The organism is Parapedobacter indicus, from assembly GCF_900113765.1.
In the GTDB taxonomy this organism is placed as follows: Bacteria; Bacteroidota; Bacteroidia; order Sphingobacteriales; family Sphingobacteriaceae; genus Parapedobacter; species Parapedobacter indicus.
In genome coordinates this window covers 1-57671 of the sequence record NZ_FOQO01000004.1, presented here as the reverse complement: position 1 = coordinate 57671, position 57671 = coordinate 1, and the positions used below count along the sequence as shown (strand labels likewise).

General features: G+C 48.4%; 44 protein-coding genes (1 of these 44 running past the window's edge). 27 read left to right on the top strand and 17 right to left on the bottom strand.

Annotation, left to right across the window (positions count from 1 at the left end; genetic code table 11):
* Nucleotides 1–577: the 5' portion of a PstS family phosphate ABC transporter substrate-binding protein gene (locus BMZ56_RS09305; protein ID WP_090626323.1), read on the bottom strand. The gene continues 413 nt to the left of window position 1, outside the view; the window shows 577 of its 990 coding nt (coding positions 1–577); it begins with the start codon at nt 575–577; the stop codon falls past the left edge of the window.
* A gap of 179 nt (nt 578–756) precedes the next feature.
* Between BMZ56_RS09305 and BMZ56_RS09300 the strand changes: the two genes are divergently transcribed.
* The 3 genes from BMZ56_RS09300 to BMZ56_RS09290 are packed head-to-tail and all read left to right on the top strand — an operon-like array spanning nt 757 to nt 3957.
* Entirely contained in the window at nt 757–3213 is a 2457-nt protein-coding gene (locus BMZ56_RS09300; RefSeq protein ID WP_090626322.1) for a penicillin acylase family protein, read from the top strand.
* A 2-nt stretch (nt 3214–3215) separates the two neighbouring features.
* The gene (locus BMZ56_RS09295; RefSeq protein WP_090626321.1) at nt 3216–3581 is read left to right on the top strand and encodes a hypothetical protein; all 366 of its coding nucleotides are present in this window, start codon (nt 3216–3218) and stop codon (nt 3579–3581) included.
* Nucleotides 3582–3624: 43 nt separating this feature from the next.
* Nucleotides 3625–3957, top strand: a complete 333-nt coding sequence (locus BMZ56_RS09290; RefSeq protein WP_143072891.1) for a hypothetical protein — start codon at nt 3625–3627, stop codon at nt 3955–3957.
* Between the two features lie 135 nt (nt 3958–4092).
* Here the strand turns inward: BMZ56_RS09290 and rodA are convergent, their stop codons facing one another.
* The 5 genes from rodA to BMZ56_RS09265 form a co-directional block, all read right to left on the bottom strand.
* Entirely contained in the window at nt 4093–5364 is a 1272-nt protein-coding gene (rodA, locus tag BMZ56_RS09285) for a rod shape-determining protein RodA (RefSeq protein WP_090626319.1), read from the bottom strand.
* Complete coding sequence (gene mrdA, locus BMZ56_RS09280; RefSeq protein WP_090626318.1) at nt 5357–7309, bottom strand: penicillin-binding protein 2; 1953 nt, start codon at nt 7307–7309, stop codon at nt 5357–5359. Before mrdA ends, rodA begins: the two co-directional genes overlap by 8 nt.
* 28 nt (nt 7310–7337) lie before the next feature.
* Nucleotides 7338–7853: a rod shape-determining protein MreD gene (locus BMZ56_RS09275; protein ID WP_090626317.1), complete on the bottom strand. Its 516-nt coding sequence runs from the start codon at nt 7851–7853 to the stop codon at nt 7338–7340.
* Entirely contained in the window at nt 7846–8679 is an 834-nt protein-coding gene (mreC, locus tag BMZ56_RS09270; protein WP_090626316.1) for a rod shape-determining protein MreC, read from the bottom strand. The genes BMZ56_RS09275 and mreC overlap by 8 nt, the downstream gene beginning before the upstream one ends.
* 81 nt (nt 8680–8760) lie before the next feature.
* Complete coding sequence (locus BMZ56_RS09265; protein ID WP_090626315.1) at nt 8761–9783, bottom strand: rod shape-determining protein; 1023 nt, start codon at nt 9781–9783, stop codon at nt 8761–8763.
* Nucleotides 9784–9873: 90 nt separating this feature from the next.
* Between BMZ56_RS09265 and BMZ56_RS09260 the strand changes: the two genes are divergently transcribed.
* Entirely contained in the window at nt 9874–11862 is a 1989-nt protein-coding gene (locus tag BMZ56_RS09260; RefSeq protein WP_090626314.1) for a transglutaminase family protein, read from the top strand.
* A complete protein-coding gene (locus BMZ56_RS09255) occupies nt 11859–13763 on the top strand; it encodes a DUF3858 domain-containing protein (protein ID WP_245893152.1) in 1905 nt (634 codons plus the stop codon). The genes BMZ56_RS09260 and BMZ56_RS09255 overlap by 4 nt, the downstream gene beginning before the upstream one ends.
* 6 nt (nt 13764–13769) lie before the next feature.
* Here the strand turns inward: BMZ56_RS09255 and BMZ56_RS09250 are convergent, their stop codons facing one another.
* The 8 genes from BMZ56_RS09250 to secDF all read right to left on the bottom strand — a co-directional run bounded on the left by BMZ56_RS09250 (nt 13770) and on the right by secDF (nt 24922).
* Nucleotides 13770–15425, bottom strand: a complete 1656-nt coding sequence (locus BMZ56_RS09250; RefSeq protein ID WP_090626312.1) for a M1 family metallopeptidase — start codon at nt 15423–15425, stop codon at nt 13770–13772.
* A gap of 3 nt (nt 15426–15428) precedes the next feature.
* On the bottom strand, nt 15429–17108 hold the full coding sequence (locus tag BMZ56_RS09245) for a DNA polymerase/3'-5' exonuclease PolX (RefSeq protein WP_090626311.1): 1680 nt from the start codon (nt 17106–17108) through the stop codon (nt 15429–15431).
* Between the two features lie 53 nt (nt 17109–17161).
* Nucleotides 17162–18466: an NAD(P)/FAD-dependent oxidoreductase gene (locus tag BMZ56_RS09240; protein WP_090626310.1), complete on the bottom strand. Its 1305-nt coding sequence runs from the start codon at nt 18464–18466 to the stop codon at nt 17162–17164.
* Between the two features lie 47 nt (nt 18467–18513).
* Nucleotides 18514–18840, bottom strand: a complete 327-nt coding sequence (locus BMZ56_RS09235; RefSeq protein WP_090626309.1) for a 2Fe-2S iron-sulfur cluster-binding protein — start codon at nt 18838–18840, stop codon at nt 18514–18516.
* An 11-nt stretch (nt 18841–18851) separates the two neighbouring features.
* Nucleotides 18852–19907, bottom strand: a complete 1056-nt coding sequence (locus tag BMZ56_RS09230) for an NAD(P)/FAD-dependent oxidoreductase (protein WP_090626308.1) — start codon at nt 19905–19907, stop codon at nt 18852–18854.
* On the bottom strand, nt 19882–20337 hold the full coding sequence (locus tag BMZ56_RS09225; RefSeq protein ID WP_245893150.1) for a MarR family winged helix-turn-helix transcriptional regulator: 456 nt from the start codon (nt 20335–20337) through the stop codon (nt 19882–19884). Before BMZ56_RS09225 ends, BMZ56_RS09230 begins: the two co-directional genes overlap by 26 nt.
* A gap of 100 nt (nt 20338–20437) precedes the next feature.
* Nucleotides 20438–21742 (bottom strand): dicarboxylate/amino acid:cation symporter, encoded by a 1305-nt coding sequence (locus BMZ56_RS09220; protein WP_090626306.1) that lies wholly within the window; start codon nt 21740–21742, stop codon nt 20438–20440.
* A 168-nt stretch (nt 21743–21910) separates the two neighbouring features.
* Entirely contained in the window at nt 21911–24922 is a 3012-nt protein-coding gene (secDF, locus tag BMZ56_RS09215; RefSeq protein WP_090626305.1) for a protein translocase subunit SecDF, read from the bottom strand.
* A 287-nt stretch (nt 24923–25209) separates the two neighbouring features.
* On the opposite strand from secDF, the gene BMZ56_RS09210 reads away from it, so the two are divergent.
* Nucleotides 25210–25716, top strand: coding sequence for a hypothetical protein (locus BMZ56_RS09210; protein WP_090626304.1), 507 nt, complete (start codon nt 25210–25212; stop codon nt 25714–25716).
* Nucleotides 25717–25732: 16 nt separating this feature from the next.
* A complete protein-coding gene (locus tag BMZ56_RS09205; protein ID WP_090626303.1) occupies nt 25733–26341 on the top strand; it encodes a porin family protein in 609 nt (202 codons plus the stop codon).
* Between the two features lie 3 nt (nt 26342–26344).
* Here BMZ56_RS09205 and BMZ56_RS09200 read toward each other — a convergent pair whose 3' ends face one another.
* The gene (locus tag BMZ56_RS09200) at nt 26345–26581 is read right to left on the bottom strand and encodes a hypothetical protein (protein WP_090626302.1); all 237 of its coding nucleotides are present in this window, start codon (nt 26579–26581) and stop codon (nt 26345–26347) included.
* Nucleotides 26582–26805: 224 nt separating this feature from the next.
* On the opposite strand from BMZ56_RS09200, the gene BMZ56_RS09195 reads away from it, so the two are divergent.
* On the top strand, nt 26806–27366 hold the full coding sequence (locus tag BMZ56_RS09195; RefSeq protein ID WP_090626301.1) for a Crp/Fnr family transcriptional regulator: 561 nt from the start codon (nt 26806–26808) through the stop codon (nt 27364–27366).
* A 77-nt stretch (nt 27367–27443) separates the two neighbouring features.
* Nucleotides 27444–27821 carry a bleomycin resistance protein gene (locus BMZ56_RS09190; protein ID WP_090626300.1) on the top strand — a complete coding sequence of 126 codons (378 nt, stop codon included), beginning with the start codon at nt 27444–27446 and terminating at the stop codon, nt 27819–27821.
* Here BMZ56_RS09190 and BMZ56_RS09185 read toward each other — a convergent pair.
* Nucleotides 27818–28324, bottom strand: coding sequence for an ankyrin repeat domain-containing protein (locus BMZ56_RS09185; RefSeq protein ID WP_090626299.1), 507 nt, complete (start codon nt 28322–28324; stop codon nt 27818–27820). The genes BMZ56_RS09190 and BMZ56_RS09185 overlap by 4 nt on opposite strands.
* Nucleotides 28325–28544: 220 nt before the next feature.
* Here BMZ56_RS09185 and BMZ56_RS09180 point away from each other — a divergent pair, with 220 nt between their 5' ends.
* The 18 genes from BMZ56_RS09180 (at nt 28545) to guaB (ending at nt 56441) form a co-directional block, all read left to right on the top strand.
* Complete coding sequence (locus BMZ56_RS09180; RefSeq protein WP_394341157.1) at nt 28545–30761, top strand: catalase; 2217 nt, start codon at nt 28545–28547, stop codon at nt 30759–30761.
* A gap of 63 nt (nt 30762–30824) precedes the next feature.
* Nucleotides 30825–31397 (top strand): RNA polymerase sigma factor, encoded by a 573-nt coding sequence (locus BMZ56_RS09175; protein ID WP_090626298.1) that lies wholly within the window; start codon nt 30825–30827, stop codon nt 31395–31397.
* An 82-nt stretch (nt 31398–31479) separates the two neighbouring features.
* Nucleotides 31480–32616, top strand: a complete 1137-nt coding sequence (locus tag BMZ56_RS09170; protein ID WP_090626297.1) for a FecR family protein — start codon at nt 31480–31482, stop codon at nt 32614–32616.
* A 267-nt stretch (nt 32617–32883) separates the two neighbouring features.
* Nucleotides 32884–36135: a SusC/RagA family TonB-linked outer membrane protein gene (locus BMZ56_RS09165; RefSeq protein WP_177195104.1), complete on the top strand. Its 3252-nt coding sequence runs from the start codon at nt 32884–32886 to the stop codon at nt 36133–36135.
* A 10-nt stretch (nt 36136–36145) separates the two neighbouring features.
* Nucleotides 36146–37837, top strand: a complete 1692-nt coding sequence (locus BMZ56_RS09160; protein WP_090626295.1) for a RagB/SusD family nutrient uptake outer membrane protein — start codon at nt 36146–36148, stop codon at nt 37835–37837.
* Nucleotides 37838–37872: 35 nt separating this feature from the next.
* Entirely contained in the window at nt 37873–39516 is a 1644-nt protein-coding gene (locus tag BMZ56_RS09155) for an FAD-dependent oxidoreductase (protein ID WP_090626632.1), read from the top strand.
* A 172-nt stretch (nt 39517–39688) separates the two neighbouring features.
* Nucleotides 39689–41302, top strand: a complete 1614-nt coding sequence (locus BMZ56_RS09150) for an alanine/glycine:cation symporter family protein (RefSeq protein WP_090626294.1) — start codon at nt 39689–39691, stop codon at nt 41300–41302.
* Between the two features lie 228 nt (nt 41303–41530).
* Nucleotides 41531–42361, top strand: coding sequence for a pyrroline-5-carboxylate reductase (gene proC / locus BMZ56_RS09145; protein WP_090626293.1), 831 nt, complete (start codon nt 41531–41533; stop codon nt 42359–42361).
* The gene (proB, locus tag BMZ56_RS09140; protein ID WP_090626292.1) at nt 42354–43151 is read left to right on the top strand and encodes a glutamate 5-kinase; all 798 of its coding nucleotides are present in this window, start codon (nt 42354–42356) and stop codon (nt 43149–43151) included. The genes proC and proB overlap by 8 nt, the downstream gene beginning before the upstream one ends.
* Nucleotides 43152–43175: 24 nt before the next feature.
* Nucleotides 43176–43466: a DUF6965 family protein gene (locus tag BMZ56_RS09135; protein WP_143072889.1), complete on the top strand. Its 291-nt coding sequence runs from the start codon at nt 43176–43178 to the stop codon at nt 43464–43466.
* Between the two features lie 4 nt (nt 43467–43470).
* The gene (locus BMZ56_RS09130) at nt 43471–43824 is read left to right on the top strand and encodes a nuclear transport factor 2 family protein (protein WP_090626290.1); all 354 of its coding nucleotides are present in this window, start codon (nt 43471–43473) and stop codon (nt 43822–43824) included.
* A gap of 130 nt (nt 43825–43954) precedes the next feature.
* Nucleotides 43955–44557, top strand: coding sequence for an RNA polymerase sigma factor (locus BMZ56_RS09125; RefSeq protein WP_177195103.1), 603 nt, complete (start codon nt 43955–43957; stop codon nt 44555–44557).
* 72 nt (nt 44558–44629) lie between these two features.
* The gene (locus tag BMZ56_RS09120) at nt 44630–45766 is read left to right on the top strand and encodes a FecR family protein (protein WP_090626288.1); all 1137 of its coding nucleotides are present in this window, start codon (nt 44630–44632) and stop codon (nt 45764–45766) included.
* 279 nt (nt 45767–46045) lie between these two features.
* Nucleotides 46046–49384 (top strand): TonB-dependent receptor, encoded by a 3339-nt coding sequence (locus BMZ56_RS09115; protein WP_177195102.1) that lies wholly within the window; start codon nt 46046–46048, stop codon nt 49382–49384.
* Between the two features lie 23 nt (nt 49385–49407).
* Nucleotides 49408–51150 (top strand): RagB/SusD family nutrient uptake outer membrane protein, encoded by a 1743-nt coding sequence (locus BMZ56_RS09110; protein WP_090626286.1) that lies wholly within the window; start codon nt 49408–49410, stop codon nt 51148–51150.
* Nucleotides 51151–51175: 25 nt separating this feature from the next.
* Nucleotides 51176–52804: a GxGYxYP domain-containing protein gene (locus tag BMZ56_RS09105; RefSeq protein ID WP_177195101.1), complete on the top strand. Its 1629-nt coding sequence runs from the start codon at nt 51176–51178 to the stop codon at nt 52802–52804.
* Nucleotides 52797–54785 (top strand): hypothetical protein, encoded by a 1989-nt coding sequence (locus BMZ56_RS09100; RefSeq protein ID WP_090626284.1) that lies wholly within the window; start codon nt 52797–52799, stop codon nt 54783–54785. Before BMZ56_RS09105 ends, BMZ56_RS09100 begins: the two co-directional genes overlap by 8 nt.
* 180 nt (nt 54786–54965) lie before the next feature.
* Entirely contained in the window at nt 54966–56441 is a 1476-nt protein-coding gene (gene guaB / locus BMZ56_RS09095) for an IMP dehydrogenase (protein WP_090626283.1), read from the top strand.
* Nucleotides 56442–56514: 73 nt separating this feature from the next.
* Here guaB and BMZ56_RS09090 read toward each other — a convergent pair whose 3' ends face one another.
* The gene (locus tag BMZ56_RS09090; RefSeq protein WP_090626282.1) at nt 56515–57411 is read right to left on the bottom strand and encodes a 1-aminocyclopropane-1-carboxylate deaminase/D-cysteine desulfhydrase; all 897 of its coding nucleotides are present in this window, start codon (nt 57409–57411) and stop codon (nt 56515–56517) included.
* Nucleotides 57412–57671: the final 260 nt, after the last annotated feature.

Below are 57671 nucleotides of genomic sequence, written 5' to 3'. Positions count from 1 at the left end.
CTTCCTGTGAGTGGCCTAAGTAAGCAGCCCAGGTTTCCGCCGCACCGGCAGCGTCCGAACGAACATATACATGCAGATCGTCATCGGAAAACGACGGATTGATCTGGTTCCACGCGGCGGCAGTTCCGTCTACAAAAAGCCGCCTGAATTCATCTTGCTTGATCCCCTGCCGAAGAAGGAAGCCCAGGTTCGGGTTCTGATCACTGACCGTCGCGACAACGGCATCTCGTGCTACGTGGATAACGTAGCCGCCTCGCTCAAATTCCTGTTGGTGTATGTCTCTAGATACCAAACCGATGTCGACCATGCCGGTCAAGGCATCCGCAATACCCTTGCCCGCGCCTCCTGCCGAAATATTGAATCGTACGTGGGGATGAACCTCTTTAAACTGCTCGCTCCATAGTACCACCAGCGGATAAAGCGCAAAAGCACCCGATATACTGAGCGTACCCTGAAGTCCTTTCTCCGGATCCCAACCGGACGAGTTTTTGGGCGCGCATCCCTCTTGAAGAATACTGAGCAATACGAATACGATAAGCGATGTTGCTGTCAAACATTTCCGAAAGGTAATCGCCATATCTTTATCACATTTGAAGTCGCAAATATATATAAAATTGGTAGACTTAATATGCTTATAGCTACTCATCATTGTATTTCAACGTCGTAGCTTACTAAATTTGCGGGCAGATTTGTGGATGTCGCCGCGTTTCCTTAAGTTTGAAATGCATTGCGACCTTTTAAACAAAACACCTAAATATGAAGTTAGTCAGACACCTTTGGCCCTTGTTAGTTGCGCTGATGCTGATGTATATGTTCCACCGCTCATGGGGAGTAATCCCTCCGCTCGGTAAACTGTTTAACCCCTTCGTTGGATTTCTTCAGAATGCGGAACAAGGTTCGGGTATCCGCGATGGGGAAATCGTATTGGCGGGATTACGCGGAGCGGTCACCGTATGGTACGACGACAACGCCGTTCCACATATTTTTGCACAGAATGACGATGACCTTTACTTTGCACAGGGATACGTCATCGCAAAGGACCGTCTTTGGCAAATGGAGTTTTATTCGTTGGTAGCTGCAGGAAGGCTCACGGAAGTGGTCGGGCCAGGCGCGCTGGAATACGATCGGTACAACCGACGCATCGGAATGGCGCGGACTGCAGCTAATATTACCGAAAAGCTGAAAAACGATACCGTTGCCAACAGGATATTGACAGCCTATGCCGCCGGAGTAAATGCGTATATTGACCAATTGGCAGCGAGAGATCTTCCGGTGGAATACAAGCTGCTCAACTACAAGCCCGAGCGTTGGTCGCCGTATAAATCCATTCTGATGTTGATGAACATGCGCCACACGTTGAGCGGGGGAAGTTACGATTACCGCCTTACCAATGTGCTGACTGAATATGGTCCGGATGTCATGGCCGACCTTTTTCCGGACTATCCGGCCATCGAGTCGCCCATCGTACCTCAAGGAACTCCATGGGCATTTTCGCCATTGGCCGTGCCTGCAGCACCTAATGTGGTGGCAGCCCCCCCGGATACTACCTTGCTGGCTTTTCACGTGCCTGAGCCACGTCCAGAAGTTGGAAGTAATAACTGGGCTGTGGGCGGGCGCAAGTCGGCCACCGGTTTGCCTATTTTAGCCAATGATCCGCACCTCCAACTCACGCTGCCTTCCATTTGGTATCAGATGCAGCTGTCGTCTCCCAATGAAAATGTATATGGCGTTGCCCTGCCTGGCACACCGGCCATCATCATCGGATTTAATAAAGATGTTGCCTGGGGAGTAACCAACACCGGGTCCGATGTAATGGATTTCTATCGAATCCGATTCCGTGATGCCACGTTGCGTACCTATTGGCACGATGGACAGTGGAAGCCGACAACCCGGTATATTGAAACCTATCGGATGAAAGATGGCTCCAAGGTGCTAGATACCTTGTACTACACGCATCAGGGACCTATCGTTTACCACGAAAAGCGGTCTACTAACTACTCGTCAAACATCCCCGTAGGGTATGCCATGCGGTGGATCGCCAACGAAACCGACGGTGCGGATCTGTTAACTTTTCACTACTTAAACCGCGCGACGGACTATGAAGACTATCGCGAAGCATTAACCTACTTTACCGCCCCAGCGCAGAATTTTGTGTTTTCGAGCAATGGGGGAGATATTGCAATCGTATCGAATGGAAAATTGCCTTTGAAATGGAAGGAGCAGGGAAAATACCTGCTGGACGGTACCCTCGGGGCGCACGATTGGCAAGGGTGGATTCCCCGGGAGCAAAATCCGGGGGTGAAAAACCCGCCCAGGGGATTCGTTAGCTCGGCCAACCAATTTCCTGCGGACACTACGTATCCTTATTACCTCGACTGGCGTTTTGCGCACTCCAGCCGGGCAATACGCATCAATGAGCGATTGGATGCCATGATGCACGCTACTGCAGATAGTCTGCGCGTATTGCAGAACGACAATTACAATGTGGATGCACGGCGCATATTACCCCGCCTATTGACTTCATTAGCCTTGAATGATTCCATCAGGCAGTCGGCGGAATACGCTGCGCTCGCACGATGGAATTACCGCAACGATGCCGACGCCGTGGGGGCGTCTATTTTTGAAAACTGGCTGGACGATCTGCTCAGGGGAATATGGGGTGATGAGTTTCCGGCAGAAAAACGTCTACTATATCCGAGTTTGGACCGTACGTTTGAACTCATCAACAACGAACCCGGGGCTAAGTGGTTTGACCGGGTGGATACGCCGGATACAATCGAGACTATCGACGACATTGTTCACGGAAGCTTTAAAACAGCTATGGCAAAATTGCGCGAACGCTTTGGCGAATTATCGGCACGTACCTGGGCCTGGGCCAACGTCAAGCAAACCCGCATTGCGCACCTCGTTCCTAATTTTACGTCGTTTGGCCGCAAAAATATATTAAATGGGGGAGGAAGCGGCGTTGTTAATGCAACCTCGCGCACACATGGTCCGTCATGGCGCATGGTGGTACAGCTGGATACCGATTGGCCGGTGGCATACGGTTTATATCCCGGCGGACAATCGGGCAACCCAGGAAGTAAATATTATGACAATATGATAGACCGCTGGGCGGCTGGTCAATTGGATACATTGTTGTTTATGAAACGTGTGGACGAGCAATCGGAGAGGCTACTGCACCGTACTTCATTGAAACCTAAAAATCAATAGCCATGCTGTATATCTTAATTCTCTTGCTTGGAGGGGCATTCTCCTATTTCGGACCGTGGTGGACAATCGCTCCGGTTAGCTTTGTCATTTGCTTCTGCTTACCCCAGAAACCGAGTGCTGCATTTTGGACCTCGGCATTCGCGGGCGTCACCCTTTGGGTGGGTTATTCCGTTTACCTGCACATAGGGGCCGATACGGATCTGACGGCTCGGGTGGCGGGCATTTTTACCGCCGGAGTTCCTGCCTTAGCGGATATGCCGGCTATTGCTCTGGTAGTGATCCTTGCCACATTGGTGGTCGCGCCCGTAAGCGGATTCGCAGGCCTTGCGGGCGTAAAGATCCGGCAGCTCATACGCTCGTCTTTGTAAACATTACAAGGGATCTCTTGTTTAGTAAGAAAAAAGAGATATTATGAGCACATCGAGATCCATGACCCCGCTATCTGTTGTATTGGAACGTCTTCGAGAAAAAGAATACGGTCGGGAGCTAATTATTAAGAGCGAGGGCGCGTACTTTGAAGGACAACCTACGGTGTACCAGCCGTCTTCACTGACGATTATCAAGGTGTACCGATTTGAAGGTGAATCCGATCCGGCAGATATGTCTGTCATTTATGCCATTCGGGCTGACGACGGCCAAAAAGGTTACCTACTCAACGCTTACGGCACTTATTCCGATCAAGATAATCCGTTCTATGACGACTTTATTCGGGATGTTCCGGTAAATGAACAAGAAGATTTATAAGCGATTGGGAAAGATCAATAAAAAAATTTCAAAAAATTTAGGATTTTATTATTAATCTCTTAAATTTGTTGTCATTCATGTGTGCAGCCATTTGCGTAGTGCCCTGCGACCCTTGCAGGGCCGCGCATTTGGTAACTAAACAATTCCCTTCCGATTTGAATCAAACTTAATCATAATAAACAGGAGAATAGTGAAGCTCCATAAAGACGATCCTCCGTAGCTGATGAAGGGCAGGGGAATACCAATAATTGGCACGATACCGATGGTCATACCAATATTGATGGCAAAGTGAAAAAACAGGATGCAGGCCACTCCGTAAGCGTAAATACGGGCAAAAGCCGTACGTTGACGTTCGGCAATATTGATAATGCGCAGTAACAGCGTCAGGTAAATACCAATGACCACCATACAACCCACGAATCCCCATTCCTCTCCGATGGTGCAAAAGATAAAATCAGTGCTTTGTTCAGGCACAAAATTGTATTTTGTTTGCGTGCCCTGTAGGTAGCCCTTACCCCAAAACTGCCCTGAGCCAATGGCAATCATGGATTGATTGAGGTTGTATCCTTCCCCGCGTGGATCATCTATTTTTCCTAATATGACATCAATACGGTTCCGTTGATGCGATTGCAATACATTTTTATACGCAAATTCGACACTGAAAACATAGATGGTAGACAGTGCAAACAAGATGACAACATTAATAATAATTTTAATCTTTTTCCGGAAATAATAGATAGCCAGTCCACAGATTGCGGCCAAGGTTAACACGACAATCCATGGATTGAAGGCCAGTGCAAGTACAAATAGCAGAATGGCCAGTGCACCAAACAACATCCACGCTCCCGAGATGTAGCCTTCGCGATAGAAAACGAACACCAGCGCGAAAAATGCTAATGCGGATCCGGTATCTGGCTGCATTAATACCAGGATGACCGGTAAAAAAATGATGATTGCACCCAAAAATAGATTTTTGAGATTAGGGCTCTTTGTACTTTGTGCGCTGAGATACCGCGCCAGAAGCAGACAAGTAGCCAGTTTAGCAAACTCGGAAGGCTGCAACCTGAAAGAGCCAATCGGTATCCATGCCTGATTGCCGCCAACGTTGCGCCCAACAATGAGTACGGTAATCAGTAGTAAGATCGTGATGGCGTATAAGATAGGCGAGATGGAGCTGTAAAATTTCGCATCCACGATGAGAATGGTAATCGCCAGGATCATCGCCGAAAAAATGTAGATAGACTGCTTGCCATAGTTGGTGTTCAGGTTGAATAAGCTCGGATATTCCGGATCAAATACAGCAGCATGGATGTTAAACCAACCAATAATACACAGTGAAAACCACAATAGTACGGTGAACCAATCAACGTCACCTCCAAATAATCGATGTCGGGGGTGGTTAGTCATATCGGTTTATTGCTACTAGACTGTGGTGAATAAATTGAACGTCTTCGTCGGGTTTCCTGGGTGGCATCGGATCCCGCTGTGGCGCTGTTCGAACCGTTTCCTTCGGCTTTTCAACCTTCGGCTTGGGTAACAGGTCGGCATTATGGATGCGGTCCTGAATGTACTTTGGAAGTGTAATGGTGTCTTTGAGGTATTGCTCAACCAGCATACTGGCAATGGGGCCGGCCCATACTCCGCCGTATCCTGCATTTTCCACAACCACCGCAATGGCTATCTTCGGGTTTTCCCGGGGTGCAAATGCAAAGAAAACGGCATGGTCGGCTCCGTGCGGGTTTTGCGCTGTTCCCGTCTTTCCGCACATTTCGATGTCTGCAATCCGAACAGCGTATCCCGTGCCCCCAGGCACATTCACTGCCCGGCTCAACCCTTCGACCACGGGTTCATAATATTTTTCATCAACACCGGCGGAAATTTTTTCGGTAAATTCGGGTTTGACAATTTTCTTTTCGCCAATTCCCTTAATGAGGTGCGGCCGGTAATAGAAACCCCGGTTGGCTACAATCGCCATAATGTTGGCCATCTGTAAGGGGGTTATGCCCATTTCACCTTGACCAATAGACAGTGATATGTTATAGCCGGAGCCCCATTTTGCATTTCCATAACGTTTGGTATAGAAATCCGACGTAGGCAGAAGCCCACTTTTTTCACCGGGTAAGTCAATTCCCAAGGCATGCCCAATACCGAACTTCATGGAAGCCTCCCGCCACAGGGTATACGCTTCGCTGGTCGGCATTCCGCGATGATCGATCATCCGGGCATAGGTATAACCGAAGTAGGTGTTGCACGAACGCTGAATGGCGGTAATTAATGGAATGGGACCGTCTACGTGCGTACAGCGCATAATCGCCCGGCCACCGCCGTAACGATAGCCGCCGGGGCAGTTGAATACGGTATGCTGATCGATCAAACCGGCCTGTTGGGCAGTTAGGGCACTGACTACCTTAAAGACAGATCCCGGAGGATACTGCGCTTGTATGGGACGGATAAACATCGGTTTATGGGGATCATACAACAGTTTCATGTAGTTGTTTCCGCGCTCGCGGCCCACCATCATGTTCGGGTCGTAACTCGGACTGCTTACAAATGTCAGGATTTCACCTGTAGAAGGTTCAATGGCAACAACACTGCCGATTTTGTTGCGCATCAGCTTTTCGGCAAGGATTTGTAAATCTTTGTCCAACGACGAAACCAATCCGTCTCCCGCCACGGCCAATGTGTCATATTTGCCATCGGCAAAAACGCCCTGCGGCCGGTTGAAGGCATCCACCATTACGTTCTTTACCCCCCGCTGGCCCCGTAATAGCTCTTCGTAGGCGCTTTCCACGCCACTGGCGCCAATGTAGTCGCCCGGCCGGTAGAAGCCCTTGGATCGTTCGATATCGCGGTCATTGACTTCCTGGATATAGCCTAGAAATTGAGCAGCAATGCTATCCGGGTAGCTGCGCACCGTGCGGTTCTGCACATAAAATCCTCGGAATTTATAGAGGTGTTCCTGTAACTTGGCATAAGCGGTGGAAGGTATCTGCTTTTCAAACTGAGATGCCTTATAGGGAGAATAGCTGCGTGCGGTTGCCATCCGACGGTCGAAGCCTGCTTTGTCGATCCCTACCAGCTCACACAATAATGCCGTATCAATGTCTTTCACCTCCCGTGGCGTTACCAACAGGTCATAAACGGGTTCGTTCTGGACAAGCACCTGCCCATTGCGGTCAAGAATGACGCCCCGGGCGGGGTAAATGACCATCTTTCTCAGTACGTTGTTATTGGCCGACAGCAGGTACGACTCATCGATCAGTTGCAGGTAAAAAAGCCTAGCAGCAATAACAATTGCCACCGCAATAAAAACGCCTTGAATAATGTACTTCCGCTCAAAAAAACTATTCATTTACCCACAGTAGACTTTCCCGGTAGTGTTAACGCTGCTTTTTTCGATAAAACAGCAAACTGAACAATAAAATGATAACGACCGTAAATATACAACTTAATAAGACACGGACGACGGTGTAATGGAATTGATGGAAAGAAAAGGTCTCCATCATGAACAGGACGGCATGGTGGAACAAGGTAATTACGGATACGTACAAGAAATACCACCGGAATGGCACATTGCCCCACAGGGGGGTCAAATAACTTTCATAATGATCGGTTTGCAGCGTGATACGGACGAAAATGATACGTGCCCATGCTAATGCAACACACGCGGCGGCATTGACGCCCAGCGTATCGTAAAATGCATCTACGGTGATGCCGGTGGAAAAGGCAATGCAGTATAGTAGAAAATTGGGGATACCGACGGGAAGGAGCAGAATAAACAGGATGTAAGGAAAGGGAGTGGCTAAATTGTAATAGCCGATATTCTTGAATAAGAATACCTGCAAAATAACCAAAACAAGGAAACGGACAGCATTATATACAAAAATTTTAGCCATTGTTCTCGTTTTGGGATTCCAACTCGGTACGCTCGCCGGCTAAGAGGTCGTCAACAACGTAAACGTGCTGGAGATTATGAAATGGAGTGCTTAGCTCAACCTTAATGTCCAAGAAACTGTCGCCGCCCGATATGCCTGTTTCAATTACCTTGCCAATGGGAATGCCGGGAGGAAAGAGAGAAAACCCGGAGGTTAAGACCGCTTCACCCTTTCTAACTTTCACATGGTTGGGGATGTCTTTCAGCATCCCGACGCGGGCATCGTAGCCCTCTCCCCATGTCATGGATCCGAAAGCCTTGCTGTCTTCCAATGCTGCGCTGACCCGGGTTTCGCTATGCAGCAGCGACTGGACTGTGGAAAAATGGTCAGACACATTGAGAACAATGCCTACGATTCCGCTGGCCGATATAACACCCATGCCTTTTTGGATGCCATGTACACGCCCTTTATCCAACGTGATGTAATTGTTTTTCTGGTGGATGCTGTTGTTGGTCACCTTGGCCACGATGTAATGGTATTGCACATTTTCTATGGAATCCACTACCGTGCCCTGTGCCAAGCTGTCGGGGGCCATCACCCGTTGCAATTGCTCCTTGAGCCGTGCATTTTCTTCCGCCAACAGCGCATTGTCTTCACTAAGGTGGAGGTAACTTTTCCACCCATTGATTTTTGCGTAAGCAGCGCCAACGAGTTGATTGGAAGTATTTACCGCTGATGCCCGTTGAAACGTGTTGTTTTGGACAACCAGGTAGTAGGCAAAACCAAAAAACACGATAAACAAAAAAAACGCATTATATCTAGTAAGAATTAGCCAAAGGTTCTTCATAACCCGATATTATTCGCAATGAGCGAAGTGTTTTACGTCAGCCCGTGCCGAATTTTCTTACTTTCCGTCTTTCGGACCTAATTACTGCATCAAAAATTTGAACGTACCGATGTTTTTCAAGGCGATACCGGTACCACGCACTACGGCGCGCAACGGATCTTCGGCAACATGCACAGGTAATTTGGTTTTGGCCTGAATACGTTTGTCCAAACCGCGTAACAGCGCTCCGCCGCCAGTCAGGTAGATGCCGGTTTGGTAAATGTCGGCCGAAAGCTCAGGTGGCGTGATTTCCAGCGCTTTTAGAATTGCTTCCTCGATTTTGGAAATGGATTTATCCAAGCAATGTGCAATCTCAGTATAAGAAACGGTGATCTGTTTAGGTACTCCTGTCATCAAATCCCGGCCTTGCACCGCAAAATCGGCAGGCGGATCCTGCAATTCCGGTAACGCCGACCCAACTTCTATCTTAATTTTCTCTGCTGTACGATCGCCAATCATGATGTTGTGTTGCCGACGGATATATTGGACAATGTCCGAATCGAAATTATCTCCAGCTACACGGATCGATTGGTCACACACAATTCCCGAAAGGGCAATAACCGCGATTTCGGTGGTACCACCGCCAATATCAATAACCATATTGCCCATGGGTTCTTCTACATCGATACCGATACCTACCGCCGCAGCCATCGGTTCATGCACCAGGTATACTTCTTTGGCACCTGCTATCTCTGCCGAGTCGCGAACGGCCCGTTTCTCCACCTCTGTGATGCCCGAAGGGATACAGATAACCATGCGCAGGGAAGGGAAAAACCAACCCTTGCCATTGTTGACCATCTTAATCATACCCCGGATCATGTGTTCGGCAGCGTTAAAGTCGGCAATCACACCGTCTTTCAGCGGCCGCACCGTACGGATATTGTCGTGTGTCTTGCCTTCCATTTGCATGGCCTGCCGGCCGATCGCGATGACCTTGTTGGTGGTACGGTCAAACGCAACAATGGAAGGTTCGTCCACTACCACCTTGTCATTATGGATAATAAGCGTGTTGGCGGTCCCCAAATCAATAGCAACTTCTTGTGTAAACCAGTTAAATAAGCCCATCCGGCAAAATATGATAAGATTTTTAAATTAGGTGCAAACCTACCAAAAAAACTGATAACTTTAGCCAGCAACAATTGATTTATTCCTGACATGTTAAAATCCTACTTAGCCTTTATCTCTTTCGTTTTGCTTCCCTGGTGCCTGGTAGCGCAAGATTTTGCATTCGGTTCGATCACACCGGAAGACAACAAACTTGTCAAAAACGATCTGGATAGCTTTTCCAATGCGGCAGTACTGAATGAATACGGCAAAGCATACATGGCGTATAACGATACAAGGGGCTATACCGAGTTGATCGTAGACTATCATGTGCGTATCAAACTATTCAATCGGGACGGATATCGATACGCGGATATCGAGTTGCCGACCTATAGGGACGAAAGTGGTGGGCGAACAGATGCGTTGTTGGAAATTAAGGCCGTAACCATCAATATCGTGGATGGACGTATCGTTTCCATACCCTTGGATAAGGCCCGCATTTACAAGGAAAATGTAAGTAAATACGTCACGCACACGAAATTCACTTTCCCCGATTTGCAAGACGGAAGCATCATCGAATACAGCTATCGATTGGTATCTCCGTATATTTTCAATTTCAAGACGTGGCAGTTCCAGGATGATATCCCCAAAATCAACAGCCAGTTCGAAGCGATTATACCAGGTATGTACACCTACAACGTGACATTGCGCGGCCCCTATAAGCTAACTACGCAGGATGCCAAGCTGGACCGGGGTGCCTTCCGAATTGCAGGCCGAGATATCGATTGCTCGCACATGACCTATGGAATGCAACATATTCCGGCTTTCGTATCGGAAGATTACATGACAGCTGCAAGTAATTTTAAATCAGCTATTTATTTTGAGCTATCTGATGTGTATCGACTTAATGGAGCTAACCTGAAAATCACCAAGGAATGGCGGAACGTAGACCGCGAGTTAGCAACCGACGCCAGCTTTGGAAGTCAAATGAAACGCGACAATGTGTTCAAATCGCTGCTGCCGGAAATCCTGAAAGGAGCGGCGGACGACCTCGGAAAAGCAAAAGCGCTTTACCGCTATATTCAGCAGCATATCAAATGGAACCGCTACTTAGGCAAGTATAGTGAAAATGGCATCAAGGAAGCACTTGAAGAGCGGTCTGGAAACATAGGCGACATCAACCTCGCGCTGATTGCCGGATTGAGCGCCGCGGGGTTGGATGCCGAAGCGGTCATCCTATCGACACGTGATAACGGCTTGGTCAATGATGTCCATCCGGTCTTGACTAATTTCAACTATGTAGTGGCTAAGGTGAACATCGGGGACAGCTATTACCTGTTGGATGCCACCGATCCATTACTGCCGTTCGGTCTGCTTCCCCTGCATTGCATCAATGGAAAGGCCCGCGTGATTAACCTCAAGAAACCTTCCTATTGGATTGCGCTTACCTCGTCGCAGAAATCGATCGTCCGATATACACTGATGGCAGAGTTATTTCCGAACGGAATGCTTAAGGGACGATTGCTAATCCAAAGCCTTGGCTACGCAGCGCATCGCAAACGGCGGGAACTTGCAGAATATACCACGGTGGAAGAATATATGGAGCATAGAAATGAACAGCTTATCGGTTTCGATATGCTTGCTGGCGAGATCGACGGAAGGGAAGACGTAGACGTACCGTTGACGGAGCGGTATGAGGTGGAGATGAAATTGTATGATAGCCTAGCTTCAGAAACAGTTTTCTTCAATCCATTTTTTCTCAACCGGATCGGCAAAAACCCATTCAACCTGGATGAGCGCACTTATCCCGTAGACATAGGAGCAGTGCGCGAGGATCGCGTGGTCATGACGATTAAGCTGCCCCACGGCTATGTGTTGAAATCGAAACCTGACGATTCTAACCTGACTTTGGAAGATAACGGCGGCAGGTATGTCACGCAAACGCAACTGGTCGGCGATACATTCTCGTTTTCGCAACTACTGACGCTTAACCACACCACTTATCCACCCGAAAGTTATTTTGCATTGAAAGAACTTTTCGGCCGGATCATCCGGCAAGAGAAAATTGATGTGATGCTCAGTAAAACCAACGGAAAATGAGGATAATAGGTTGCATCGTGATGATGGCGACAGTGATCGCCACTTACGGGAATCAAGCGCAATCCGATTATGCCATCGCCGACATTCCCACGGCGCTCAAAGCCCGGGCAGATGCGGTAGTGCGGCATGAAACCATCGTCGTCGACATGCAGGCGCCCACCAAAGTGAACTACCATGTAAAGCAGGCTATTACGGTCTTCAACAAAGGCGGTGAGGGCAAGGCCAGACTGGTTATTCACTACGACAAAAGTACAGTAATAAAGCGTATCGCTGGACGGGTGTTTGACGCCAACGGTTTCCAGACCGGCAAATTCACACACCGCGATTTCATGGATGAAAGTGCGGTGAGCAGTTTCTCATTGTATGAAGATAGCAGGATGAAACATTTCCTTCCCGCGGTGACCCACTATCCGTATACGGTGGAATACGAATATGAATTGGAACTGAAGCAAAATCTGATCATACCGATTTGGCGACCAGATGCTTATCCGGATGTTTCGGTTGAGCATAGTCGGTACACGTTCCTATGCGAGGCAGCCGACAAGGTGCGTATCAAGGCCATGAATTACGGGGGTGAACCCATTTCAGAGGATCTTGATGGCCGGAAAGCCCTGACGTGGGAGGTATCCAACCTTGTGGCACGACGACAGGAACCTTATAGTCCCAATCCGGATACTTATTGTATTTGGGTGCGGGTTGCTCCGGTCGATTTTGTTTATTATAAACACCGGGGGCAGTATGCCGATTGGTCCGAGTTGGGCCGTTGGGTTCACAAAGCGCTTTTGGCTGATGGATTGACACTCCCCGAAAGTACCATTCAGGAAGTCAGGCAATTGGTAGCCGATAAGGCATCCGATAAGGAAAAAGCACGAACCCTATATGCGTATCTTCAGCGGAAAACAAGGTACGTCAGTGTCCAGATCGGTATCGGCGGCTTCAAACCCACAGCGGCAAGCGAAGTGGACAGGCTTGGATATGGCGATTGTAAGGGACTGGTCAACTACATGCAGGCGCTCCTGAATGTGGTAGGAATCTCTTCCTACTATTGCGTAGTGGAGGCGGGAAGTGCCAAGCGTGACATGCAGCCCGATTTTGCAGGAATGGAGCAAGGCAACCATGTTATCCTATGCTTGCCATTCGAAAACGATACTACCTGGTTGGAATGCACCAGTCAACGCACACCCTTTGGTTTTTTGGGTTCATTTACTGACGACAGGACGGTGCTTGCATGTACACAGCAGGGAGGCAAACTCCTGCGGACGCCACGCTACGCGGAGGAGGCGAATCTCCAACGGCGCCAAGCCACATTAACGCTGAAGGATGACGGTATGCTTATCGGGACCGTGACAACGGAATTTGCTGCTGCTCAGTATGACAACCACCTCGAAATTGCCGAAAGCAGCAATATTGAACAGATGAATCTCCTGAAAGATACCTACGATATCGATCACATCGGCTTCCACAACATCGCTTACCGGAAAGGGGAATTGGATATACCGACCCTGACGGAAACTTTTGATGTTACATTGGCGGGTTATGCGCCTGCCAACAATGAGCAGGTATTCCTCATCGCAAACGTGTTCAACCGTCGCAATACCATCCCGGTGCTGAAGAACCGGATGCTACCAGTTTACATCAATAGGGGATACCTTGATGAAGATCATATCGTTTTCACTTTGCCCGGCGGCTGTACATTGGTTTCGGGAAGTTGGGAGGAGACAATCGATAGTCCTTTCGGCCAATATCACGCTACGGTTGAGCAAACAGGAAATCAGCTTACGTACCATCGGAAGTTCCTCCTCCACGAAGGTACTTTCCCGGCGGACCAATATGCGGAATTCAGCACGTTCATCAATCGGGTATATACGCTTGACAACCGCAAGGCTGTGTTATCGAGGTGATAGTCGTTATTCGACGAGTACACCGATGTAAAAGTTGAACGTGTCAACCTCCAGGTTGTTGCGCGTCAGTCCGGGTATATCAATGGCCGTAAGATGGCGTTTGGGGTAGATGAAACGATACTTATCGCCTTTAATTCGGATACGTACGGGCATGTCAAAGTCAGATTCATCGGCAATCCATCGGCAATAGGCCTTTCCATCGGGATGGAAATAGAACTCTAGGGTGGGGATGTTCGGGTGACGCACATATTGGGCAAACATCGGCGCGAAGTTTCGGTCCGATTGCTTGCTGATATAGTCTACGATGTCTTGATAGCTAACCGTCTTGTGATAAAATTGCCTATTCAATCCGCGCAATAGCTGTCGCCATTTTTCATCATCGTCAATGATAGTACGTACCATGTTATGCAGCACCCCCCCTTTGTTATACATATCGGCAGAACCTTCGTGGTTGACGCCATAGCTGCCGACAAGCGGCGCAAGATTCTGGATGCCGCCGCGGTTTCCATGTATATACTCCTGGCCGGCCCGTTTGCCATAGTGATAGTCAATGTAAAGTGCCTCGGAATAGTTGGTGAAACTTTCATGGATCCACATATCCGCAAGATCGGCGGCTGTTAGGTTGTTTCCGAACCATTCATGGCCCGATTCGTGGATGATGATGAAATCCCACTTGTTTCCCCAGCCGGTGCCCGAGCCGTCCCTGCCTAAGTAGCCGTTTTGGTATTTGTTGCCGTAGGCAATGGCACTTTGATGCTCCATGCCGAGGTGGGCGGTTTCGACGAGTTTGTAGCCGTCGGCGTAGAAGGGATAGGGGCCAAACCAGTACTCAAAGGCACGTAACATGGGTTTAACATTGGCATCGAAATGCGGCTTTGCTTTGGCCGCATTCTCACGGAGTACCCAATAATCGAGATCGAGTACACCTTTTTCGCCACGAAAGGTATCGGCAAAATGGACGTAGTCGCCAATGTTAGCGGCCACATTGTAATTGTTAATTGGATTGCTGACAAACCAGTTAAAGCGCGTATAGCCATCCCCGAGGTCTTCGCTGCCTCTGAATCGGCCGTTAGACACATTGGTGAGGCCGGTAGGAACACTGATGCTGATCAGCATGCTGTCCACCTCGTCCGACAAGTGATCTTTATTGGGCCACCATACACTTGCGCCCAAACCCTGGCAAGCCGTAGCGATCCAGTGCTTGCCGTTGCTATCTTTCTTGAAATCAAATCCGCCATCCCACGGTGCCCGCTTGGCCTGTACCGGGTGCCCCGAATAATAAACCGTGAAAGAATCCCGCTGCCTTTTATGGATGGTCTGTGGAAAATCGATAAACACGGCATTGTATTCGCGTTTGAAAGGAAGTTCCTGCCCTTGGTATACAACCTTGTCAATGGAAAGGTTATCAAACAGATCAAATTGCAACCGTGAAAAATCGTCGACCGCTGTAAACTCGAAGCGGTTGGAACCACTGATATAGCGTTCATCGGGATTCACGCGCACATCGAGGTGGTAATAATTGATATCGTAACAGGTGCGTAACGGAGTCAATTGCCCGCGCAACGAGTCGGCCCGGCTGAAAATTTCACGAGCTTTCAGTAATTGGCTGTAACCGGTGATGGTTAACGATAGGAAGAGGAATAAAAGAAGCAGTCGTTTCATGGGTTATGAGCGTTGACGATGGAAATACTCCTTTATCCGTTCCAATGGAAAGGTATTGAGGCAATTACCGGCAGTAAGGCCACCCTTTCGGGCTACATGTACGCCGTATTGCATATCCTGGAATCCGCTGTTGCGGTGGGCATCGGGATTGATGGACAGCAAAATACCTTTTTCAACCGCATACCGATGCCATCGCCAGTCTAAGTCCAACCGCAGTGGATTTGCATTAATTTCAATGGCAACGCCATTTGCCGCACAAGCATCTATCACGCGCGCATAATCGATGGGATATCCCGACCGGCTGAGCAATAACCGTCCGGTAGGATGGCCCAGGATGGTGGTATAGGGGTTTTCAATGGCGCGAAGCAGTCGCGCGGTCGCTTTCTCGATATCCATCCGGAGATTGGCGTGGATCGATGCCACCACAAAGTCGAATCCGGCGAGGACCTCGTCGGGATAATCCAACGAACCGTCGCTCAAAATATCGGATTCGATGCCCTTGAAGATATAGAAAGGAGCCAGGCGGGCGTTGAGCGCGTCAATTTCAGCCCACTGCTCCTGTACGCGTTCAATGGTCAACCCCTTGGCATATATGGCTGTTTTGGAGTGGTCGCTTATGCCTAAGTATTCCAGACGCAATTCGTCTCGGCAATACAAAGCCATTTCTTCCAACGTATTGACACCATCACTATACGTGCTGTGGTTGTGAAGTGCGCCGCGGAGGTCCGTGTAATTGACAAGGGTAGGGAGGGTGCCCGTTTCCGCCAGTGCGAGTTCATTTGTACCTTCACGGAGTTCCGGTTCGATGTATGCAAGCTTCAATGATCGGTAAATCGCCTCCTCTGAATCAAATTCTGGCAACTGGGATTCCGTCAGTCGATCCTCCAACAGCCGCAAATGTTCGTCCGAACCTGTCGAAATGACCAATTGCCTATAAAATGATCTTGGATCAGTAGGGATGAATCGGAAAAGTATACCCGTATCCGTACGTGCTTCCAGTGGCTGGGAGTTGGTCGGCGACTGGATAGAAAGCCCTGTTAGGGTTACAAGGGCCGCGGTGAGTTCATGAAGTGAGGCTTCAATCAATAGATCCACCGATTGAAGGACTTCACACTTGCGACGGAAATCACCCGTATAGGAAATTTTTCTGTCGTTGGGCAACAGATTTTGCAGAGAAAACATGATTTCATCTGCAAGTTTCTCCACGTTGGCATAGAGAAACCAGCCTTGATTGGCAATCGCAAACTCAATGGCTTTCTTGATCTCCTCCTGGGTTTTGAAGCCGAATCCTTTAGCCTCAATCAGGCGGTTTTCGTTACAGGCATAAAACAACTCGCCCACGGTTTCGATACCGAGCTCCCGCCAGATTACTTGGATTTTTTTAGGGCCGAGCCCCTTGATGGTTAGCATTTCTCGTATCCCCGCTGGAGTGGCAGTTAGCAGTCGCTCCAGTTCGGGAAATGACCCGGTGGCAAGCAGCGCCGAAATCTTATCGGCCGTACTCTTTCCGACGCCTGGTACTTCACTGAGCTTTTCGAGCGATTCCGGCGTAATCCGAAAAGGCAGTTTATCCAATTTAAAGGCCGCGGCCGCAATGGCTTTGGTTCGAAATGCATTCTCTCCGTGTAGTTCCATCAGCTGGGCATATCGCCTGATGGTTTTTGCGATCGTTTTGTTATCCATTGCCGCAAATTACGCGTTTAGCATAAAGATCACAAAGTTTTTTACGCCCTCATTCACTCATTCACTGGCTCCCGCACGCGTTCCGGCCGCCTGTATTTATGGATAATCAGTCGGATCCCCGCATTGAAGGTGAGGTAATTGATTGCCCAGTTAATAAACGTAACTACCCGATTACGGAATCCAACCAGCGACATGAGGTGCACAAACATCCATACCCACCAGGCAAAGAAGCCCTGGAAGCGTATTTTTCCGATGTCAACGACGGCTTTGTTACGGCCAATAGTTGCCATGGACCCTTTGTCGAAATAGTTGAATTTTTCCGTAGGTTGCCCAGATAGCATGCGGATAATGTTCTTTGCCAAGAACCGCCCCTGCTGTTGGGCCACTGGAGCTACGCCGGGATGACCCCGCGGCAGTTCGTCCGTAATCATGGCCGCTACGTCGCCAATCGCAAACACGTCTTTCATCCCGATCACACGGCATTCTTCGTCGGTGCGTATCCGGTTGCCACGCACCACAATATCGGGATTGATGCCGGATGGAAACTGTCCCATTACTCCGGCCGACCAAAGTACGGTTTTGGTTTTGATGCGGTTGCCGTCGGCAAAGGTAATGATATCACCATCATAGCCCGTTACCTGTACGTTCAACAACACCTTTACACCCAATTCTTTCAGGTATAATTCCGCTTTTTCGGATGCTTGGGGCGATAGGTTGGCCAGTATCTTTGGGAGCCCCTCCACGAGGTACACATTCATGTCTTCCTTTTTTAGCTCCGGATAATCTTTGGTAAGGATGTGGTTGCGAATTTCCGCAATAGCACCCGAAAGTTCCACACCGGTAGGACCCCCGCCTACTACCACGAAATTGAGGTAAGCAGAACGCTCTTCGGTATCCGTTTTCAATAGCGAATCCTCAATGTTTTGCAGAATGAAGCTGCGAATGCTCACGGCTTCCTTCACGTTCTTCATCGGCATCGCGTTGTGTGCGATGTCCTGGTTTCCGAAGAAATTAGTAGTTGCACCGGTAGCTATAATCAGGTAATCGTATGAAATGGATCCGATGTCCGTATCAAGCGTTTTGTTGGTTGCATCGATTCCCAGCACATCAGCAATGCGGAAGGTGAAATTTTCCTGTTTCCTGAACATCTTACGCAGTGGAAATGCGATGGAAGGCGCGTCCAGCGTACCAGTCGCAACCTGATACAGTAGGGGTTGAAACGTATGGTGATTGTTGCGGTCTAGCAGCATCACTTCAACTTCCTTGTTTTTAAGGGCTTTGGCCACTTCGATGCCGCCGAAACCACCACCAATGATGACAACCCGTGGAAATTTATGATTGGAATATTGTGTATTCATCAGTTAGCTAATTAAAATCCGATTACTAATACGAACGGTTGAAGGTATTAATTGTTTCCGAAAACCCTGATTTTTAGCCCATCCAGTGCCGGATTTAAGCGTATCTGGCAGGCCAACCGGCTTTGATCACCTGCATCCGGTAATGTATCCAGCATATCCAGTTCCGCGTCACTGAGCGGATCGAGATTTTCGCTGCCTTCCAATACTTCGATATGACACGTAGCACATAACGCCATGCCACCGCAGGTGGCTAGAATATCGTATTCTGAAGCTCTTAATACTTCCATTAAGCTGAGGCTGATCCCCTCGGGGATCTCAAGTTGGCGGATGCCGCCTTGTGGATCCTCCACCGTGATATGAATGATTTCTTCCATTTTACAATAAGTTAAAATGTATTTACACCATTGACAGTGGTGTATTTAAAGCTTAATTTTTCTGCTGGATGTACGTATTTGAACGCACTTTGAGCCATTAGTGCGGCTTCATGAAAACCGCAGAGGATGAGTTTCAGTTTGCCGGGATACGTGTTGATATCACCGATGGCGTAAATTCGTTCAATACCTGTGGAATAATCCGTTGTATCTACGGTAATGGCAGATTTGTCAATATTCAGTCCCCAATCGGCGATGGGCCCCAGTTTAGGGCTCAGTCCAAACAAAGGGATGAGCGCATCGGTTTCAATCAATTGCTCCTGTTTGTGTTTATCGGTTACTCCCACTTGATTCAATATACCGTTGCCACGTACGCTGCTAAGATTCCGTTGTAAGAGCAGTTGGATTTTTCCGCTTGCGGCGAGCGCAAAGACCTTTTCGGCCGAGTCCGGAGCCCCACGAAAACTGTCGCTCCGGTGAATCAAGGTTACCTCACGGGCGATATCACTTAGAAATACGGTCCAGTCCAAGGCTGAGTCGCCACCTCCGGCAATGACAATGCGTTTGTCCCGATAGTGCTCCGGATTTTTTACCATATAGCTTACTCCACGGCCTTCAAAGTCTGATAATCCGGGTATTTCAGGCTTCCGTGGTTCAAAGGAACCCAGCCCACCTGCAATAACGATCACCTGTGCGTGGATGATTGTGTTTTCGCTGCCGACAACATAATAGGAACCGTCGGCCTGCCGTTCCACTGCTTCCACGCGCTCACCCAGCGTAAAAGAGGGTTGAAAGGGACTGATCTGTTCTACCAGGTTATTTACGAGTTCTTGCGCGTTGATAGCGGGATACCCCGGGATGTCGTATATCGGTTTGTGTGGATAGATTTCCGATAGTTGTCCACCCACTTGCGGCAACGCATCGATCAGGTGGCATCGCATCTTGAGCAATCCGGCCTCAAATACAGCGAATAAACCCACGGGGCCCGCTCCAATGATGCAAATGTCTGTTTTTATCCGATGATCGGTAACCGATCCGCGGCGATCAGCGTAGATTTCCTGTGCTTCCATTGTCAATTTCCAAATTAGTATATATCGTATCCAATATCCGCTTTAAATGCTCAAAATCTTCCTCGTTAAGGTTTTGCCACGCCTGCATGCGGATTTTGTTGACTTCACCGGAAAGAGTTTCAATTTTACGTTTTCCGGCCGTTGTGAGGTGAACCACAAAACTGCGTCTATCGGTGGGATTTGCCCGGCGCTCCACCAGATCTTTGCTCACTAACAGGTCCACGATGCGGGTAAGGGTCGGCTGGTCCTTTCCACAATATTCAGCTAATTCTTTCTGAGAAAGATCCGTATGTTGATTTAAATTTTTCAGGATGGCCCATTGATCTACGGTAATACCAAATTGTTGGCAATTGAATTGATATTGGGCATACTGTTTTACACGCCGTGCGGTGCGATCCAATAAAAAGGAATATGCATTGTATTGCTCCATTAGCACAATAATAATTAGTATGACAAATATACGGAATAGTTATAAAAAAAGCAAGCCGTTTGGCAATGCGGCCTGCTTCTCAATGGGATAACTTTTGTACTTATTCGTGATACATCCTGCCGGCTTTCTCCTCCACATGTTGGATGTAAGCCGCGGCGGTGATATCGCCATTCACGTTAAGTGTGGTACGCGACATATCCAAAATACGGTCTACCCCATAAATCAGGGCTATGGCTTCGCCGGGTACGCCGATGGAAACTAATATGGTCACGATAACAGGTAGCGATCCCCCTGGCACACCAGCTGTACCCACTCCAGCCAGTATGCAAAGCAATACCACTGTAATCTGTGACCCGAGAGTAAGTTCAACGTTGAATACCTGTGCCAGAAAGAGCACCGTTATCCCTTCAAATAATGCCGTACCATTCTGGTTGCCTGTGCTGCCGATCGTTAACACAAAATGGGCGATGGGCTTGGGTATTTTAAGCTTTTCGATACTTACCCGTATAGCGGTTGGAAGGGTGGCATTGCTGGAACTGGTCGAAAAAGCAGTGAGAGTCACTTCGCCCATATCCTTCATGAACTGCACCGGGTTGCGGTTGGCAAAATATTTCAAGACAATAGAATATACTACAAACTGATGGATTGCCAATGCGCCGAGTACAATGAGTACATACCAAAGCAACGAAACCAGAAAGTCCGCACCGACATTGAGTACCATGTTAAATAACAATGCAGCCACTCCATAGGGGGCCAGCGCCATGGCATAACCGATCACTTTGATAACCACTTCATACAAACCCTCCAGGAAACTTTTCAGCGTTGCGGTCTTTTCCTCGCCTACGGCAGCCATGGCCACTCCGAAGATTAATGCAAAAAACATGACGGACAGTAAACCGCCTCCTGTGTGGTTGGAATTGAATGCATTTGCCATTTCGTCAAACGGATTCCGTGGAATAATCTGGGCCAAAATATCACCCGCTGTCCGCTCATCGGCTTCAATCGCTTTTGCCTGAGTCGCAGCATTGGCGGCCTCGGCACCAAACTCCGTGACCAGATAGTCCCTGGTTTCGTCCGATATATGTTTGCCCGGATTGAATACATTCACCATCGTGATTCCGATAAGTACGGCAATGAAACTCACGATAACCGTGTAAATCAACAGCTTGATTCCCATGCGGCCCAATTTCTTCACATCACCGATTTCGGCAATGCCTAATATTAACGCTGAAAGAATCAGGGGAATGACCATCATGAAAATTAAATTCATGAAAATCTTCCCGATTGGTTCGACCCATCTTACAATACTGGATAAGGTTTCTGCTGAAAGTCCGAGGTTTTTGACGATTAATCCGGCCACGATGCCGAAAATCATGCCAATAAAAATCTTTGTGTGTAACTTCATTCAGATAACTAGCTTTTAGGTAATACTGCAACGATTAACGAATAATTTTTATGAACAGCAGTGCCACAAAAATAGAATTATATTCGGGAATGGCACTTGTTATTCAAAAAAAAGAGGCTGCTGTGTTGTTCAGCAACCTCTTTATCTTTTATGAGATACTCAATTAGATTAGGCTTTTGCGGGTTTCAGCGGCGCCTTACTTCTCGGGTCTGCCGCAGGTGACTCGTCTAGTTTTTTAGTATCCAAATCGGCGATCAACGGAGCAGCCAGAAATATGGACGAATAGGTTGCTACAATGATACCGACTAAGATGGCAAACGAAAAACCTCTGATCACTTCACCGCCAAAGACAAACAGAACCCCTAAGACAAAAATAACAGTCAACGACGTGATCACGGTCCGGCTTAATGTTTTATTGATGGCGAGGTTAATTGTTTCACCTTCATCTTCCTTTTTATATTTGGATAGTCCCAGGTATTCACGTAGACGGTCGAATACCACCACGGTGTCATTAATGGAATACCCAACTACCGTTAGTATGGCGGCGACAAAATGTTGATCAACGTCTAAAGCAAACGGCACGATGCCATCCAAGATCGAAAACAATGCGAGGATGATTACGATATCATGAACCGTGGTAATCGCAGCAGCTACACTAAACTGCCACTTGCGGAAACGAAGTAAGATATAGAGCGCAATGACAACGATTGATGCAATGCCAGCATAAATGGCTCTTGTTTTCATATCGTTTGCAATGGTAGGACCTACCTTTTGCGAACTGGCAATTTCGTAGTCATTTCCCTGAATCTTGGCGAGTCCGCTATTCAATTTTTCCAAGACTGCCTGATCAGCTTCGTCGCTTGTCTCTTCGATTTGATAAGCGGTCGTAACGCGCACCTGACTATCGCCACCAAACGTTTTTACTTCGGTGTTCATTTCAAACGCCTCGTTCAGATTCGACCGGACTTCTTCCAGATTGACCGGTTGTTCAAAACGAACGGTATAAGTTCTTCCGCCCTGGAAGTCTACTCCTAAGCTAAACCCTTTGGTAAAGATGGAAATAATTCCGATAAGGACAACTGCCGCAGATATAACGTAAAACTTCCTCCGGTTTCGAACGAATCCGTAGTTGGCATTTTGAAATGTGTGGTTACTCCAAGGACGGGATACGGTAATCGACCAACCCTTGGTAAGCATCCATTCGAAGATAATCCGCGAAATAAATATCGAAGTAAATAGTGAAGTGATAATACCAATCATTAACGTAGTCGCAAATCCGAGAATCGGGCCGCTTCCGAAGAAGAAAAGGATGGCACCCGTCAAAAAGGTTGTTATCTGCGAATCCAGGATGGACGACATGGCATGTTGATACCCATCGGAAATCGCCTGCCGGATCGATTTTCCGAGCCTCAATTCCTCACGGATCCGCTCATAAATTAGCACGTTTGCATCTACCGCCGTGCCGATTGTAAGCACAATACCCGCAATTCCAGGGAGAGTTAAGACCGCGTTAAGTGACGCCAACACACCCATGATGAAAAAGACGTTGAAAACAACAGCAATGTTTGCAACCAATCCGGCCCGATTGTAATAGACAATCATAAAAATTAAGACAACCAACAGGCCAATAACTGACGAATTGATACCAGCATCTATGGCAGCTTGTCCTAAAGATGGCCCGACAACCGCTTCTTCCACGATTTTAGCAGTAGTTGGTAGGCGTCCCGCCTTCAGCACATTGGCGAGGTCTTTCGTGTCTTCAATGGTGAAGTTTCCGGTAATCTGGGAAACGCCATTGGGTATTTCGCCCTGTACGGTGGGAGCGGAGTACACGACACCGTCGAGGACGATGGCGATGGCTTGCTTATTGTTGGCGTCGGCAGACGCTGTAGCAGTAATCCTTCGCCATTCGCGGGCACCTTCGCTGTTCATGTACATGGTTACCATGGGGCTATTAGACTGCGGATCAAAATCATCTTTTGCATCCGTGATCACATTGCCTCCTAAGATAGGACCTGCATCTACGCCACTCGGCTTAACGGCATACAGTTCCAATTGCTCCGGCGTTTGCGGGTTGGGTTTTACGCCCCAGAGCAACTTAACGTTTGCCGGAATAATCTGTTTTACCGCCGAGCTTGCTAAGTAGCGATTTACTTTGGCTGTATCCCGCAATTGCGCATATCCGACGATGGGTCCCGGCGCCAACATGGGTTGGTTGTTTGGTCCCATGGCCGTGGCCGGACGCAAGACGTTAAACAATGGGTTTTGGAGCGCCAGTTGGTTGGCTGAGGAATCCGAAGCATCCAGCGAGTCTTGGCTTGCCCCCAATGTCGCCAACAGACCTGCATCTGTACTATCTGCCTGGGTTGTATCGGCAGTAGTTCCGGTCGCTTTTTCTGTTTCTTTCAATGTGGCCGCCAATGCACCGTTTACGTTTTCCAGCATTGGATAAATTTCCACATTGTGATAAGTCTCCCAGAACTCCAACCTTGCAGAGCCCTGCAGAAGTTTCCGCACACGATCTTCGTCCGTAACGCCAGGCAGTTCAATAAGGATGCGGTTGGTTCCCTGCTGTAATTGAATATTGGGTGAAGTAACGCCAAATTTATCAATACGGGTGCGCAACACTTTGAATGAATTGTCGATGGCGTTGGTAGACTCCCGTTGGAGGAAACTCTCCACCTGACTATCCGTGCTGTTTGCTGTCACATAAGCACTGTTATCTTTTGTGGCAAAAAAGCTTGCTAACGTTGCGTTTGGACTAAGTTTTTTAAATTCCTCGACAAAGAGACTTACGTATCCGCTTTGGCTGGTTCTACTCCGAACATTCGCATTTTCCAGCGCTTTATTGAAGTTCTCGTCTTTTGGGTTGTTAGCTAGGTTACGCACCAATTCCTGCAACGACACTTCCATCGTCACGTTCATGCCGCCCTTCAAATCCAATCCCAAAGCGATTTCATTTCCTTTCGCCTCACGGTAGGTGTATTTGGCAATACCTAAATTGTACACCACTTCCCCGGCCATGGAATCCAAATATGCCTTCTCTTTCGCAAAATCACCTTTGGCATACGCCGCGGCATCCCGTTCCACCTTGCGGGTGACGAATGTGAACGATAGGGAATAGAGGCACGCGATCGTGACTACTACCACCAAAAATTTAATCAGCCCTTTACCTTGCATGTTCTTACGTTAGCTTAGTATTAATCTATCTATTTCCTTACAAAATTTAGTTAAGACGGCAAAGGTATAAAATTTTTGTATAATGAAAGTGTATTTTACAGTTTATTAACAAGGCTGTTTTGTGGTCGGAATGGGGTTGAGCAACGCTGGCCGCCGTCGTAAGAAGGATGAGTTTGGCAAACTATTTGCTTACTATCAGCGGTGTGCTTGCGTACTTGAATTGCCATTCATAAAGGGCATCAATAATCCATGCAAGCTTCATTATAGTTAAAAAAACAATTATACAGATGAAAAACTTATTTTTACTCTTTTTGGTCGCTTCGATTCTGACGGTAGGCATGCAGGACGCAACTGCGCAAAGTCGCTACAGAACCGCATTAGGTTTGGGAATTGATCTTGGGGACGGTCCGACGTTGGTGGGACCGCAGGTTAAGCATTTTTTTGATGCTACGAATGCGGGCAATGCACAGGTATTATTTGGTAATGACATTACCATACTAGGCGTAGACTATTCGTACAACCAAGCCATCAGCGGTGCAAATGGCTTGAGCTGGTATGTAGGTATTGGCCCACAATTGGCCTTTATAGACAATGGCCGTTGGTGGTTTGGCGACGACGACTGGGATGGTAACGAAACTTTTTTTGCACTTCGTCCGGCGGTAGGATTGGAGTTCAAAATTCCCTCTGCGCCCCTAGCTTTTCATTTTGATTGGAAACCGTGGTGGAACCTGACCAATAACAGCGATTTTGAACCGGCACGCTTCTCGTTAGGATTTAAGTTTACCTTAAACTAACCGACTCGGATTTCTGATGAATAGAAATGCATTTTTATTGGTGGCGGTCGCAATACTTGCGGCCGCACCATTGTATGCGCAAAAACGGGTCTCACCTGGCATACGCGCCGGAGTCAATGTAACGACCTTAAGCAATATCCATGCTGATTTCAAGGCAGATTTTTATGCAGGAGGTATCCTTAGCCTCAATCTGGCCCAACGATATACACTACAGCCTGAGTTGACCTATACGCGACAGGGAGCAAATAATGTTGTCTTTGTAGATGAGGATACCGGGGAACCGAATAAGGAGGAAAATGTAACGATTCAATACCTCTCGTTGGGTGTGATCAATAAATTCTATTTCGTAGAAGGATTTCATGGATTAGTTGGACCGTCACTTGATGTGAAAATCGGAAAGAATTTTCCCCGTATTGATTTCGAGGATGACGATTATGGAGGAGTAGACTTGGGGATTGCGCTTGGGCTTGGTTATACGTTGCCATTCGGCCTGACGGTGGAAGGTCGCTTCAAAACCGGATTATTGGATGCATTTAATAACGACTATTTTTTGGGTATATTTGATGATCCGGATGATGTTTCACTCAACCGCGTATTCCAAGTTGGCCTGAGCTACTCCTTTTAAGTCTTACACGTTTCGCCTCCGCACAGCCAGCAACGCCACCAACCTATCGATCATGGGTTGCTTCCAATGCTTCGGCATCGTACTCTCCAGCACCTCAAAATCCTCGTCGACCACGAGTTGCTTTCCTTCAGAGGTAATGTAACATGCCAGCCCATATTTCCCGCTTTCCCTATACCGGTAATCAACGGCATGCGCTTCGCCGTCAATCTCTACCGGAATATCGTTAAATTCATATTCCATACCAAGTTAACCGCCCGAATAGTAAAAGGTTTTGCCGTTGCCCAATTACAGCGTTATTGCAGGATAAAGGTATGTATTGTTATGGATATGTTATGGCCTATTGATTATCGAAAACAAAATCCTTCGCAAGTTGTCTTACGGTGAAATGAGATGTGGCAGTATCCAGTCTGTCCGTCCAAAACGTTTAGTATCTTTAATGCCAGTTAAAATCGGTAAACTTAGGTATGAATCACCAACAAACATTAAACAGGGCGCTGAAAGGTATTGGAGACTTTTCTCAGCAACAGTCGGCCCTAATCGGTGAACATTGTGCGTTCCTGAAAGTTAACAAACAGGAGACGCTGCTTGCGGCTGGACAGGTTTGCAATGCCTTCTTATTCCTGTTAACCGGTGCATGCTATCAATTCCGGAAAACCGATGCGGATCCAAACATTATCGATCTGCACCTAGCTGGAGATTGTGTAGTTAACCAACTCAGTTTCATATCGCAACAGCCGTCGAACGAAACCATAGCAGCCTATGAGAACAGCGAACTCTTGGTGTTGACCATTCAATCCCTGCACCGACTGATCGCTTTGTCGCCCGCGTTTCTGCAATTGGCGAAACTACTGCAAGTATCCACGCTGCGGGCAGAATTTTACGATAACGCGATGACACCCGCTGAAAAATATCACCGTGTCCTAGACGACAAACCGCAGTTGATCCAGATATTCCCCTTGAAGTACATCGCTTCGTATCTGAAGATTACACCCGAGACCCTGAGCCGGGTACGGGCCGCCATTTAATTGATTTCTTGATTTCAATCAAGTAGGATTCTGGGTGGAAAATGCCACCTTTGTGGCAGTTACTAATTGAAATCAATATGCTTAATGACATCGTCCCCAAATTACCTATGCGGAACAAAGCGGTCACGCTGGACTACTACATCAACAAACTGGATTTCCGACTGTTCGGTAGCCCCAACTACGACGACTACCTGATGGTGCAAAAGGACGACATCCAGATCCATTTTTTTAAGTTCGAGGCGCTTGACCCGAAAGAGAATTACGGACAGGTCTATATCCGAACAAATGACATCGAAGAATGGTACCGGTTCCTGCTAGCCAATCAGGTGGACATCCATTCCGCCGGGCCGTTGGAAATTAAACCTTGGGGACAGCGGGAATTCTCCCTACTCGATCCCGATAGCAACTTGCTGACATTCGGGCAGCCCGCAGAATCGGATAAGGATCAATTTTAATATACGTCTTTATGCTCTGGCTGTATTGAAAAGGCGTGGATAAGCCGTTCTGCTTCCACATTACCCTGCTGGTTGGCGTGATCCGCTGCCGTTAAACCGCGTATATCACGTAACGTATGATCCGCACCGTTTTCCAGAAGCAGTTTTGCTACCGCATTCCTACCAAACATAACAGCAAACATGAGTGCGGAACCGCCGTTTCCATGTTGTGCGTTCAGGTCGGCTCCGTGATGGATGAGTAATTCTGTCAAGTCTGCATAGCCTTTAAACGATACTCCCATCAACGCCGTGTTGCCGCCATTATCGCTGGCGTTGACATCCGAACCTGTTGCTAAGAGTAACCTTGCGATCTCGTAATGGCCGTGATAGCAAGCAATAATTAAGGGCGTGTGACCGAGCTCATTTCGGACATTGACGTCTGCACCTTGCTCTATCAATTCACGGATTATTGCTGCATCTCCTAGCCGCGCTGCGGGTATAACGTAATCGTTGACGTTTTCCATTGTTCTATATTTTCTGCGTTTATTAACACGTGTACTGACCGTTGTTATGCTTAACCAACAAATAGCCATAAAAGTTTTTGCATTCTCATTGAACAACGCTCAAAAAGGGAAAACAAATGACAAGTCGCATTTGTTAGAATAATGCGCTAAAAAAGGGTAGTCAAGTATCCATGACAAGGCTAACGTGTAAGCCTATTTACAGACAAACTAACGAAACAATATGGCCAGGAAAACAAAACCGGTTGCGGGTAATAACAAGCGGATGCCGCCCGAGATAAAGAAAGGGCAACCTACCAATGCAAAGACCGAAGAGATGCAGCCCAACCGTGAAGTATCGGATGGCGAATTTATGTCTGCTAATCAGGGTGTACGAATAAACAACGACCAAGATTCACTAAAAGCGGGCGAACGGGGAGCGTCTCTACTGGAAGACTTCCTTCTGCGTGAGAAAATTACGCATTTTGATCACGAACGTATTCCCGAGCGCGTAGTTCATGCCCGCGGATCGGGAGCACATGGCATTTTCAAGGTGTATAAATCGCTGGCACATCTAACCAAAGCAGATTTTCTCCAGGACGCCGAATTAGAGACGCCGGTCTTTGTTCGCTTTTCTACGGTAGCCGGTTCGCGGGGATCCACTGACCTTGCCAGGGACGTCCGCGGCTTCGCCGTGAAATTCTATACGCGCCAAGGAAACTTTGACCTTGTGGGTAATAACATGCCCATTTTTTTCATACAGGACGCCTTAAAATTTCCAGATTTGGTACATGCGGTAAAACCCGAGCCAGACAACGAGATACCGCAGGCAGCGTCTGCGCACGATACTTTTTGGGATTTTATATCGTTGATGCCTGAGTCGGCACATATGATCATGTGGCTGATGAGCGACCGCGCGATACCGCGCAGCTATCGGATGATGGAAGGGTTCGGAGTACATACGTTCCGATTCATAAATGAACGGGGCGAATCGAATTTTGTGAAATTCCATTGGAAGCCGCTTCTGGGAGTGCACTCCGTAGCGTGGGATGAAGCGCAGAACATTTCGGGAAAGGACCCTGATTTTCACAGACGCGATCTTTGGGATGCGATCGAAAGCGGTGCATTCCCCGAGTGGGAATTGGGGATACAGGTGGTCCCTGAAGCAGATGAACATCGGTTTGCGTTCGACCTGCTTGATCCCACTAAAATCATCCCCGAAGAACTGGTGCCTGTACAGCGTGTTGGCAAACTGACATTGAACCGCAATCCGGACAACTTTTTTGCGGAAACAGAGCAGGCGGCCTTCCACGTGGGACATGTTGTACCCGGTATAGATTTTACCAACGATCCGCTGTTGCAAGGTCGGCTGTTTTCCTACACCGATACGCAACTGATCCGCCTGGGCGGCCCCAATTTCCAGGAAATCCCTATTAACAGACCTCTTGCGCAAGTGCATAATAATCAGCGTGACGGGTACATGCGGCAAATGATTAACCAGGGAAAGTCCAGCTACAATCCCAATAGTTTGGGGGGTGGTTATCCAGCGCAGGCACCTGCCGCCGAAGGTGGTTTTACTTCGTATCCCGAACGTATAGACGGGCGTAAAATCCGGGCCAGAAGTAAGAGTTTCTTCGATCATTTCAGCCAAGCGCGGCTGTTTTACCACAGCCAGTCCGAGCCGGAGCGGAATCATATGATTGATGCATTCAGCTTCGAATTGGGCAAAGTAAAAACGATCGAGGTGCGCAAGCGCATGATCGCTATCCTCTCGCAAATCGACCAGTCATTGGCGGCTGCGGTGGCTTATGCCCTGAGTTTGTCTATACCTAAAGACACAGGCCAACCGCTAAACCACAGTATTCCGGCAGACGCTGATCCCAACGAATACCAGCCGATACAGGCCACATCTTCATTAGCAAAATCCGAAGCTTTGAGTATGGCCAATACCCGCAAAGATACCATTGCAACACGAAAAATTGCGGTGTTGGCCGCAGATGGTGTGGATGATGTATCGTTGCATGCGGTAAGAGCCGATCTGGAGGGCGCCGGAGCCATCGTGGAAATCATTGCGCCGAGGCAAGGCTTTTTGCTTTCTGAAAGTGGTGCCGAAATCGCCGTACACCATAGCCTATTGACAGCAGCCTCTGTATTATACGACGCAGTATACGTGCCCGGTGGAATAAACAGTGCTGCGACAATCGAAGGCGAGCCCAACGCCATCCATTTTTTGAATGAGGCATTCAAGCATTGCAAGGCAATCGCTGTAGATGCCAAGGCCCTGCAAGTACTGGAAGCTACTTATTTTGCTCCCAAGCTTCCCGAGGGCGGCAGCTCCGAAGTAGTGAAGGAAGGGGTTATTGTTAATGCGGATACAGCGATGCTGGCAACGCAATTTAAGGCAGCAATCGCACAGCACCGCTTCTGGGAACGTGAAAAACCACGCCAGGTGCCAGCATAATGCGAACAACCTCCCTTTGCTTTCTTCGCACAATCCGCTACCTTTGCCAAGTAACTACATCAATTGGCAAACTATGCAGACTATACAGATGAAGAATTGGTGCCCTTACTTAAAGAAGGGCGCCAAGAGGCTTTTAACTGCATTTACGAACGTCATTGGCATGCCTTATATCAAACAGCTTACAGGCGTTTAGCCGACCGCGAGCAATGCAGTGACATTGTACAGGATGTATTTATCGACTTGTGGGAACAACGGGGCAATAAAACGATCCAGCAGCTGGAACCGTATCTGCATACCGCTGTGCGTTATAAAATATATACGTTGCTTGCCAAAGGCAAAGCATTACCTGCATTTGTGGAACCTTTTGAACAAATGCTGGTATCGCCGTTCACCGCCGATGGCCCGTTCGGCGAACAGGAAACGCGGCGGATATTAGCGACTTGGCTGGAAACGCTGCCGCGTAAGCGGCGTCGGATTTTTGAATTGCACTATTTCGAAGGGCGCAGTACCCAGCAAATCGCTGAAGAACTCCAGGTGTCACAAAAGACCGTCCAAAACCAGCTTAACACAGCGAGTACCAGCCTTCGGGCATTGCTGTTAAAGACCATGATCATGGGATTGGTATTCCTGAATTAAAAAAGTTTAAATTTTTTTGGGAGTTTTCCGGGATTTGTAGACAATATCCGTAAAGGCCATTTTTAAACGGATATTACAACCTATGGGAAATACATTGCGTAAGCTAGCGAAAAAAATCCTGCATGGTTCCGCTACTGATGCAGAACAACGCTTCATGGACACCTATTACGATGCGTTTGATCACGTAAAAGACCATGAAGAGGTGTTAACCCCTGCGGAGCAAACAGCACTTCGTAACCACATTGACCAAGGGATACAAACACACATACAACAGAAAGACGCTATTCGTTTCCGGAAGTGGCTCCCTTATGCAGCCGCAGCTGCTATTTTGGTAGTGCTGGGCGGTACATGGCTTTTCTTTTCGGGCGATAGTCGACCGCTACCTACTGCTCCGAAACTTGCTGGTGAAGAAATCCTTCCCGGCGGTAATCGCGCCACACTCACCCTCGCTAATGGAAGGATGATTGATTTGAGCGAAACAAAAACAGGTATTGTGATAGCGGAAGAAAATATTACCTACAACGACGGTGATACCCTGTTGTTGGAACCGTCCGAAACCCTCGTACTTACTGTACCGAAGGGTGGCACCTACCAAATCACCTTATCCGATGGGACGAAAGTCTGGTTAAACGCGGCCTCTACATTAACGTATCCCAGCCGGTTTACTAAAGCAGCACGGGTGGTTGAAATTTCCGGCGAGGCGTATTTTGCTGTGGCGAAAGATAAAAGCAGTCCCTTCAAGGTGAATAGCAATGGCCAAACCGTTGAAGTACTCGGCACGGAGTTCAATATTACGGCTTATCCAGCCGAAAACCAAACCAAAACCACCTTGGTGAAAGGGGAGGTAAAAATCTCAAATCTCAAATCTCAAACTTCAAAATTGTTAAAACCCGGAGAGCAGGCGGTCGTTTCCGGCCCAACGATGAATATCGCAACTGTAAATGTTGAGTCTTTCACTGCGTGGAAAGATGGCTTTTTTTACTTTGACAATGTGCCGCCCCGAGCGGCTATTGAACAGGTGGCCCGATGGTACGACCTTGAGGTGGTGTACGAGGGTACCATGCCTGCGACGTTAGTTTTCGGGATGATTGACCGTACCAAGTTGTTAAGTGCGGTTTTAAAATCACTTGCTAAAAGCGGGCTTGATTTTGAGATCAGACAGGATGGCTTGAAGAAACAATTGCTGGTTAGGGAGGAAACAAAGCAACCAACTAAGTAACGAATTAAACTAATGTGATACCAATTTTTAAATCTAAAAAGGAGTGATTGCGATGTAGACAAAACGAAATTCCGGAATATCCGCAAAAAAAACGGATGATGCTGATCCCATCACCCGTTTGATTTGTCTGGATTGATAAACGGCAAGCACAGAGACGGCCAAGCCGAAAACCAATTAATTACATTATCCAAACAGAACAAATATATGATTTTTACACCATGTGTAAGAGACCGCTGTTGGTCTTTTAAGTACCGATTATTACTGATTATGAAATTAGCGATTTTCTTAACGATTGCCTTTGCGCTTCATGCCGTCGCCGAAAGTAAGGCACAGAAGATTACGCTTCATGTAAAAAACGCCCCGCTCCGTGAGGTGATGCAGGAACTTCAGAAACAACAAGGGTATTCATTTTTATTCCATGGCAAACACATCGCAGATATCCGCGTAGATGCGGAGCTGAAACAGGTGGAATTCGCGGATGCTATGAATATGATTCTGAATGAACAAGGATTGAATTGGTCTTTGGATGAGGGGATCATTACCATCGTACCAATGCCTTCACGTTCCGGTGACCAAACGACGGAGCATCTTCAGCAACGAACCCTCGACGGCCGGGTAACGGATATTGATGGGAATCCGCTAGAGGGAGTAACCGTAACCCTTAAGGGCACCTCTTCCGCTGTTACCACAGACGCCAACGGTGATTACCGCATTCCCATTTCCCAAAGTGGGGGAACATTGATTTTTACGATTGTAGGATTTGAAGCTGCCGAACGGGCGATTGGCAACCGTTTAAAACTGGATGTCGCTATGACAACGTCGATAAGCGATTTAGAGGAAGTCGTGGTAGTGGGCTACGGAACGCAAAAACGCGGAGACCTGACCGGATCGATCGCTTCGGCCGATCTGGAGGCATTGAGCGGTACGCCTAATCTCAATATCTTCCAAAGTGTACAGGGAACGGTTCCGGGACTCAACATTGGGATGGTAGACGAGGCAGGAGAAACCCCTTCCATTTCGATCCGGGGTAGGACGAGCCTATCCGGCAACCAAAATCCACTGATTATCTTAGATGGAATTATCTTCTACGGGAATCTGGCCAGCATCAATCCGAATGACATCAAAACCTTAGATATTTTGAAAGATGCCAGCAGCAAAGCTATTTATGGAGCTCAGGCTGCCAACGGCGTAATCCTGATTACCACGAAGAGTGGCCGGGGAGAGCAGAAGCCACAGATCACTTATACCGGTTCGTATGCAATTGGGGGGCCATCGAATCGGTTGCACACACGTAACCGGGAATCATACCTCCAGATGATACAAGATATCTTTTGGAAAGACGCGTACACGGAAGAATCCGGCTACTTGCAGTTGGATGAAAACTTCAATATACTGGAAACCAATCCGTTTTCCAGAGTGCTTGCGGTCAAAGGATACGAAACAGGGGCAGATATCGACTGGTGGGACCTAGGAACGACCAACGCTTCGATTCAGCAGCATAACGTGGGAATACAAGGCGCATCGGCGCGAACAAACTACTACCTGTCATTGGCCTATGACAAGCAGCAGAACTACATTATCAACGATAAACTAAATCGAAAGGCGGCACGGATCAACATCGAAACGCAATTGGCCGATTGGTTGAATGTAGGTGTACAGACATTTGGTACGTTTGCAGACCTGTCGGGCGCGTCGCCGAATCTTAGCCAATTAACCCAAGCAGGTCCACTGCGGATGCCTTACGATGAAACGGGTAAACTGATTACCGAATTCGGGGGGCTCAACAATCCACTAATCGCGGTCAATACCGATGATCTAGACCAACGGAATGAGCTATTCGGTAACTTATATGCCAAAATAAAAGTGCCCTTTCTTCCCGGATTTACGTGGGATATCAACTATGGAAACACACTCCAATGGCTACGGCAGTTCAATTCCAATCCCTATGCGAGTGTGGAAACCGGCGAAGCGCAGAAATATAATTACGAGCTCTACAGCTATACGTTTGATAACATCCTGAACTACACGAAGGAGTTGGGTGAAGGCCATCACATTGACGCGACACTTGTGCTTGGAAAGAGCCATCGGGAAGCTGAGTCGACAACCGCACGCGCCACCAGTTTGGCCAACCAAACGTTGGGTTACAATGACCTGTCGCAGGGTATCAACCAATTTACCACTTCCGGATCTTGGGAAGAAACTTCCCTGTATCAGATGTTCCGGGTCAACTATGCTGCATTTTCCAAGTATTACTTCACCGCAACGCTCCGCCGCGACGGGTTTTCGGGATTTGCCGAAAATGAAAAAACTGCCTATTTCCCGTCGGTAGGAATTGGTTGGACGATTTCGGAGGAAGCCTTCTTGCGCCCCGTCACTTGGCTGAACCACCTGAAACTTCGGTTCAGTTACGGTGTAAATGGGAACCTGGTGCAGCGGTACAGTTCGCTGGCAAGCGTGGGCTCGTCACCCTCTTATGTATTCGGAGACGGCGGATCGACCGCGTATGGCCACGCACCCTCGAGCCTGCCCAATACGGATCTTAGGTGGGAGAAAACCTATGGGTCGAATCTCGGACTTGATTTTGATATTTTCGACGACCGCATTGTAGGTAACCTGGAGTACTATCAGACGACCACCCGCGACCTGATCTGGAGCCGTGATCTTCCCATCCTTACGGGTTTCAATTCCATCATCAGCAACATCGGCCAGATCGGGAACCGTGGCTTTGAGGCCAGCATCACGGCTACTGCCGTACGGGGCACCGATTTTCAGTGGAAAATCACCGGCAACTTTTCGTTGAACCGGAACCGGATAGAGAAGCTGCTTGGCGACATTGATGGTGATGGAGAAGAAGATGACCTGATGACCAGCAACCTATTCATCGGCGAGCCCATCGGTGCAGTTTTTGGGTATGATATTGATGGTATCTACCAATTTGGCGACGAGGTACCCACCGGTTATTACGTAGGAAGCTACCGCATCGTAGACCGCACGGGAGACGGGGTGCTGTCTGCGGCAGACCGGGTTATTCTGGGGATGACCGATCCGTTATACCGGTTTGGTATCCATAACCATTTCCAATACAAAGGGTTTTCGTTAAAGGTTTTTCTTAATTCCATCCAAGGTGGAAAAACGGGGTATTTGGGTGAAAATGAGCCGTTCGCAGCTAGAAGTGCCGATGCCATCTCGGATATGGGCATCTGGGAAGAGGTAGATTTCTGGACACCCCGTAATCCGGGTGGGCAATTCCGGAGCCCGGCAAGCACCAGTTCCATCAACCCCATGCTATATGGGCGGCGTAGTTTCCTCCGCTTGCAGGATGTAATCCTGTCTTACCGTTTTGACACGGAGCTGCTCTCGAAACTCAAACTATCGGGCCTGAGCGTTACCTTGGCCGGCAAGAACCTCTTTACCTTAACGGATTGGAACGGTTGGGATCCGGAAACGGGTAGTGGCTTGGGTTATGGAAGCCGTCCGGTTATGCGCCATTATTCCATCGGTTTAGCATTAACATTTTAACTTATAGATCATGAAAAGACTTTTTATAGTTTTCCTTATAATTCCTTTTGTAGCATGCCAGGAAGCCGATATACTCCGGGAGAATCCTTCGGGTATCTATACGGCGGACAACATGTATGTTACCGAGGCTCACTTCCGGTCTGCGTTGAATATGTTGTATCAGAACTATCGCGACCTGTATTATGGTGGCGATGACAATTCGTTTGATTTGCAGTTAGCTACGGATTTGTCACACGCGGGCCAAGATGGCATTGTCCGATTCTTCAGCGATTACCCAGCGACACTCGATCCGACCGCCGCAAAAGTATTGTATCATTGGCGGGGCAATTACAAGATTATCGCCAATGCCAATACCATTATCGAGCGATTGCCGGTATCGGAAGTTCCCACCGAAAAACAACCACAGGTAGAAGGAGAGGCCCGCTTTTTCAGGGCATTGGCCTATCGTTACTTGGTGTATTTTTATGGAGGCGTCCCGTTGATATTGGAAGAGACGACTTCCGCAAAGAATGACTTTGTACGTAAATCGAAGGAAGAAGTCATCCGGCAGATGATCGAAGATCTGCAATTTGCTGCAGCAAACTTACCGAGCATCCCCAATTTACCGGAAGGCCAGGTATCCAAGGAAGCGGCAAACCATTTGTTGGCCGAATCGGCATTGGCGATCGGAGAAAACGAGTTAGCCATCGAGGCCAGCAGCCAGGTAATTGGCAATCCCGCCCTCGCACTGATGACCAGCCGGTTTGGGTCGCGCCGCGACCAGCCCGGTGATGTGTACTGGGATCTGTTCCAGCGGAACAACCAGAACCGGAGCAGCGGGAACACGGAAGGCATCTTTGTGATCCAATTTGAACCGGATGTTCCTGGAGGGGGGCAATCGACTACCGCGCGGAAAGGATATCAAATGGAGCGGTGGCATATGCCTAATGTACCGCTGGCCACCGATCCGGATGACCGGAATCTCATTGCAAGTGGTTTCCTCCCCACCTCCATCGTCGGTCGGGGCGCGGGGTGGCTCATGCCAACATTCCATTTTACCAATGAGATATGGTATGACGAAACGGATAATATCGACTACCGGGATATGCGTGTTTCGGAATACAACTTTCCCCGAGGTGTTTTGTACAATAACCCCGCAGGGCCGGCGAAATACCAAGGCGTCTATTTTGATATCGACACCGACGAAAACCAGTACATGCTGAGTACAAAGGGCATCTGGTCGCGCGGCGCTTATCCTTACCAGACGAAGGCAACCACCCCTGGAGACCATCCATCGAACCTGATTCTTAATCCGGCAACCATGCAGCTTCGCGACATCGGTGGTGTAACGTATGCGGATTGGTACGATATGCGGCTGGCGGAAACTTATTTATTGCGTGCAGAAGCTTATTTGGGGATAGGAAATACGGCATTAGCTGCGGAGGACATCAACACGGTAAGAAACCGTGCGGGCGCCGTATCGGTGGATGCTTCGGCTGTTGACCTGGATTTCATTCTGGATGAACGTCTCCGGGAACTGGGTATCGAGGAGAAAAGGCGACTGACCCTAAGCCGGACGGGCCGTATGTATTCGAATATCAGGAAATATAATCGCTATAATGCAGATGACATCCAGGAACACCACCAGATTTTCCCGATTCCGCAAAGTGAAATCGATGCTAACATCGGGGCAAAACTGGAACAGAATCCGGGATACAACTAATAAGAATGGATTGTCGTATGAATAAAAAAAGCAAAATGATAAGTAAATTAACGTGGATTGTGCTGTTTTCTTTCAGCTGCCTGTCATGCAGCACGTCTAGCCAGCCGGACCTTGAGGCCGATATTGTTATCTACGGAGGCACCGCGTCGGCAGTTATCGCGGCGGTACAGGCAAAGCAATCGGGCAAATCGGTCATCGTGGTATCACCCGACAAACACTTGGGAGGTTTATCTTCCGGAGGACTGGGGTTCACCGACACGGGGGACAAATCGACCATCGGCGGGTTGGCCCGAGATTTTTATCACCGGGTATACCTGCATTACGAAGACAGCGCGGCCTGGCGCTGGCAGCAGCATTCGGAATATGGAAATAAGGGGCAGGGCACACCGGCCATGGACGGCGATGCACGCACCATGTGGATTTTCGAGCCGCATGTAGCCGAGCAGGTATTCGAAGACTACGTAAAGGAATTCGAAATCGACGTGCGCAGGGACGAATGGCTGGACCGCGACGCTGGAGTGAGGATGGAAAAAGGACAAATCGTTTCGATTACCACGTTGAGCGGGGTAACATACCGTGGGAAGATGTTTATCGACGCCACCTATGAAGGCGACCTGATGGCCGCAGCTGGAGTAAGCTACCACGTGGGACGAGAAGCAAACAGCGTTTACGGCGAAAAGTGGAACGGCATCCAGACCGGCGTACTGCACCATAAACATTGGTTCGCGTCAGACATCAGCCCCTACAAAATACCCGGCGACAGTACCAGCGGGTTGCTATATGGCATATCGGCCGAGCTCCCGGGTGCGTATGGCGAGGGTGATCATCGCCTGCAAGCCTATTGCTTCCGCATGTGCTTAAGTAACCACCCGGATAACCGGGTGGCTTTCCCGAAACCGGATGGGTACAATCCGGAAAACTACGAACTGTTGGCCCGGGTGTTTGCCTCGGGTTGGCGGGAAACCTTCGAGAAGTTCGATCCCATTCCCAACCGCAAGACCGACACGAACAATCACGGGCCCTTCAGTACGGATTTCATCGGCATGAACTACGACTATCCCGAGGCTCGCTACGAACGGCGCCGTGAAATCATCAAAGAACACGAAGATTATCAAAAAGGGTTGATGTATTTTCTTGCCAATGACCCAAGCGTACCGGCGGAGGTACGGGAGGAAATGGCGCAGTGGGGGTTGGCCAAAGATGAATTCACTGATAATGGCAACTGGCCGCACCAACTGTACATCCGGGAGGCCCGCCGCATGGTGGGAGCGTATGTGATGACCGAGCACGACACCTTTAGCGACCGTGAGATCATTGATCCCATCGGCATGGGCTCTTATACCCTCGATTCGCACAATGCACAGCGTTATGTGAAGCCGGATGGGTTTGTGCAAAACGAGGGAGATATCGGGGTTTCCACGAAAGGACCGTATCGGATCTCCTATGGATCGGTTATCCCGAAGAAAGAAGAATGTGAAAATCTATTGGTACCGGTATGTGTTTCCAGCTCGCACATTGCCTTTGGCAGCATCCGGATGGAACCCGTATTCATGATTCTTGGGCAGAGTGCTGCATTGGCAGCTTCATTGGCCATTGATCGTCAGTGTGCTGTGCAAGACGTCAAGTACAGTGAATTGGAGCAACAGCTGATTGCCCAGCAGCAAATTTTAGAAAAATAATTCGGAAGCCCGAGGAGACGGGGGTAAATCCGAAAGGTACTTTCAGTAATGCCTGCACAAATTGCCCGAAAACTGCTTTTTTCAAGTTTTCGGGCAATTTGTTTTTGTAACCGGGCAGTTCTTTTTATTTTGCGGCCTGAACTTTTTCTCGCTTTAAAAAATCCCAATTTTTATGTTTTTATTCAAAAAGACTACGTCTCTATTGTTATTATTTACATTTTCGTTAACAGCCTTGCTCGTACCCTTGCCGGCGTGGGCCGCCGGTATTGATAAACAGATTGATGAGTGGTTCACACCGATTGCAGACTGGTGGGAGCGGGTCGTCTTTTTTACCGTTCCGTTGGCTGAGGGTATTTCCATTCCAATGGTGCTGATTTTGTTGGTGTGTGGGGGTATTTTCTTTACGATTTATTTCAGACTAGTGAATATCCGGAAACTACCAGTAGCATTACGGGCGATACAGGGTAAATACGATGAGATCGAACAGCAACCATCGGCCGATGGAACTCCCGTCGCAGGCGAGTTGACGCATTTTCAAGCCTTGACGGCGGCACTCTCCGGTACCGTTGGCCTCGGCAACATAGCCGGAGTTTCCGTAGCAATTGCTATCGGTGGTCCGGGCGCTACTTTTTGGATGATTGTTTCCGGACTGCTCGGCATGACCACCAAATTTGTGGAGTGTACCCTCGGCGTGAAATACCGCGATGTGGGTGAAGATGGTCAGACCTACGGCGGACCGATGTATTACCTGACCAAGGGACTCCGGGAAATTGGCGTAGGCCGACTGGGAAAGGTGTTGGCTGTAATTTTTGCCATCATGTGTGTAGGAGCCTCCTTGGGTGGTGGAAACGCGCTTCAATCGAATCAGGCAATTGCTCAACTAACTTCAACCCTGGGTATCGAGGGGAGTTTCGTCAAGACCTCGTTTGGAGTCGGCTTGGCGCTATTGGTGGGCATCGTCATCATTGGCGGAATTAAGCGTATTGGCCGGATTACCGAAAAACTGGTGCCTTTTATGGGCATCGTCTATTTATTGGGAAGTTTAACGGTCGTAGCGGTGCATTACGCCTATATCGGCGAGGCATTCGGCCTCATTATTGGCCAGGCATTTTCTCCCACTGCGGGCTTGGGAGGTGTTGTAGGCGTTTTAATTACCGGTTTCCGCCGGGCGAGTTTCTCGAACGAAGCGGGAATCGGCTCCGCAGCCATTGCGCACTCCGCCGTAAAAACCCGCTATCCGGCAAGTGAAGGGTTAGTTGGTCTACTGGAACCCTTCGTTGATACGGTAGTTATTTGTACGCTGACCGCGCTAACGATCATTTTCTTTAATAGCCAAGGAGTCTTTACGTACGGTATTCAGGACCAGTGGGGGAATGTGTTGATCGGGGATGGGAAACAGGCAGTGGGAGGGGTTGAACTGACCAGCATGGCCTTTGAGAGTGTCATCCCTCACTTTTCGGTGGTGCTTACCGTTGCCGTTTTTCTATTTGCATTTTCGACCATGCTTTCGTGGTCTTATTACGGTATCCAGTCATGGAAATTTCTATTCGGCCGGTCAAGGTGGGCTGACCTGTCTTATAAGGTTTTGTTTTTACTATTTGTGGTTATCGGAGCGGCAGCGACCTTAGATTCTGTCATCAAGTTTTCGGACGCAATGATTCTAGCGATGACCTTTCCGAATATAATCGGTTTATTCCTGCTCGCCCCAAAGGTCAGGAAGGAACTTGCCCGCTACCTGAATGCGATCAGCGTAAACATAAAACAGCGGGCAAACGAAAAACCGTGACAGTTTTACAGTCAATGCGCGATTGGAATTTCATAACTGACACATTTACCGCAGCTGCTAAAAAAATGTCTTTGAAGAAAGATAGCAGTGCTTCGTCCGTTCGGAAGCCGGTAACACGACAGTTTTTTCCAAGACCTAACTAACAATCTGGCAAAAATTGGCATGCCTGCATGAAGGTTGTGTCAACTAAGGCAAACATTAATTTTTAATTGAATAAAGAAAGAAAACATGAACGTACTTGTAATTGGAGGAGGGAACATGGGAATGACGTATGCGGAGGCGATCGCCAAATCCAATTTTTTAACCTCCGGAAGTTTGATGATTTTTGACAAAAGTGAAGAAAAGCAAGCTGAATTGCGAGCCAGCAACCTTTTTGTGGTGCATGCACAATTGAACACTTGTTTGCCGGCGGCAGATGTGGTGCTGATCGCCGTCAAGCCCATACACGCTTCCGGGCTCATGGCAGAAATGAAGCCGATGGTGTCGGCCGGGCAATTGTTTGTATCCATCATGGCGGGGGTAACCATTGATACGATTAAACAGGGGCTTGGTATCGGGAAAGTCGTGCGCGCCATGCCCAACCTGCCGGCGCTGGTGGGATTGGGGATGACGTCTTTTACCGCTTCGGAACAAGTGTCCCGGTTGGAACTTGCGGCCGTTGAACGGCTGTTGGATACCACCGGACGTTCAATTAACTTATCGTCCGAATCAGAAATCGATGCATCCACCGGGATATCAGGAAGCGGACCTGCATATATCTTTTATTTTATGCAGGCGTTGATGGACGCAGCACTGAAAATGGGCTTCCACGAAGAGAATGCGCGGCTATTGGTTGGACAGACCTTTGCGGGAGCGGTTGAACTGTTTAATTCGTCAGACCTAAGTCCTGAAGCTTGGATGGCCAAGGTTGCTTCCAAGGGAGGAACCACCCGTGCGGCGTTGGATTCGATGGACGATAACAATGTCAATGCCCTGATCCAGGAGGCCGCGTATGCTGCTTTCCGCCGTGCGGAAGAATTGGGTAAGCAAACCGGCGGAAAGGAGGCTGTTCATGCCTGATCAACCCCGCCTAGCCAAACCTATCCGGCGCGTCGTCGTCAAAGTAGGCACCCATGTAATCACCAATAAAGATAACCGCATCGTCGGTAAAATTCTAGCGAAGTTGGTCGAGCAGATCGCTTACCTTTACGAACACGGGATATGCTCAGTGTTGGTGTCATCCGGTTCGGTCATCGCCGGTAAGGAAGTCATGAGCCGGGGATTGAAAGCGACGGATAAGATTACCCGTCGCCAGATTTTCTCCGCTATTGGTCAGCCACGCATGATGCGGCATTACTACAACCTTTTTCAGGATCACGGCATGCGTTGTGCACAGGTGTTAGCAACAAAACGCGATTTCGATCTAGGTAAGCACCGCGAAAACATGGTCAATTGCTACGAAGGCTTATTGGCCGAAGGGGTCATTCCCATCGCCAACGAGGATGACGCAGTGTCGTTATCCATGTCGACGTTTACCGATAACGATGAACTCGCCAGTTTGGTGGCCGAATTGGTCAAAGCCGACATGTTGATTTTGCTCACTGATACAGATGGGTTGTTTAATGGGCATCCGGAAGATCCTAATAGTCAGCTGATTCCATATCTTAGTGTAGATGATCCCGTGGAGCAGTACATCCAGAAAACCACCAAAGGGGAAGCCGAAGGCCGCGGTGGTATGGAATCCAAGCTGCGCGTGGCGAAACAGACGGCGAAGCTCAATATCCCAACTTTCATTGCCAATGGCAAAAAAGATAACATCATTACCGATATCGTCTATGGCAAACCGGAAGGCACCAAGATTACACGTTAACCAAACAAAATAAACGATTAAATCATGGGGTGGCGACGACAATCCGGTAATGTATTCGAAATACCCTGCCTAATTTTCTATTTTTGCACCATGACCATTCAGGAACTCGAAGACTTTTTCAGAACCCATCCAGTGCCAACGAACACCCAGTTGAATGCAGCAGCGACCATCGGCAATCCCCAGAAATTTCTGGAGGTAAACCTCGCGGTTGTCCGAGAATGGGACCGGGATCTGGATAAATGCCCCAGCTATTGGCATCTTTGTGAACTCGCTAACGTCATTTCTGGTGAGACCGGCCCAACAGATAACGAATAACACAATGACACCGAAAAAAGTACTGGAAAAATGGATCGACGCGTTTAATCGCGCCGATGTGGATGCGATCACCGAACTGTATGCTTCCCATGCGGTCAACCACCAGGTGGCCAATGCCCCGGTAATCGGAAAGGAAGCAATTCAAAACATGTTCGCTCGTGAATTTGCCGTTGCCGAAATGATTTGTATTCCTGAAAACATCTTTCAGGACGGGGAATGGGCCATTCTGGAATGGAAGGACCCCTTGGGCCTTCGCGGCTGCGGTTTTTTTCAGGTGCAGGACGGTAAAATCGTTTTCCAGCGAGGTTATTGGGATAAACTGTCGTTCCTGAAGCTCCACAATCTACCCATCGAGTAAGCTTCGGAGGCCTACTTTTTTTCCGGCTTTCAGCTTGCCGATGGATTTCTCGACCGCCAAGCAGCGTCTCCGACCGGTATTCACCCGCTAGTAGGTTCGGTAAAAAATGCTTAATTTCCCGCCCGCTAATATGACAGATTACGCTCAATATGACGACACCCAGCTCGTAGAGTTGCTGCAAAAGCGGGATACGTTAGCTTATACCGAAATTTATACACGGTTTTGGCCCACGTTGTTCCGACATGCGTTACGCATGCTGCGCGACGAAGATGACGCCACGGATGTGGTGCAAGACATTTTTGTCGTACTGTGGGAAAAGGCGGCTGCGCTCAACCTATCGGGGTCACTTGCAGGTTACCTCTACCGTGCAACACGCAACCGAGTAATTGATCGGATTGCCCGTCATAAGCTGGAACAGCAGTACCTGAATTCTTTAGAAGATTACCTCAAGCAAGGTGCACCGCTCGCCGACGAAGCATTGATCGCCTCCGAGCTCGCGCAACGGATCGAAATGGAGGTTGCCAAGTTGCCAAAGAAGATGCAACGCATCTTTTCAATGCGGCAGGAGGCGCAGCATTCTTATCGGGAAATCGCCGAATCCATAGGTACCACCGAAGGCAACGTTAAGAAACAGCTTTACAATGCGATGAAGCTCATGAAGTCAAAATTCCATGTTTTATTTCTTATGGGGCTTTGGTATGTACTGATTTTTTTGTACCGCCATTTTTTTTGAAGAAAAAACCCAAAATTTTTCTTCCACTTTTGGCAGACTCGACCGTCATTAACTAAAATAGTGAAACAGTAAATGGAAGAAAGACGGGCGAAGGAACTTCTTGAACGTTATCGGCAGGGAAGGTGTAGCGATGTCGAACGTCGACAGGTTGAAAGTTGGTACCTGCATATGGCGGAAGTAATGGAGGATGCTGAGCTTGCAGCGTCTGATTATGTACGTGTTGACAAGAACCTGCGGAACAGGTTGCCCATAATCGGAGATAAGCGCGTAAAGAAATTCCGTCGCTTCCTTCCGTATGCCGCGGCCCTGACGATCGCCTGCCTTGCTGGTTGGTGGATATTCGGTGAACGGTGGTGGGTAGACAGCAGTCCCATGGTTGTTTCCGTTGAGGATATCCCTCCGGGTGGCAACCGTGCTTCCCTTACCCTCGCCGACGGGCGCACCCTCCAACTGAGCGAAGCACAGTCGGGGATCGTCATTGGCAGCAATGGCGTTTCGTATGGTAATGGAAGTACCTTGGTTGATGATAGATCCCTGACCACCCAAGCTCAAACCCTCACGGTCCCCAGGGGAGGAACTTACCAAGTGACGCTGCCAGACGGTTCCAAAGTTTGGCTCAACTCGGCATCTACGTTAACATATCCCGGCCGTTTTGGCGACGATGCGCGCCTTGTTGAGCTCGAAGGGGAAGCCTATTTTTCGGTATCAAAGATCCGTGAAAAGGAAAACGGGCAAAACATACCATTTAAGGTTTTGTCCGCAGGTCAGATTGTTGAGGTGCTAGGCACGGAGTTCAATATTTTATCATACCCAGACGAGCCCCTGGTCAAAACAACATTGGTAGAAGGCTGCGTCCGCGTAGCCGCCACATCTGGTAAACACCCGTCGCTGGTGCTCGCGCCGGGAGAGCAGTCGAGTATATCTGCAGACGGGGTAGTAAATAAAGCTAACGTAAGCCTCAAAAAAGAAGTAGCATGGAAATCGGGGGTGTTTTATTTTGATGAGACCAGCTTTGCCGAGCTAATGCGGCAGGTTAGCCGATGGTACAATGTTGATATCCGCTATGCGGGTGACGTGCCGCAGGCGTCGTTCAGCGGGGTTATGAATCGTCAAGTATCGCTCAAAACCCTGCTCGAGTTCCTGAATGAATCTACGGCACAGTTTACATTAACGGGCCGGACATTGACCATCCAATCCGATACCTTTTAAATGCATATTTCGCTAACCATTTTTAGACCCTTAACTATGAATAGAAAACCAACATAATACAGCGCAAAAAAACAACAGGGAAGTGTTGGAGCCACCACCCTGTTTAGTTTGGATAAGCCAATTTTTAAACCGGAGTTAACAGTTTATTATAAACCTACCCGAACACAAACTTAAGAAAATTCTTTGGTTTGTGGGCGCGGTATCTAAAAAGAAGTAATGCTAGTCACACCTCTTTCGCGTACCAAAGCTAACGAACAGATAAGCCTTTTATTCTTGGTTATGAAAATAACTACAGCTTTGTTACTCCTCGGAGCATTGCATGTCAGTGCCCGTTCTTTGTCGCAGACCATCACGCTGGATGCCAAGGACAAACCCATTAAACAAATCTTTGAAGCAATTTATGAACAGACCCAATTCGGAGTCATTTACAACGACCAGAAAATCAATCCCAATCAAAAGGTCACGGTCGTTGCAAATGACATGCCTTTGGAAGCATTTTTGGATGAATTGTTGGGACCGCGTGACCTTTTTTATCGGATCAAAGAGCAAACAATTTTTGTGCGGACAAAATCAAGCGATCGGAAAGCCTATGAGCCATCGGTCTCGGTAGCTAGGTTGCAGCGCACCGTGGGCGGCCTTGTCACAGATGAACAGGGGAATCCATTGGAAGGTGTAACCGTAACCCTCGCGGGAACCTCGTCGGCCGTCACCACCGATAGTGGAGGAAAATATCACTTAATACTTCCTGACAATGGAAATATATTGGTGTTTACTATCGTGGGGTTTGAGCGTATTGAGGTAGCGATCGGATCAGAGTCGACAATCAATGTCGTCTTGAAGGCGTCTGTAAGTGATCTGGATGAAGTGGTCGTTGTGGGGTATGGCCTACAGAAAAGAGCCAATGTTACCGGATCAGTTGCAACGGTGAAGGGAGAAGTGCTAAAACGTAATCCGGCGGCAAGTACATTGAACACACTTGCAGGGCGTTTACCCGGGCTTGTCATTAAGCAAACCAGTGGTCAGCCGGGATTTGATGCCTCCCGGTTTAATATCAGGAATTTCGGAGCGGCTTTGGTTATTGTGGATGGGGTCGAGCAATCATTTAATAACATTAATCCAGAGGAGATTGAGTCCATCTCGGTTTTAAAAGATGCATCGGCAGCAATATACGGAGCACGCGCGGGCAATGGGGTTATATTGGTAACCACCAAAAGAGGCACCAGTGGTACACCTACCATCTCCGTAAATTCAGTAGTTACAGGCCAGTCTTTTACAAATTTTCCGGAACCGGTTAATGCATGGCGGTATGCGACGTTGTACCGAGAGGCACAGATAAATGCCGGCATCCCCGATCCGCAATTTAAGTTTAGCGAAGCGGATATTGAAAAGTACCGCGCTGGAACCGATCCCCAATATCCCAATACGGATTGGATGGGTATCATTATGAAAAAGCTTGCTTTACAGCAACAACATAATCTATCAATCTCGGGAGGCACCGACAAGACCAAATACTACACTTTTTTAAATTACTTGGATCAGGATGGGATGTTTAAGGGGGGAAACACCGGTTACTCGCGGTATAATGTGCGCTCGAATCTGGATATCGCTGTCACTTCAGCTATCACCGTTTCATTGGACCTTTCAGGTATCAAGGAAATCGTCAACCAATCCTCCCGGCCCGCATCCGAGGAGTGGTTTTGGATGGATTTTTTCGACAGCAGACCCACAGCTCCAGCCTCTTATCCCGATCCAACTAAAGTGCCAAACATTTCGCCCGGTCCATACAATGCCATTATTAATACGCACGAAGATATCGGGGGATATGCAAAAGGAGTAAAAAGCTATTATAATGGGGCATTGACGGTCAATTACAATCTAAAGCAGATTGAAGGACTGGATTTTAGGCTGAAGGTCAACTACTACAACCAAACCATCGAGCAAAAAAATTGGCGAAAGCAAGCACAGATATGGAATTACGATTACGGTGCCAACGCCTATAGCTTGCATGGTACCTCCGAGCCCACACAGCTTACCCAGGCTTATGATGACAATCAGATTATAACCGGACAACTATCTGCTAATTACCAACGTACTTTCAATGAGCAGCATGCTGTAAATGGCCTATTGTTGTTTGAGGCCATCGATTATGGCGGGAAGAATTTTTCCGCTTTCCGTCAGTACTATATCTCAACGGCCATCGATCAGCTTTTTGCCGGAGGAACATTGGATCAGCGATCCAATGGATCGGCCAGCCAATCGGGTCGTAAAAGTCTCGTCGGTCGTATAAATTATGGTTTTCAAAATAAATATCTGGCCGAAGCAACCGTTAGGTATGACGGCTCTCCAAATTTTCCGGCTGATAAACGTTGGGGATTGTTTCCCAGTGTGTCCCTGGGCTGGAGGATGTCCGAAGAAGCATTTATAAAAGACCACGTTTCGTGGATCGATCACCTTAAATTGCGCGGCGGCATCAGTCAGACGGGCTACGACAATGTCTCTGCCTACCAATACCTGACCGGCTTCCGCTTTTCTGGCATCTATGTCGTGGATGGAGATGAAGTTCCTGCGCTCGTAACCACAGGTCTGCCCAATCCGAACATCACCTGGGAAACGATGACTTTGTCGAATTTAGGCTTGGAACTTTCGGTGCTAGGTGGTAAAATCTATACCGAAGCAGACTTCTTCAAACGATTGAGAGAAGATATGCTGGGAAGCCGGGTAGCCTCATTGCCCAACACATTTGGCGCCAGCCTTCCCAGTGAGAATATAAACAGCCAGGTTACCAAAGGTTTTGAGATTCAATTGGGATCCAGAGGCACGAGCGGCGATTTCAGGTACGATGTCAGTGTCAACATGTCGCTTTCCAAGTCGTGGTGGAACCATTTTGACGAGGTAACCTACAGCGACCCCGATGAGATCCGTATCATGAAAAAGACCGGTCAACGTACCGATATTGGCTTCGGCTATAAAAGTGACGGCCTGTTTACCACACAAACAGAAATTGATGATCTACCTTATGATATAGATGGGCAGGCGAATGGTACTTTGAGACCTGGAGATATCAAAATTGTCGACCTTAATAACGATGGGAAAATCGACTGGCGGGATCAAATGGTCATTAACAACGGAGGCACACCGCATATTATGTATGGACTTAATATGGATTTTCAGTACAAGAATTTTGATTTCAGTCTACTGTTTCAAGGAGCGGCTAATTACACGGTTATGCTTCAGGCCGGCAACATCAATATAGATTCGGAAAGAAGCCCGATGATGGTAATTTGGAACGAGCGGTGGACACCGGAAAACAACGATGCAAATGCCATCATTCCACGTCAGAAATTAGGCCAATCCACCAATAACTGGAATTCAGATTTTTGGAACCGCGATGCATCTTATTTGAGGCTGAAAAACCTGTCATTCGGCTATACCTTTGATGCGAAAATGGTTCAGTCAATCGGGATAAAGGGCCTCCGAATCTACTTTGCCGGTGTGAATTTACTGACGCTGAATCCACTGGGCAAATACGGACTCGATCCAGAATCTCCGGATGCAACAAGAGGGTGGACATACCCCATCCAAAAGACGTATTCGCTGGGACTTAATCTAACCTTATAATTCACTGTAATCCAAAAGATATCATGAGAAAATATTTGTTAATAGTTGCCTTTGCTTTCGCTGCTTGCGGCGATCTACTAGACAAGGGGCCGCTGGATATTATTTCAGAAGACGCGGTGTATACCGATCCTGTTTTGGCGCAGGCATACGTAAACAACATATACAGCAAGCTGTCGTTTTTAAATCGGGAGGGCGACGGATTCGAAAACGTGGATCCGACCTCTGGCCTTGCCGATGAGGGGCGGCAGGGACGGAGCTGGCATGCGTTGTATTACCACTGGAAAGCCGGAATGCTCAATGAAAATGGCGGGTTGATGGAGCTCTGGGAATATGGAAACCTGCGCAATATCAATGATTTTCTTGAGAAAATCGAGGAGAAATCCAGTTTCCCGGACGATACGAAAGGTCCGATGGTCGCTCAAATGAAATTTGCACGGGCCCTTATCTACTTCTACATGGCAAAACGTTACGGAGGCATTCCGATTATCGATAAGCCCCAGCCCATCGATGCGCCAGAAGAGGAACTGTTTGTATCGAGAAACAAGGAAGTAGACGTTTACAATTTCATTATTAATGAACTGGACGCAATTGTAGACGACCTGCCGCCATCGGCCAAGGTCGGTTACCCGTCAAAATACGCCGCATTAGCGCTGAAAAGTCGGGCAGCATTGTACGCAGCTAGTATCGCGACCTGGGGGGAAGTCGCGCTGGATGGACTTGTCGGGATACCGGCCAGTGAGGCTGACCGCTTCTGGCAGTTATCGTATGACGCGTCGCAGGAAATTATCAACTCGGGTGTTTACAGCCTTTACAATGCATTGCCGAACGATAAAGCCGAGAATTTCAGAAAGCTTTTTGTGGATGAAAACAACAGCGAGGTTATCTTCTCTTGGCAGTTGACCGGAGAGAACGTTTCCAGCAATTATGATCTTTTCATGTCGCCGTTCCAGTTTTGCCCCGGATGGGGGGGAAGCAATACGTCGGTTTATCTGGAAATGGTTGATGAATTTGAAAACATTGACGGCTCTTCTGGAAAGCTGAACCGTGCATTGGCCACCCGTCAGCCGTGGGATCTACGGGAATTGTTTAAAGATAAAGACCCGCGTTTTCACGCTTCGGTTTATTACGAAGGTGTGGAGTGGAAGGGAGAATCCATTGAGAATTGGGGCGGAATTATTGCACCCGATGGAACCAAAATCACCAGTGGTTATTACGAAGGCAAGCCCGCCCAAGGGCGATCGTACAGTGCCGCGGGTTACGCAGGTGGTGCCATAACCGGTTTTAATGTGTTGAAATATCTTGATGAAACCTTGATTCCCGTAGATCAGAATAAGACGAAAATTGATTTCATCGTCTTTCGGCTGGGTGAAATTTTATTGAACAAAGCAGAGGCGGCACTTGAACTTGGTAAATCTAACGAAGCGCTGGAGGCGACCAACCTGCTGCGGGCCCGTGCAGGCATAAAGTTGTTGGACGAAATCAGCCGGGAGAAGGTGCGCCACGAGCGTAAAGTGGAATTGGCCTTTGAAGATCATCGTTGGTGGGATTTAAAGCGATGGCGGATAGCTGAACATGCTATAACCCGCACATTTACCGGAATTTACACGTTTTATGATGTCAACACAGGCAACTTTAAAATCGAATTTAATGACAATGTGCATGAGGGGGCACCATCCCGCTTTTTGGCAAAGCACTACTATTTTCCCATCACGCCACAGCGCATTGCAAATAATCCGAATCTGGCGCCGGACAACCCCGGCTATTGAAAAATGTTAACACATGTTTAATTCAATGTATTTATCAATATTGATCGCGGTGTTGTGCTTGTCGGGATGCAAGAAAACCAGCCCATCCGCTCCGGCTGATCTTCCCGAACCGGTGACGGTTCATCCGGGGACAATCTACCACATCGATATGGAAGGCAAGGATCTTTACGACCTCTTCATGGTGGTATCCTTACAAGGCAACGTGAATCGTGAAACGCCTTATCTATGGATTCTGAAAAACCCGATTGTCGAATATGACGGGCCGGGCGCCATGGTTGACCGTTCGTTTTGGCTTAACACGATCAACGACCGGGAAAAGGTGGCATTCGAGGACCCCTATCTGCTTGTCAGGGATTTCGCAAACCGCGGAATACGTGGGTGCGTGCTTTATGACGATGACTTGTTTGGAGACTACGTCAGTGGAGCAAGACATCCGCAACCCAATGATAACCTTGTCGCCAAATTGAACGTTACGGCCATGTTGTGTGCCCATTATGGAGCCATTGCATTAACCAAGGGGCAATACGAGACGTTAACGTCGGTGTACGGAGTTAAGCTACCCATCCTTGACAATACAACCACCGACAAATTCGATAGTTGGTTGGGATGCTATCGCTACGCTGCGGAGGTGGCCTATCCAGAGCCGGCCATAACCTCGATTGCCAATAACTCGCACTATTGTTTGGGAATGTTTGATTTCCTTGTCAAAAATAAGATGTTTATCATCAATATGAAGGGAGACGCCTCTTTGTTGGAGCAGAACTTTACGGATGAAATATTTGACAGGGTTCCAGGGCCTTCTCCGGTGTATGGCATTTGGAATGTCACCGGTGGAGCGCCGGGGGAAGATGCGTTCATGCGTTATCTAAACAGCAGGGGTAAATACTGCATTCCGAATTTCGAAGCTTTCAACATCAGCTATACCAGCGGTTTGCCGCCGTATGTTCCCGAAAAAAGTGAGACCGTACGGGGCTTGACTTTCGACCCTTCCAAAAAATACATCTGTTTTACAGAAACGGATGGCGACAATTATGAGTTTATCCAGCAAGTTTTCCCGATTAGGTTCGACACGCCGCAGCGAGGGGGTTTCCCGATAGCGTGGGAAATCGCCAGTACCTTATGTGAACTGGATCCGGTTGCCGCCAGGTGGTTCTATACCCAAATCGGTCAGAACAGCTATGTGAATCCGGTTACCGGCGCGGGTTATTATAAATACCCGCTTCCCGAGGCGTTCAACGAAGCGTATTTCCGAGTGACGGATGAATACATGGAGAAAGCCAAATACCGGACCATCCGGACGATGGAATACCATTTTGAATCGGGTCGGCCGCTTACGGATATCCCTCATGTGGAGGGAGTGTTTTGCGGATACGGGCATGCTGATCCGGCGCGGCCTGCCGTCGATGAAAACAGTAAGTCACACGAGCTGTATAACGACAAGCCTATCTTTATCAATTACAGCTACCAGGATATGGCGCAAATATCCGCTTACAACGGGCCGGCTCCTGCATTTTTCAGTGTCGCGTGTGTTTATACTCCTCCCAGCGACATCATCCAGACCATCCATTCGCTTTCATCGGATTGGATCGTCGTCTCGCCGGGTGAACTGGTAGATTTATACAAACAATATACCTCCATTCAACATCATGAATAAATTAATAGTGATTTTACTGAGCTGTCTTACGGCGTTTAACGCAACGGCTCAGCACCAGCATAAATTATCTCGTGCCGAATCCTTTTGGGGACTGCACTTTGACCGTCATTCGCAGTTAACCGATGACCACATCGGAGCTACGCTAACCGATGGTATGGTAGATTCCATGTTGTCGATGGCAAGACCAGATTACATACAGGTGGACTCGAAGGGGCATTCGGGCGTTTCCTCGTATCCGACACAGGTGGGACAACAGGCCGCCGGATACGACAAGGATCCACTTGCCTTGATCAGACGGGTTACCGAAAAGCACAACGTGTCCCTATTTGTTCATCACTCGGGTGCGCTAGATGCTAATTATGTAACCAATTTCCCGGAAGAAGCCCGATTTGGTCCGGACGGAACTCCTGACCCCATGCTTACCAGTTTTTTTGGCAATTATTCAGATTCTTTGCTGATTCCCCAACTCAAAGAGATCGCGTTAAACTACAATGTGGACGGCGCCTGGATCGATGGTGAGAGCTGGGGAATATATCCCGACTATCAGCCAGCAGCTCTGATGGAGTTTAGGAGTGAGATGGGAATCCGTACCGTTCCGACCGATCCAAAACATCCGGCCTATAAAGCGCTGCTGGAGTTTACCCGGACTCGTTTTAAGGATTATATCAAGCATTATACTGACGAAGTTCATCAGGTGGCACCTGATTTTCAGATTTGCTCGAACTGGGCATTCAGCGCCATGATGCCCGAACCCGTTCCAGCAGACCTCCAGTTGGATTTTCTTTCCGGCGATTATGATCCTGACAACGCATTGTACACCGCCAACTGGAACGCCCGATGCCTTGCTGGCCAAGGCAAACCCTTTGATTTAATGGCGTGGAGTTTCGTGCGTCCCAACACGCCGAAGACCGCCCTGCAGCTCTGTCAGGAAGCCGCATCGGTAATCAGTGTAGGAGGGGGATGCCAGATCTATTTCCGGCAAAACCAAGACCTGTCGTTCCAGCCGGAATCTTTTGAGATCATGAGGGATGTGGCCGACTTTATCCTACCCCGAAAGCCATTTTGCAAAGGCATTTCAATTGTGCCACAGGTCGGGGTGTTTTATTCCACAGCGGGCTGGAAAAGCCAGGTAGATGACGTGTACCGTCCTTTTGGAGTGGATGACATCAGAGGGGTGATGAATGCACTTTTAGATGGGCAGCAATCGGTGGAGATTCTCATGACCCACCAACTAATGGATCGGATAGACCGATATCCACTTATTGTGGTCCCCGAATGGCAGACTCTGGAAGCGGATGCGGTCGAGCAGTTGAAGAAATACGTTGATGAAGGCGGAAAGCTTTTGGTCATAGGAGCGACTTCTACTGGCTACTTTGACGATATTTTGGGGGTGCAGCAGCAAGCCCCAGCATCCTCAACTAGCCAATCGCTGGCATTTGAGGAGCGCTTTTTCCATTTGGAAGGGGCCTATCGTGAAGTGCAGAGCCTCCCCGGCACTGAGGTACTTTCCCACATGTATTCGACAAATGATCTGCGGTATCCAAAGGGGATTGCCACCACGGTAAGCAGTTTCGGTAAGGGGAAAATAGCGGGGATTTATGCTGCCTTGGGAAGTTCGTACCTGACTTCCACATCGCCAGTCATCCGCGATCTGCTTGAAGAAGTGATTACTCAGCTGAATCCGGCACTGCGGGTTCATGTCGAAGGTTCACATAAACTGAACGTTGTCGTCACCGAAAAAGAAGCGCGCTTATTGCTTCAGGTGGTCAATGTTTCCGGAGATCACGCGAACGCACAGGTAAAAGCGTTCGACGAAATTCCTGCCCTGCATGACCTGGCTTTTACCGTAGCGGCGTCCCAAAAACCCCGTGCAGTCTTGGTACAGCCGGAGGGAACTCCCCTTGATTTTGAATTCACGGATGGTAAAATCAACTTTGCGTTGCCTGAGTTAAAAATCCACCAAATCATAGAAATCAGATAAATCCTGAAATTCATAAAGTTGAGTTTCTCTATCAGACCCGTTATCTTTTCGATAACGGGTTTCTTTTGACCATGAGCCTTCCAAATTCCGGGGTAAGTCCAAAGAACTTTTTTTACTTGTAAAAGACACAAAAATTCAGTAATTTTGCCCGGCAAATAGTAATTCCAATACATATTTGCCATGCATTTAGATCCCGAAAAATTCGTAGCTGAGGGCCTCACTTACGACGATGTACTTTTAATACCCGCATATTCCGAAGTCTTACCACGTGATGTGGATACCAGTACCTATCTGACAAAGAATATCCGATTGAATATTCCGCTTATATCAGCAGCAATGGACACCGTAACAGGGGCTGACCTGGCGATAGCCATCGCACAGGCGGGAGGACTGGGGATGCTGCACAAAAATATGAGCATTGCCAATCAGGCCGCCGAAGTACGCAAAGTAAAACGGTCGGAAAGCGGCATGATACAGGATCCGGTGACGCTGGGTGAAGATGCCACCGTGGGCGATGCATTCCAGATTATGAAGGATCATAGGATAGGAGGGATTCCCATCATCAATCGCAGTAATAAGCTGGTGGGGATCGTGACCAACCGCGACCTTCGTTTCCAGAAAGACATGAAGCGGCCCATCACAGAAATGATGACGCGTGAAGGATTGGTCGTGGCGCCGATCGGAACGGATCTGATGAAAGCCGAGTCCATTTTACAGAATCATAAAATTGAGAAATTGCCGGTAGTGGATGATGATCATCTGCTCGTAGGGCTGATTACTTTTAAGGATATTCAGAAATACAAACATTTTCCCAATGCCGCCAAAGATAGTCACGGCAGACTGCTGGTAGGTGCCGCTGTGGGCGTGACCGCCGATACGATGGAACGGGTTGCGGCACTGGTGAAGGCGGGCGTCGATGTGGTAACCATTGATACCGCGCACGGGCACTCCAAGGGGGTCATAGAAAAACTGAAGGAAGTCAAATCCGCATTTCCCGATCTTCAGGTCATCGTAGGGAACATCGCAACAGGAGAAGCCGCCCTCGCCTTAGCAGACGCCGGCGCAGACGCCGTAAAAGTGGGCATAGGCCCCGGATCGATCTGTACCACCCGCATCATTGCGGGAGTCGGGGTACCGCAGCTATATGCCGTTTACGAGGTCGCGAAGGCGCTTCGCGGCAGTGGTGTACCGGTCATTGCCGATGGCGGCATTAAACAGACGGGAGACATTGCCAAAGCGATCGCTGCGGGCGCCGATACCGTTATGGCCGGCTCGCTGTTTGCGGGCGTGGAGGAAGCACCGGGCGAAACCATCATTTATGAAGGCCGTAAATTTAAGTCCTACCGGGGCATGGGGTCTGTTGAGGCCATGGAGAAAGGGTCAAAAGATCGCTATTTCCAGGATGTAGAAGACGATATCAAAAAGCTGGTGCCCGAAGGCATCGTGGGCCGCGTAGCTTATAAGGGAACATTGGCCGAGGTGGTGTATCAGTACGTGGGAGGTTTGCGGGCCAGTATGGGATATTGCGGTGCAGCGACGATCAACGCCTTACAGGGGGCACGGTTTGTAAAGATCACCGGCGCAGGTTTACGTGAAAGCCATCCTCACAACATTACGATAACGAAAGAGGCACCGAACTACCACAGCAGGCCGTAGGTAATATGCATTGTCTCCATGGCGGCAAGAAGCCATCTTTAGGATGATATAATTCGTAAATAACTTCTGCTGCTTACAGGTGCAAACTTTTTTCCATACCTAGTAAGCCGACAAGCCCACCGGTGTGGATAATAAGAATGTTGTCGCCGTTGGCAAAGTAGTTGTCTTTTGCGAGGTCAAAGACCGCATAACACAATTTGCCGGTATACACCGGCTCTATCAAGATGCCGGTTTGTGTGCAGAAGTATTTGATGAAGTCTGTGAGTTCTGGTTTGGTCTTCGCATATCCACCAAAGTGATAATCGGTGTGTAGTACACATGTGTTTGCCACCGAATCCGTACTTAACTCCGCAATACGATTTCGGATGAATGCTCCGCCTGTTAACACGGGGACTCCATGCAACTGTATGGCTGATTTTTTTGCTGCCAGCGCTTCAGCTATTCCTGCGAGGGTAGTGCCTGTACCGGCTGCGCAGAAGATGTGACTATAGGCGTGGGAAAGTTCATCCAGAATGTCGCCACATCCCTTGGCTCCTTCCCGTGAATAGCCCCCTTCATCAATGAAATAGGCTTGTTTATCGCTGCCGAAGTTTTGATGGAACAACGCCTGTTTATCTTTGTAGGCCGTGCGGTCCACAAACCGCAATTCCATTCCGAACAATTTGCACAGCGACAGGTTTGCGTTCGATACTTCTTCGCCACGGACAAACGCGGTCGTGTTGAAACCGAACTTGGCACCGGCACAGGCGGTAGCCAACAGGTGGTTAGACCAAGCACCACCAAAAGTGACAAGACGTGTCTTCTGTTGAGCAGCGGCTTCTTGCAGTATATATTTCAGTTTTCGCCACTTATTACCTGATATAAAGGGATGTATAAGATCGTCGCGCTTGATATGAAGGGTAAGCCTTTTGTCGCTGAATAGCGGGAAATTAAGAGCTTCAATAGGGCTATGGAAATCGAATGAAAACACGTCGCTTTTTTTGCAAATTTAAGTAAAATGTAGTATTTCGCTCCATTCGCCTTATTTGGTTAAAAGTTTAAACAAGTTCCACTAATTACGAGAGTTTCACCATGTAAAATGAGCCAGGTTCTCTATCATGCGAAAGTTTAGGACATTTGGCTTTTAATAAATTAAACCCGTTGTGCGGTTTGAGGAAGTTATAGTTTATGGCAGTTAAATTAACAAATAAGTTGTGCACTATACTGAAATTCAGTATATTAGAAAAGTTT

Coding starts and splice junctions, on each gene's coding strand:
- BMZ56_RS09300 (WP_090626322.1), top strand. CDS start 757: ATGAAGTTAGTCAGACACCTTTGGCCCTTGTTAGTTGCGCTGATGCTG.
- BMZ56_RS09295 (WP_090626321.1), top strand. CDS start 3,216: ATGCTGTATATCTTAATTCTCTTGCTTGGAGGGGCATTCTCCTATTTC.
- BMZ56_RS09290 (WP_143072891.1), top strand. CDS start 3,625: ATGAGCACATCGAGATCCATGACCCCGCTATCTGTTGTATTGGAACGT.
- rodA (WP_090626319.1), bottom strand. CDS start 5,364: ATGACTAACCACCCCCGACATCGATTATTTGGAGGTGACGTTGATTGG.
- mrdA (WP_090626318.1), bottom strand. CDS start 7,309: ATGAATAGTTTTTTTGAGCGGAAGTACATTATTCAAGGCGTTTTTATT.
- BMZ56_RS09275 (WP_090626317.1), bottom strand. CDS start 7,853: ATGGCTAAAATTTTTGTATATAATGCTGTCCGTTTCCTTGTTTTGGTT.
- mreC (WP_090626316.1), bottom strand. CDS start 8,679: ATGAAGAACCTTTGGCTAATTCTTACTAGATATAATGCGTTTTTTTTG.
- BMZ56_RS09265 (WP_090626315.1), bottom strand. CDS start 9,783: ATGGGCTTATTTAACTGGTTTACACAAGAAGTTGCTATTGATTTGGGG.
- BMZ56_RS09260 (WP_090626314.1), top strand. CDS start 9,874: ATGTTAAAATCCTACTTAGCCTTTATCTCTTTCGTTTTGCTTCCCTGG.
- BMZ56_RS09255 (WP_245893152.1), top strand. CDS start 11,859: ATGAGGATAATAGGTTGCATCGTGATGATGGCGACAGTGATCGCCACT.
- BMZ56_RS09250 (WP_090626312.1), bottom strand. CDS start 15,425: ATGAAACGACTGCTTCTTTTATTCCTCTTCCTATCGTTAACCATCACC.
- BMZ56_RS09245 (WP_090626311.1), bottom strand. CDS start 17,108: ATGGATAACAAAACGATCGCAAAAACCATCAGGCGATATGCCCAGCTG.
- BMZ56_RS09240 (WP_090626310.1), bottom strand. CDS start 18,466: ATGAATACACAATATTCCAATCATAAATTTCCACGGGTTGTCATCATT.
- BMZ56_RS09235 (WP_090626309.1), bottom strand. CDS start 18,840: ATGGAAGAAATCATTCATATCACGGTGGAGGATCCACAAGGCGGCATC.
- BMZ56_RS09230 (WP_090626308.1), bottom strand. CDS start 19,907: ATGGAAGCACAGGAAATCTACGCTGATCGCCGCGGATCGGTTACCGAT.
- BMZ56_RS09225 (WP_245893150.1), bottom strand. CDS start 20,337: ATGGAGCAATACAATGCATATTCCTTTTTATTGGATCGCACCGCACGG.
- BMZ56_RS09220 (WP_090626306.1), bottom strand. CDS start 21,742: ATGAAGTTACACACAAAGATTTTTATTGGCATGATTTTCGGCATCGTG.
- secDF (WP_090626305.1), bottom strand. CDS start 24,922: ATGCAAGGTAAAGGGCTGATTAAATTTTTGGTGGTAGTAGTCACGATC.
- BMZ56_RS09210 (WP_090626304.1), top strand. CDS start 25,210: ATGAAAAACTTATTTTTACTCTTTTTGGTCGCTTCGATTCTGACGGTA.
- BMZ56_RS09205 (WP_090626303.1), top strand. CDS start 25,733: ATGAATAGAAATGCATTTTTATTGGTGGCGGTCGCAATACTTGCGGCC.
- BMZ56_RS09200 (WP_090626302.1), bottom strand. CDS start 26,581: ATGGAATATGAATTTAACGATATTCCGGTAGAGATTGACGGCGAAGCG.
- BMZ56_RS09195 (WP_090626301.1), top strand. CDS start 26,806: ATGAATCACCAACAAACATTAAACAGGGCGCTGAAAGGTATTGGAGAC.
- BMZ56_RS09190 (WP_090626300.1), top strand. CDS start 27,444: ATGCTTAATGACATCGTCCCCAAATTACCTATGCGGAACAAAGCGGTC.
- BMZ56_RS09185 (WP_090626299.1), bottom strand. CDS start 28,324: ATGGAAAACGTCAACGATTACGTTATACCCGCAGCGCGGCTAGGAGAT.
- BMZ56_RS09180 (WP_394341157.1), top strand. CDS start 28,545: ATGGCCAGGAAAACAAAACCGGTTGCGGGTAATAACAAGCGGATGCCG.
- BMZ56_RS09170 (WP_090626297.1), top strand. CDS start 31,480: ATGGGAAATACATTGCGTAAGCTAGCGAAAAAAATCCTGCATGGTTCC.
- BMZ56_RS09165 (WP_177195104.1), top strand. CDS start 32,884: ATGAAATTAGCGATTTTCTTAACGATTGCCTTTGCGCTTCATGCCGTC.
- BMZ56_RS09160 (WP_090626295.1), top strand. CDS start 36,146: ATGAAAAGACTTTTTATAGTTTTCCTTATAATTCCTTTTGTAGCATGC.
- BMZ56_RS09155 (WP_090626632.1), top strand. CDS start 37,873: ATGATAAGTAAATTAACGTGGATTGTGCTGTTTTCTTTCAGCTGCCTG.
- BMZ56_RS09150 (WP_090626294.1), top strand. CDS start 39,689: ATGTTTTTATTCAAAAAGACTACGTCTCTATTGTTATTATTTACATTT.
- proC (WP_090626293.1), top strand. CDS start 41,531: ATGAACGTACTTGTAATTGGAGGAGGGAACATGGGAATGACGTATGCG.
- proB (WP_090626292.1), top strand. CDS start 42,354: ATGCCTGATCAACCCCGCCTAGCCAAACCTATCCGGCGCGTCGTCGTC.
- BMZ56_RS09135 (WP_143072889.1), top strand. CDS start 43,176: ATGGGGTGGCGACGACAATCCGGTAATGTATTCGAAATACCCTGCCTA.
- BMZ56_RS09130 (WP_090626290.1), top strand. CDS start 43,471: ATGACACCGAAAAAAGTACTGGAAAAATGGATCGACGCGTTTAATCGC.
- BMZ56_RS09125 (WP_177195103.1), top strand. CDS start 43,955: ATGACAGATTACGCTCAATATGACGACACCCAGCTCGTAGAGTTGCTG.
- BMZ56_RS09120 (WP_090626288.1), top strand. CDS start 44,630: ATGGAAGAAAGACGGGCGAAGGAACTTCTTGAACGTTATCGGCAGGGA.
- BMZ56_RS09115 (WP_177195102.1), top strand. CDS start 46,046: ATGAAAATAACTACAGCTTTGTTACTCCTCGGAGCATTGCATGTCAGT.
- BMZ56_RS09110 (WP_090626286.1), top strand. CDS start 49,408: ATGAGAAAATATTTGTTAATAGTTGCCTTTGCTTTCGCTGCTTGCGGC.
- BMZ56_RS09105 (WP_177195101.1), top strand. CDS start 51,176: ATGTATTTATCAATATTGATCGCGGTGTTGTGCTTGTCGGGATGCAAG.
- BMZ56_RS09100 (WP_090626284.1), top strand. CDS start 52,797: ATGAATAAATTAATAGTGATTTTACTGAGCTGTCTTACGGCGTTTAAC.
- guaB (WP_090626283.1), top strand. CDS start 54,966: ATGCATTTAGATCCCGAAAAATTCGTAGCTGAGGGCCTCACTTACGAC.